The sequence below is a fragment of the Plesiocystis pacifica SIR-1 genome (genome assembly GCF_000170895.1).
In the GTDB taxonomy this organism is placed as follows: domain Bacteria; phylum Myxococcota_A; class Polyangia; order Nannocystales; family Nannocystaceae; genus Plesiocystis; species Plesiocystis pacifica.
In genome coordinates this window covers 1-57,140 of record NZ_ABCS01000030.1, presented here as the reverse complement: position 1 = coordinate 57,140, position 57,140 = coordinate 1, and the positions used below count along the sequence as shown (strand labels likewise).

47 protein-coding genes, 1 tRNA gene and 1 pseudogene (1 of these 49 running past the window's edge) are annotated in these 57,140 nt (G+C 70.1%); 32 read left to right on the top strand and 17 right to left on the bottom strand.

Annotation, left to right across the window (positions count from 1 at the left end; all coding sequences use genetic code 11):
• The 7 genes from PPSIR1_RS47955 to PPSIR1_RS17140 form a co-directional block, all read left to right on the top strand.
• On the top strand, positions 1-1,016 hold the end of the coding sequence (locus PPSIR1_RS47955; protein WP_157595648.1) for a tetratricopeptide repeat protein. The gene continues 4,276 nt to the left of window position 1, outside the view; the window shows 1,016 of its 5,292 coding nt (coding positions 4,277-5,292); the start codon falls outside the window, past its left edge; it ends in the stop codon at positions 1,014-1,016.
• A 393-nt stretch (positions 1,017-1,409) separates the two neighbouring features.
• The gene (locus tag PPSIR1_RS17165) at positions 1,410-2,051 is read left to right on the top strand and encodes a hypothetical protein (RefSeq protein ID WP_006972370.1); all 642 of its coding nucleotides are present in this window, start codon (positions 1,410-1,412) and stop codon (positions 2,049-2,051) included.
• Between the two features lie 5 nt (positions 2,052-2,056).
• Positions 2,057-2,671 carry a hypothetical protein gene (locus tag PPSIR1_RS17160; protein WP_232296496.1) on the top strand — a complete coding sequence of 205 codons (615 nt, stop codon included), beginning with the start codon at positions 2,057-2,059 and terminating at the stop codon, positions 2,669-2,671.
• A gap of 29 nt (positions 2,672-2,700) precedes the next feature.
• Positions 2,701-3,168, top strand: coding sequence for a hypothetical protein (locus PPSIR1_RS17155; RefSeq protein ID WP_232296495.1), 468 nt, complete (start codon positions 2,701-2,703; stop codon positions 3,166-3,168).
• A gap of 42 nt (positions 3,169-3,210) precedes the next feature.
• A complete protein-coding gene (locus tag PPSIR1_RS17150; RefSeq protein ID WP_006972367.1) occupies positions 3,211-3,606 on the top strand; it encodes a hypothetical protein in 396 nt (131 codons plus the stop codon).
• A gap of 57 nt (positions 3,607-3,663) precedes the next feature.
• A complete protein-coding gene (locus PPSIR1_RS17145; RefSeq protein ID WP_006972366.1) occupies positions 3,664-4,389 on the top strand; it encodes an ATP-binding cassette domain-containing protein in 726 nt (241 codons plus the stop codon).
• Positions 4,390-4,412: 23 nt separating this feature from the next.
• Entirely contained in the window at positions 4,413-4,880 is a 468-nt protein-coding gene (locus PPSIR1_RS17140) for a protein-tyrosine phosphatase family protein (RefSeq protein WP_053335381.1), read from the top strand.
• Positions 4,881-4,898: 18 nt separating this feature from the next.
• Here the strand turns inward: PPSIR1_RS17140 and PPSIR1_RS43005 are convergent, their stop codons facing one another.
• Positions 4,899-5,615: a hypothetical protein gene (locus tag PPSIR1_RS43005; protein ID WP_006972364.1), complete on the bottom strand. Its 717-nt coding sequence runs from the start codon at positions 5,613-5,615 to the stop codon at positions 4,899-4,901.
• 235 nt (positions 5,616-5,850) lie between these two features.
• Between PPSIR1_RS43005 and PPSIR1_RS17130 the strand changes: the two genes are divergently transcribed.
• The 3 genes and pseudogenes from PPSIR1_RS17130 to PPSIR1_RS17120 all read left to right on the top strand — a co-directional run bounded on the left by PPSIR1_RS17130 (position 5,851) and on the right by PPSIR1_RS17120 (position 8,044).
• Positions 5,851-6,756 carry an HD domain-containing protein gene (locus PPSIR1_RS17130; RefSeq protein ID WP_006972363.1) on the top strand — a complete coding sequence of 302 codons (906 nt, stop codon included), beginning with the start codon at positions 5,851-5,853 and terminating at the stop codon, positions 6,754-6,756.
• A 175-nt stretch (positions 6,757-6,931) separates the two neighbouring features.
• Positions 6,932-7,003: pseudogene (locus PPSIR1_RS51260) on the top strand (hypothetical protein); the annotation flags it as partial.
• Positions 7,004-7,063: 60 nt separating this feature from the next.
• Positions 7,064-8,044, top strand: a complete 981-nt coding sequence (locus tag PPSIR1_RS17120; RefSeq protein ID WP_006972361.1) for a PQQ-binding-like beta-propeller repeat protein — start codon at positions 7,064-7,066, stop codon at positions 8,042-8,044.
• A 60-nt stretch (positions 8,045-8,104) separates the two neighbouring features.
• Here the strand turns inward: PPSIR1_RS17120 and PPSIR1_RS50190 are convergent, their stop codons facing one another.
• The gene (locus PPSIR1_RS50190) at positions 8,105-9,034 is read right to left on the bottom strand and encodes a serine O-acetyltransferase (RefSeq protein WP_006972360.1); all 930 of its coding nucleotides are present in this window, start codon (positions 9,032-9,034) and stop codon (positions 8,105-8,107) included.
• Positions 9,035-9,119: 85 nt separating this feature from the next.
• On the opposite strand from PPSIR1_RS50190, the gene PPSIR1_RS17110 reads away from it, so the two are divergent.
• Positions 9,120-9,365, top strand: coding sequence for a hypothetical protein (locus PPSIR1_RS17110; RefSeq protein ID WP_006972359.1), 246 nt, complete (start codon positions 9,120-9,122; stop codon positions 9,363-9,365).
• Positions 9,366-9,622: 257 nt separating this feature from the next.
• Positions 9,623-11,140, top strand: a complete 1,518-nt coding sequence (gene pepD / locus PPSIR1_RS17105) for a beta-Ala-His dipeptidase (protein ID WP_006972358.1) — start codon at positions 9,623-9,625, stop codon at positions 11,138-11,140.
• 87 nt (positions 11,141-11,227) lie between these two features.
• Here the strand turns inward: pepD and dnaJ are convergent, their stop codons facing one another.
• Entirely contained in the window at positions 11,228-12,340 is a 1,113-nt protein-coding gene (gene dnaJ, locus PPSIR1_RS17100) for a molecular chaperone DnaJ (protein ID WP_006972357.1), read from the bottom strand.
• Positions 12,341-12,619: 279 nt separating this feature from the next.
• Between dnaJ and PPSIR1_RS17095 the strand changes: the two genes are divergently transcribed.
• The 4 genes from PPSIR1_RS17095 (at position 12,620) to PPSIR1_RS51255 (ending at position 13,824) form a co-directional block, all read left to right on the top strand.
• Positions 12,620-13,267 carry a hypothetical protein gene (locus PPSIR1_RS17095; RefSeq protein WP_157595646.1) on the top strand — a complete coding sequence of 216 codons (648 nt, stop codon included), beginning with the start codon at positions 12,620-12,622 and terminating at the stop codon, positions 13,265-13,267.
• A gap of 48 nt (positions 13,268-13,315) precedes the next feature.
• Positions 13,316-13,409, top strand: a tRNA-Sec gene (locus tag PPSIR1_RS17090).
• 74 nt (positions 13,410-13,483) lie between these two features.
• The gene (locus PPSIR1_RS47950) at positions 13,484-13,657 is read left to right on the top strand and encodes a hypothetical protein (RefSeq protein WP_006972355.1); all 174 of its coding nucleotides are present in this window, start codon (positions 13,484-13,486) and stop codon (positions 13,655-13,657) included.
• Positions 13,657-13,824, top strand: a complete 168-nt coding sequence (locus tag PPSIR1_RS51255) for a type II toxin-antitoxin system RelE/ParE family toxin (RefSeq protein ID WP_086001422.1) — start codon at positions 13,657-13,659, stop codon at positions 13,822-13,824. Before PPSIR1_RS47950 ends, PPSIR1_RS51255 begins: the two co-directional genes overlap by 1 nt.
• 414 nt (positions 13,825-14,238) lie before the next feature.
• On the opposite strand, the gene PPSIR1_RS17085 is transcribed toward PPSIR1_RS51255, so the two are convergent.
• From PPSIR1_RS17085 to PPSIR1_RS17075, 3 genes are read right to left on the bottom strand one after another with little or no spacing between them, the layout of a single operon-like run.
• Complete coding sequence (locus tag PPSIR1_RS17085) at positions 14,239-16,116, bottom strand: cytochrome P450 (protein ID WP_006972353.1); 1,878 nt, start codon at positions 16,114-16,116, stop codon at positions 14,239-14,241.
• Positions 16,113-16,910 (bottom strand): hypothetical protein, encoded by a 798-nt coding sequence (locus PPSIR1_RS17080; RefSeq protein WP_006972352.1) that lies wholly within the window; start codon positions 16,908-16,910, stop codon positions 16,113-16,115. The genes PPSIR1_RS17085 and PPSIR1_RS17080 overlap by 4 nt, the downstream gene beginning before the upstream one ends.
• Entirely contained in the window at positions 16,907-17,974 is a 1,068-nt protein-coding gene (locus tag PPSIR1_RS17075) for a Rieske 2Fe-2S domain-containing protein (RefSeq protein WP_086001420.1), read from the bottom strand. The genes PPSIR1_RS17080 and PPSIR1_RS17075 overlap by 4 nt, the downstream gene beginning before the upstream one ends.
• A gap of 146 nt (positions 17,975-18,120) precedes the next feature.
• On the opposite strand from PPSIR1_RS17075, the gene PPSIR1_RS43000 reads away from it, so the two are divergent.
• The 9 genes from PPSIR1_RS43000 (at position 18,121) to PPSIR1_RS17030 (ending at position 31,311) form a co-directional block, all read left to right on the top strand.
• Positions 18,121-19,644: a right-handed parallel beta-helix repeat-containing protein gene (locus PPSIR1_RS43000; RefSeq protein WP_006972350.1), complete on the top strand. Its 1,524-nt coding sequence runs from the start codon at positions 18,121-18,123 to the stop codon at positions 19,642-19,644.
• A gap of 16 nt (positions 19,645-19,660) precedes the next feature.
• Positions 19,661-21,346 carry a DEAD/DEAH box helicase gene (locus tag PPSIR1_RS17065; RefSeq protein WP_006972349.1) on the top strand — a complete coding sequence of 562 codons (1,686 nt, stop codon included), beginning with the start codon at positions 19,661-19,663 and terminating at the stop codon, positions 21,344-21,346.
• A 51-nt stretch (positions 21,347-21,397) separates the two neighbouring features.
• Positions 21,398-22,534 carry a PstS family phosphate ABC transporter substrate-binding protein gene (locus PPSIR1_RS17060; protein ID WP_086001419.1) on the top strand — a complete coding sequence of 379 codons (1,137 nt, stop codon included), beginning with the start codon at positions 21,398-21,400 and terminating at the stop codon, positions 22,532-22,534.
• A complete protein-coding gene (locus tag PPSIR1_RS42995) occupies positions 22,527-23,885 on the top strand; it encodes a sensor histidine kinase (RefSeq protein ID WP_006972347.1) in 1,359 nt (452 codons plus the stop codon). The genes PPSIR1_RS17060 and PPSIR1_RS42995 overlap by 8 nt, the downstream gene beginning before the upstream one ends.
• A 53-nt stretch (positions 23,886-23,938) precedes the next feature.
• Entirely contained in the window at positions 23,939-24,391 is a 453-nt protein-coding gene (locus PPSIR1_RS17050; protein WP_006972346.1) for a hypothetical protein, read from the top strand.
• Between the two features lie 23 nt (positions 24,392-24,414).
• The gene (locus PPSIR1_RS17045) at positions 24,415-25,197 is read left to right on the top strand and encodes an enoyl-CoA hydratase-related protein (RefSeq protein ID WP_045116203.1); all 783 of its coding nucleotides are present in this window, start codon (positions 24,415-24,417) and stop codon (positions 25,195-25,197) included.
• 726 nt (positions 25,198-25,923) lie between these two features.
• Positions 25,924-28,023: a M13 family metallopeptidase gene (locus PPSIR1_RS17040; protein ID WP_198154529.1), complete on the top strand. Its 2,100-nt coding sequence runs from the start codon at positions 25,924-25,926 to the stop codon at positions 28,021-28,023.
• 104 nt (positions 28,024-28,127) lie between these two features.
• On the top strand, positions 28,128-29,948 hold the full coding sequence (locus PPSIR1_RS17035; protein ID WP_006972343.1) for a DUF1549 domain-containing protein: 1,821 nt from the start codon (positions 28,128-28,130) through the stop codon (positions 29,946-29,948).
• 52 nt (positions 29,949-30,000) lie between these two features.
• Positions 30,001-31,311, top strand: coding sequence for a DUF1501 domain-containing protein (locus tag PPSIR1_RS17030; RefSeq protein WP_006972342.1), 1,311 nt, complete (start codon positions 30,001-30,003; stop codon positions 31,309-31,311).
• A gap of 54 nt (positions 31,312-31,365) precedes the next feature.
• Here PPSIR1_RS17030 and PPSIR1_RS17025 read toward each other — a convergent pair whose 3' ends face one another.
• Complete coding sequence (locus PPSIR1_RS17025) at positions 31,366-33,219, bottom strand: FG-GAP repeat domain-containing protein (RefSeq protein ID WP_232296497.1); 1,854 nt, start codon at positions 33,217-33,219, stop codon at positions 31,366-31,368.
• A 622-nt stretch (positions 33,220-33,841) separates the two neighbouring features.
• Between PPSIR1_RS17025 and PPSIR1_RS17020 the strand changes: the two genes are divergently transcribed.
• Positions 33,842-39,529: a trifunctional serine/threonine-protein kinase/ATP-binding protein/sensor histidine kinase gene (locus tag PPSIR1_RS17020; protein WP_086001416.1), complete on the top strand. Its 5,688-nt coding sequence runs from the start codon at positions 33,842-33,844 to the stop codon at positions 39,527-39,529.
• Here PPSIR1_RS17020 and PPSIR1_RS17015 read toward each other — a convergent pair whose 3' ends face one another.
• From PPSIR1_RS17015 to PPSIR1_RS17000, 4 genes are all read right to left on the bottom strand, one after another.
• Complete coding sequence (locus tag PPSIR1_RS17015) at positions 39,530-40,087, bottom strand: cupin domain-containing protein (protein ID WP_006972339.1); 558 nt, start codon at positions 40,085-40,087, stop codon at positions 39,530-39,532. It lies immediately after the preceding gene.
• Between the two features lies 1 nt (position 40,088).
• On the bottom strand, positions 40,089-40,766 hold the full coding sequence (locus tag PPSIR1_RS17010) for a hypothetical protein (RefSeq protein WP_006972338.1): 678 nt from the start codon (positions 40,764-40,766) through the stop codon (positions 40,089-40,091).
• Positions 40,767-40,788: 22 nt separating this feature from the next.
• Positions 40,789-41,058, bottom strand: coding sequence for a nickel-binding protein (locus PPSIR1_RS17005; RefSeq protein WP_269744716.1), 270 nt, complete (start codon positions 41,056-41,058; stop codon positions 40,789-40,791).
• Between the two features lie 127 nt (positions 41,059-41,185).
• Entirely contained in the window at positions 41,186-43,069 is a 1,884-nt protein-coding gene (locus tag PPSIR1_RS17000) for a hypothetical protein (RefSeq protein ID WP_157595644.1), read from the bottom strand.
• Positions 43,070-43,111: 42 nt separating this feature from the next.
• On the opposite strand from PPSIR1_RS17000, the gene PPSIR1_RS16995 reads away from it, so the two are divergent.
• A complete protein-coding gene (locus tag PPSIR1_RS16995; protein WP_006972335.1) occupies positions 43,112-44,956 on the top strand; it encodes a hypothetical protein in 1,845 nt (614 codons plus the stop codon).
• Between the two features lie 19 nt (positions 44,957-44,975).
• On the top strand, positions 44,976-45,566 hold the full coding sequence (locus tag PPSIR1_RS16990) for a nucleotidyltransferase family protein (RefSeq protein ID WP_045116195.1): 591 nt from the start codon (positions 44,976-44,978) through the stop codon (positions 45,564-45,566).
• On the opposite strand, the gene PPSIR1_RS16985 is transcribed toward PPSIR1_RS16990, so the two are convergent.
• Positions 45,563-46,495 (bottom strand): XdhC family protein, encoded by a 933-nt coding sequence (locus PPSIR1_RS16985; RefSeq protein WP_006972333.1) that lies wholly within the window; start codon positions 46,493-46,495, stop codon positions 45,563-45,565. The genes PPSIR1_RS16990 and PPSIR1_RS16985 overlap by 4 nt on opposite strands.
• A gap of 143 nt (positions 46,496-46,638) precedes the next feature.
• Between PPSIR1_RS16985 and PPSIR1_RS16980 the strand changes: the two genes are divergently transcribed.
• The gene (locus PPSIR1_RS16980) at positions 46,639-47,298 is read left to right on the top strand and encodes a hypothetical protein (RefSeq protein ID WP_006972332.1); all 660 of its coding nucleotides are present in this window, start codon (positions 46,639-46,641) and stop codon (positions 47,296-47,298) included.
• A gap of 60 nt (positions 47,299-47,358) precedes the next feature.
• Positions 47,359-48,303 (top strand): bestrophin family protein, encoded by a 945-nt coding sequence (locus tag PPSIR1_RS16975; protein ID WP_006972331.1) that lies wholly within the window; start codon positions 47,359-47,361, stop codon positions 48,301-48,303.
• A 70-nt stretch (positions 48,304-48,373) separates the two neighbouring features.
• Here PPSIR1_RS16975 and PPSIR1_RS16970 read toward each other — a convergent pair whose 3' ends face one another.
• The 5 genes from PPSIR1_RS16970 to PPSIR1_RS16950 all read right to left on the bottom strand — a co-directional run bounded on the left by PPSIR1_RS16970 (position 48,374) and on the right by PPSIR1_RS16950 (position 54,765).
• Positions 48,374-49,144, bottom strand: coding sequence for a hypothetical protein (locus PPSIR1_RS16970; RefSeq protein ID WP_006972330.1), 771 nt, complete (start codon positions 49,142-49,144; stop codon positions 48,374-48,376).
• Between the two features lie 132 nt (positions 49,145-49,276).
• Entirely contained in the window at positions 49,277-49,945 is a 669-nt protein-coding gene (locus PPSIR1_RS16965) for a nitroreductase family protein (RefSeq protein WP_006972329.1), read from the bottom strand.
• A gap of 579 nt (positions 49,946-50,524) precedes the next feature.
• Complete coding sequence (locus PPSIR1_RS42990) at positions 50,525-51,388, bottom strand: response regulator (protein WP_006972328.1); 864 nt, start codon at positions 51,386-51,388, stop codon at positions 50,525-50,527.
• A 144-nt stretch (positions 51,389-51,532) separates the two neighbouring features.
• Positions 51,533-52,879, bottom strand: coding sequence for a sensor histidine kinase (locus PPSIR1_RS16955; protein WP_006972327.1), 1,347 nt, complete (start codon positions 52,877-52,879; stop codon positions 51,533-51,535).
• On the bottom strand, positions 52,876-54,765 hold the full coding sequence (locus tag PPSIR1_RS16950; protein WP_006972326.1) for an ATP-binding protein: 1,890 nt from the start codon (positions 54,763-54,765) through the stop codon (positions 52,876-52,878). Before PPSIR1_RS16950 ends, PPSIR1_RS16955 begins: the two co-directional genes overlap by 4 nt.
• Positions 54,766-55,018: 253 nt before the next feature.
• Here PPSIR1_RS16950 and PPSIR1_RS16945 point away from each other — a divergent pair, with 253 nt between their 5' ends.
• Positions 55,019-56,323, top strand: coding sequence for an ABC1 kinase family protein (locus PPSIR1_RS16945; RefSeq protein WP_006972325.1), 1,305 nt, complete (start codon positions 55,019-55,021; stop codon positions 56,321-56,323).
• 19 nt (positions 56,324-56,342) lie between these two features.
• On the top strand, positions 56,343-56,756 hold the full coding sequence (locus tag PPSIR1_RS16940; RefSeq protein WP_006972324.1) for a GFA family protein: 414 nt from the start codon (positions 56,343-56,345) through the stop codon (positions 56,754-56,756).
• Positions 56,757-57,140: the final 384 nt, after the last annotated feature.

Sequence of the window (57,140 nt, the reverse complement as noted above, 5' to 3'; positions counted from 1 at the left end):
GCATCGAGCAGGTCCAGGCCGTGATCACCGACAACCCGCTCGACTACGACAGCTACCACCGCCTGGTCGAGCTCTTCCTCGCGGCCAAGCAGCGCGACGCAGCAATTGCGGTGTCCCGAACCCTGCGCTTTTTGAAACAGGCTGACGAAGCCGAATTGGAGCTGGCCGCCGAACTCGGGGACGGGTATCAGCCGCCCCGCGGGACAGTGGCGCGAAAGGCATGGCGAGATGTGCTCATGCCGAATCACCCCAGTACGCGACTGTCTGACCTATACGGTTTATTGTGGCCCGTTATGGGAGCCCGCGAAGGGCAGCGTTATTCGAGCCTCGGTCTCGAGCGCGGCGCCCGGGAGAGCGTGACCATGCAGGCCTCGGGCGTCGCCCGCTGGGTCGCCTACATCGCCCAGGTCCTCGACATGCCCGCCCCCGATCTCTTCCTGCGCAAGGGCACGGCCGGCGGCTTCACCGTCACCGCGCTCAACGACGCCACGGGCGTCTACCCCACGGTGCTCGCGGGCGACGACGCCCTCGGCAAGCAGCCCGAGGCCGCGCTGGCCTTCCGCGCGGGCCGGGCCATCGCGCGCTCGCATCCTTATCTACTCGGCGCGAGCTTGCTGCCCTCGAGCGGGAGCCTGCGCGACGTCATCTACGGCGCGGTGGCCCTGACCCACCCGCAAGTGGCGATCCCCAAGGAGCTGCGCGATCGGGCGCGCTCCTGGGGCGAATTGATTCAGAAGATGCTTCCCCCCTCGCGCCTCGACGACACCCGCAAGGCTGTCGCCAAGGTGATCGAGTCCGGCGGCGCCGACACCAAGGCGTGGCTGCGCGGGAGCGAGCACACGGCCGCGCGCGTCGGCTTCCTGATGTCGGACAACATCGAGAGCGCCTCGCGCCTCGTCCTTCAGGGCGGCCCAGGCGGCCAGGTGGAAGGCCGGGAGCTCATCAAGGGTTTGATCGCCTTCAGCGTGTCTTCGCCCTACCTGCAGCTGCGGCGGTCGCTCAAACTGGGACGATGAGTTCCAAGCCGGCCCGCCGTGCGGGTCCGAGAACCAGAGGAGAGAGCAGGCTCAGCCGCTCTCTCTTTTCGTTTGCGCGCTCGCGCCCGCCCTCTCGCAAACGATTCATAACACTATCACGCTGTCCCTTTGAACAACAGGCTTTGCATAACGCGCACACAGCATGGTTTTAATTTAAACACTTTGCAATTGACCACGCCCGTGCATTAGTCTGGATATACATTGGATTGAGCTGACAGATTCGGGGCATTTAACCGCACCTACCATCTACAAAACGACACTCCCAGACACCGTGGCCTTTTCGCCGTTGCGATTTGTTTCAGGCGCAGCTCCATGCTCGCGCGCCGGTTTCGCCGTGTCTGTCTCGTCACCCTCGAGAGGAGCGCCGCTTCCATGGCACTGCACACCGACATGTCCGGCAGCTTTCGCTGGCCGACGCTGATCGATTATCTGGTCATCCTCGACGACCTCGCCGTCGACATTGGACTGCGCGCGTGGATCGGCGCCCTCGAGGTCGGCTTCGTCGGGGTCGCGGACGGCCGCCCGGTCTTCGCCGAGATCCCCGGCGCTCGCGGCGACACGGCGCTGACCCTGCTGGCCCGCTTGCCTGCAGCCCGGGTCGTCCCCGAGGCGTGGACCAAAGCGAACCCCAACATCGAGCAGGACTGGCGCGGGCTCGTCGACCTGTCGAGCTGGGAGGCCATCCCTGGCCGCTCGCAGCGGCTCGCCAGCGTACGCAGCGAGCTGCTCGAGTTTCGTGCGGACGGGAGACGAGGCGAGCGCTCCGAGACCTTTGTCGACGACGACGCGGAGCTGGCCCGCGAACACAAGATCGTCGCGCAGCTGCTCGCCTGGGCGGCGGTCGAGGCTTACCTCGGCGGAGACCTCGAGTCGGCTCGCGCGCTAATCGTGCGCCGGGACTCGGTCGCGCCGAGCGACCTCGTGTCCGCCGCCAACCTCGAGCGCCTGCGCCTGCGCATGCTCGAAGACGAGCTCGCCGCGAGCGTGCGCAACATCGGGGAGGGCCTCGGGTGAAGCGGGTGCTCGATCGCGCCTTGAGCGAGCTGACCGGGCCGATCCCCGAGCTCAGCGCGGTGGTCTTGTCGGCGGCCCCCGACGGGCTGATCGCGTGGTGCTGGACCCGGGACGACAAGCCCGAGGTCGCCCTCGGCTTCGCGGCCCTCGACCGCGCCGCGACGGTCTGCCTCGAAGGCCTGGGCGCCTCCTTGCGCCGGCGCAACCTGATGCTGACCGCGGAGGACTACTACATCAGCGCGTGGCCGCTGTACGAGTCCAACGAGCTCGACGAGCACGCCGCCGAAGGCAACGACGGTCGGCTGCCCTCGCGCCTGGTCATCACCATGGTGTTCGCGGGCGACATCCAGCGCGGCATGGTCCTGCTCCACGGCACGCGCATTCGCCTGCACCTGCGCGAGGCCCTCGACCGGGCGTGGGAGCGCGACCGAGACCTGCGCACGGGGCTCGTCGAGTTGCTGAGTCAGGCCGAGGAGCCCGTCGAGCTGATCCATCGCCTGGTCGAGAGCAGCGGCGTCGACTTGCGCCGGCTGTCTCGCCTCGACGCCCTCAACGCCCAAGAGCGCGAACGAGTCCGCGCGGCCATCGGACGGCTGCGCGTCGCACCTCTCCTCAACTAGTGAAGGCCACGGAGGCATCCAGGAGATTCATGGACCACGCAAGCTCGTCGATCACCCAAGACAGCTCCCGGCCTGGCTTGACCTCGCTGATCCGCACGGGTCGCGGCTTGATGACCGTGCAGACCGAGATCGTCGGGGACCCGGCGCAGCTGGTCACGATCGTCGACTTCCGAGGGCGCGTGCTCAAGAGCTGGAAGGGTCCGCTGCTCGTCGAGCCCAACGACCCAGCCGCGCCGAGCCTGGCCCGCAAGTGGCACGCCGAGATTGAAGCCCGGGTGCGCGAGAGCCTCAGCCGCGCCGCCGACAAGCGGCCGACCGGCGACAGGCGCCGCGCCGAGGAGGAGGCCGTGGCCCACCTGTTCATCGCGGCCATGCAGGCCTACGCCGACCGCGACTACCCCACGGCGCGCAGCGTGCTCGAGGCCTGCGCGCTGCTGTTGCCCGAAGACCCCCGGATCCGCACTGCGCTCCAACGGCTGACGTCGAGGCGGTGCTGATCCCCTCTCAACCCTCCGAGAACACCAGAAACGAGACCAACCATGAGCGTCCAAACCATCCTGACCAAGACCATGAACGAAGTCCCCAAAGCCGTCGCCGCCGGCATCGTCGACATGTCGACGGGCATGCTGCTCGGGGTCAAGACCGTCGACAGCCACCCCCAGGAGGTCCTCGACCTCGTGTCCGCCGCGACCAAGGACCTGTTCGAGGGCGACAACGTCACGACCATCGAGAACACCTTCAAGCGCATCCGCGGCGTCGAGACCAACGAGCGCTACTTCAAGGAGATCATCGTGATGTCGACGAACCTGGTGCACATCTTCGCGCGCCTCAAGTCCATGCCCTCGGTGGTGACTGTCGTCGTGTGCCGCACGGACATGAACCTCGGCCTGGGCCTCATGAAGGTCCGCTCGATCTCCGCCTCCGAGAACATCTGAGTCGTGGACGTGGGGGCCCTTGGCAAACGCAGCGCGCCCGGATAGAGGAGCCCGACCATGGAAGCCAACGCGAAGATCGAAGGCGCCGCGGCGCTCTTGCTCGGGGTCAGCGTCAACTACGGCGCGCGCGAGGTCGTGTCGGGCGTCGACCTCGAGTTCCCGCGCAACGAGGTGACCTGCCTCGTGGGTCCGGGCGCGAGCGGCAAGAGCACGCTGTTGACGGTGCTCGAGGCCCTCGTCGACGCCGAGGCCGTCACCGAGGGCGACGACCTGCCCTCGTGGCGGGGCCTCGGCATGGCCCGCGTGGCCAGCTGCGCGCGCATGCGCCAGCACGGCCTGCGCAGCGCTCGCTCCGTCGCCGCGCTCCTCGACGAGGTCGGCGAGAGCGCGGCGAGCCTCGACCTCCCCCTCGACGATCTGCCTGGGTCCCCACCCCCCGAGGCGATCGGCGACCTGCCCATGGCGGAGGCTCCCGACAGCCTCCGCCGGGCCCTGAGCTTCGCCCTCGTCGCCCGCTCGGGCCGCGAGCTGCTGCTCTTCGACGAGCCGCTGTTCGCCCTGCCCCCGGCCCTGGCCGCGTGGGTCCGGGGCCAGCTGCTCGCGCTCAAGCGCGCCGGTCAGACCATGGTGGTCGTGACCCACAACCTCGCCCTAGCCCGGCTGCTCGCCGACCGCGTCGCCCTGCTCGTCGACGGCGAGCTCGTCGAGGCCGACCGCGCCGAGCCCTTCTTCAACCACGCGCGCCACCCTCGGACGCGCCAGTACCTGTGCTGGGGCGGGTGATGGGCGCGCGAGGAGGATTGAACATGCACATGGGACTCGCGGGCTTTCGCTGGATCCTTCCAGGCCAACTCGCGGGCTCGGCCGCGCCGGGCTTGCTGTCGAGCTTGAGCGCCGACCTGAGCTTCCTGCGCGAGCAGGGCATCGCGCGGATCGTGACCTTGACCGAGCGACCGCTCGCCCTCGACGAGGCCCCGGAGCTCGCGGCCCAGTTCGAGATCATCCACTTCCCCATCGACGACATGAGCATCCCGACCCCGCGGGCCTGCGAGGGCCTGGTCCGCGTGCTCGCGCCCAAGCTCGAGTCGCAGCCGGTGCTGCTGCACTGCCGGGGCGGGCTCGGGCGCACGGGCACGATCGCGGCCTGCGTGCTCGTCGATCTGGGCGAAGAGCCCGACGCGGCCCTGACCGCCGTGCGCCGGGTCAACCCCAACTACGTGCAGAGCCCGGCGCAGGCCATGTTCATCACCCACTACGCCCGCTGGCGGCGGTGAGAACTCGGCCTACTCGGCCTACTCTTCACGGAGCAGCGCGAGGATCTCGTCGTCGAGCTGGGCCTGGTGCTCGGACGCGAACTTGCCGACGACCACGTCGCGGCGCTCGCCGATCTTGCTCTTTTGAGCCTGGTCCGCCTTCACGCCCCGACCGCCGATGCCACCGATGGCGCGGCGACGGACGCGGCTGGGTCCGCGGCTGGGTCGCTTGGGCCCTTGCCCGCCCGCGCTCGCGGCCACCTGGGCCTGGGCCTCGCGGGAGCTGAAGGCCGGGTGCGTGAGCGTGGGGTCGACCGTGGGGCCGGGGTGTCCCGGAGTCATCGGCGGGCCCTGGCGCTCGACCTCGCGGGGCTCCGGGACGGGCCGCCGCTCGGGGCGTCGATCCTGCTGCTCCTTGGCCGCCGGCGCCGCCTGCTTGGGCGCGCCGCCGTCCTTGGGAGCCTCGGGGTGCTCGCCGATGTACTTGACGATCTTCTCGTCGAACTCGCCCCGACGCAGCGACCGAATCATCGCCTTGTGGGACTCTTGCATGAGCCCGATGATGTGCTGATCGAGGTCTTCGACCCCCGCCTCGGGGTCGTACGAGACCTTGTTGCTGGCGATGATCGTCCCGTCGTAGAAGGCGTGCGTGAAGATGTGCGCCTTATCGACTCCCGAGTCCTCCGTCTGAACGTGATACAGACGTCCTCGGTGGGGGATGTTGTGGTTATAGCCGAGCTGCGGGGACCGCGACATCGCTCCGATCGACACTATCACGGGCGGCGACTTCAGGGGGTGTTTAATCGCCGCCCGCGATGACCGCAGCCCAGCGGGCCATCGGGCTCCCCCAAGGTGCGCGCCCGTCCAGTGTCGCGGGCCCAGCTCGGGCCTCGCGCAGCCACTGGTGTTCGACGGGCTTTGATGCATGCTATCGCCACGACCTCGCATGCACCCTCGTGACCAGACAGGCCTGCACCCGACGAAGCGGGCAGTGATCCGCAGCGGTTGCGAGGAGCCGCGGTGGCTGACCCTCGCCTGCGAGGCCGGGCGGACCGGTCAGTCCTGTGATCTCGAGCATGCCGCAGCCGCGCGAGCCCAGGGACGAGCCGAGCCCGAGCGCGACCCGGTGCAGGCCTACGCGCTGCTGACCCAGGCGCTGTGCACCCGTCACCCTCACGTCGCGATGCAGGCGCTCCACGAGACCGGGGCCCTGGCCGCTTACCTCCCGGAGCTCGAGGCCACCGTCGACTTCTCCCAAGAGGCGGGGCGACGGCACAAGGACGTCTGGGAGCACACCAAGACCGTAGTCTGGCAGTCCGTGCCGACGCCGACGGTGCGCTGGGCCGCGGCGCTCCACGACATCGGCAAGGTCCCGACGCGCCGCTTCTTGCCCGGAGGAGGGGTCACCTTCCACGGCCACGCCGAGCTCGGCCAGCGAATGTTCGAGCGCGGCCCGGCCCGACGCATCGCCTTCCCCGAGCCGGTCCACGTCCGCGTCAGCGAGCTGATCCGCCTGCACCTGCGCCCGGGCCAGTACGAGCCCGGGTGGACCGACAGCGCGGTCCGACGCTTTCGCAAGGAGGCCGGCGAGCACCTCGACGACCTGCTCAACCTGTCCCGCGCCGACATCACCAGCAAGCGCCCGGGCAAGCGCAAGCGCTGCCTTCGGAGCATCTCGGCGCTGGCCAAGCGAATTCGGGCCCTCGACGCCCTCGACAACCGACCGCAGCCCCTGCCCTCGGGCCTCGGCCACGCGCTGATCCGCGAGCTCGGCCTGACCCCGGGGCCGCAGATCAAGGTCCTGCGCGAGCGCCTGGAGCAGGCCTGCCACGCGGGCACCCTCGAGAGCGGGCGCGAGCCCAGCTACTACGTCGCGGCCGCCCGCGAGCTGGACTAGCAGGACATCGGAGAAGTCCTCACGACACCTCGCTTGGTCTTCTCGCCGAGCTCTTTGGGACGCCGAGACGGGTGGTGACGGCGTCAGCGTCAGCGACAGCGACAGCGACAGCGGTGATGATGTCGGCGACCGTGATGGTGACGGGGACGGCAATGGCGATGGGGTCTGTGGAGACGGACAGGTCGACACCGTCTCGGGAGAGGCTTGCGATGACGGGAACCAAATCGATCTCGATGGATGCAACCTCGACTGCCAGGTCACCGGCGCCCTGGTCTGGGAGGCCGAGCTCGAGACCGACGCCGAGAGCATGGTTCCCGCCGATCTCGTCGTTACGGATGACTCCATCTACGCGGCGGCGTGGTTCGATGAGCGCGGGCTGATCGCGCGCTACTCGTTCGACGGACAGGCCCAGTGGACCCAAGAGCTCGCGCTGGACCCCACCTCGAAGCCAGAGGCGATGGCTTGGAGCGCCGATGGTTTTCTGATGGTCCTCGTCCGCAGCTCCTTGTTCGGCACCGAGCAAACGCTCGTTCAGTACTCGCCTGACGGAGAGGTCCTGACGACGGGCGCGCTCGATGACCCCTCCATCCTCGTCACCGACTTCCTCGAGGTCGACGGCGTCATCCTGGCGACGGGTCGCCGAACCATCGACGACCTGCACTACGGCTGGCTCGGTGTGCTCGACGCCGACGGGAGCGTCCTCGAGACGCGCTTCACGCACGACCGAGAGGGAACGTTCTTACGTCTCGCAATCGACGGCTCGGGGCAGCCTGTCGTCGCCGGCCTCGTCGAGCCCGATCCCGACGAGATCATCCCGCACACCGGATGGGTCCAGGCGCTCGAGCTGGACGGCACGCCGCGTTGGTCGATGAACCCCTTCAACATCGCTGCTGATGTCGCCGGAACCCCAGATGGCGTCCTCGTCCAGGCGACGACCTCCAACAGCGTTCGTGAGCTCATGGCGGTGGACCCCCAGGGGAACGTGCAGTGGTCGCGCCCCTACTCGTTCGTGTCCGACGGTACCCCGCTCGGACTCAACGTTGACGCGGTCGGTCACCCGGTCGTCACCCTGCTCGCGTATGGAGATCCTCAGGAGGGCGCCCCCACCCTCCACAAGCTCGACGCCGACGGCTCAGACCTGTGGTCCGAAGAGGAACCCGGAGGTGAGCTCTACGATGTCCCAGTCGCGCAGGACTTCGTCCCGGAGACGCGCGCCATCGTGACGCTGACGCAGCGCGGCACGTTCGGAAACACCGGCCGCGTACTGCTGCGCCTCCGAAATCGATGAGATGAACCACCGAGTACGCGAGCCTGAGCAGCCACGCCCTCCCTGCCCCAGCTCGGGCTGCTAGCCCCCCGTCACGAAGCGCAGCGAGGGCTTGTCGAGCATCACGGTCGTCATCGGCGGGACGCCGTGGGTCAGCCACACGTTGCCGCCGATCACCGAGCCCCGACCGATGACCGTGTCGCCGCCGAGGATGGTCGCGCCCGCGTAGACCGTGACGTGATCTTCGAGGGTCGGGTGGCGCTGGCGTCCGCGGTCGCGCTCGGCCGCGTCGACGGACAGCGCGCCCAGGGTCACGCCCTGGTAGAGCTTGACGTGATCGCCGATCGCCGTGGTCTCGCCGATCACGACCCCGGTCCCGTGGTCGATGAAGAAGCTCGAGCCGATGCGCGCCCCGGGGTGGATGTCGATGCCCGTGCGCCCGTGGACCAGCTCGCTCATCATCCGCGGGATCAGGGGGACCTCGCGGCACTCGAGGTGGTGGGCGATGCGGTGGACGGCGATCGCGGTCACGCCGGGGTAGGAGGAGATGACCTCGGAGGAGCTGCACGCCGCCGGGTCGCCGTCGAGGGCCGCGCGCACGTCGAGGGCCAGGAGCCGGCGCAGCTCGGGGATGTGGCCGAGCATCTCGAAGGCGTGCTCTCGACCCCGCGCCGCCGCCTCCTCGGCCCCGAGGCGCGTCGCCGAAGCGCACTCGCTCCCGCTCGGCGTCTGCAGCACCCGCGCGATCACCCGCTCGAGATCGCGGAGCAGCACCGAGCAGCGCTCGCCCACGAAGTAGCGCGAGCTGAGCTCGTCGACCTCTTCGGCTCCGAGGTAGCCGGGGAAGACCAGCGAGAGCAGGTCATCGAGGAGCTGCCCGATCTCCGCCCGCGAGGGCAAGTTGGTGCCGTCGAGGTGGTTGATGTTCCCGTGCTCGCGGTACGAACGGAGGATGCCCTCGATGGCCCCTGCGAGCTGACCTTCCGAGTCAGGCTTGGGCGAGTCGGTCACGCCTGCAGGGTAGCTCCGGGGATGGCTCGGTCAAAACGCAAGCTTTTGGGTAAATGACCCGCGGCACTCCTACAATGGCGCCTCCGTGACCGACTCGGATCAGACCGTGCTCGACGCCCTCGTCCGCGAGCTCCTGCTCGAGCGCACCCAGGACCTCGACGCCCCGCGCGTCGCGGCCTTCGTCGACGGATGGGGCAGCGCCCTGCGCCTGCTCGAGCGCTCCGACCTCCTGCTGCCCGGCGCCCCGCCGGCGATCCACACGGCCATCCGCGAGCTCCTCGAGCAGCTCCGGGACGCCCGCGATCGCGCCCTGGAAGACGACGACCTCTGAGCGCGGCGTACTCGCACGGCGGGCCTGCGCCACTAGCGTTTGCTGCGCGGCGGCGCTGGACCCGCCCCCGCTCGAGGGCCGCGTCCCGTAGATCGTCCATGGCGCGCCGATCCAGCCACAATTGAAATTATACTGGAACTGCGATCGAGTCATAAGACGCGACGCACGCACTCCTTACCAGTTTAGAGGGGTCCAATCGTCGAGATTCGACGAGTGTGGCTTTTCGGGACATTCCAGTATGGCTAATATCCAGGTTCATGGCCTCGACCCTCAAGCTCGATCCTGCCCTCGAAGGTCTCGAACCCATCGAGCTGTGGCGACAGTTCGACGCCATCCGCCGCATCCCTCGGCCCTCCCTCCACGAGGCCGGCGTCCGCACTCACCTCGTCGAGCTGGCATGCGAGCGCGGCTGGGAGTCTCACATGGACGAGATCGGCAACCTGATCCTGCGCGTGCCGGGTCGCGGGCGCGGCCAGAGCTCGACGCCCCTGGCGATTCAGGGCCACCTCGACATGGTCTGCGAAAAGCGCCCCGAGGTCGTCCACGACTTCATGCAGGATCCCATCAGCCTGATTCGCGACCGGGTCGAGTTCCGGGGCCGGGAGCGGGACATCCTTCGCGCCGAAGGCACGACCCTCGGAGCCGACAACGGCATCGGCTGCGCGGCGGGCCTGGCCATCGCCCTCACCCCCGAGGTCGACCACCCGCCCCTCGAGCTGCTGTTCACCGTCGACGAGGAGCGAGGCATGAGCGGCGCCATGGCGCTCACCCCCGAGTTCCTCCGGGCCCGCCGCCTGCTCAACTTCGACGCCGAGGCCGAGGGCCACGTCTACCTGTCCTGCGCCGGCGGCCGGGAGCTGCACGCCAAGTGGGAGCTCGACCGCGAGGAGCGGTGCAGCGACGACATCGCCCTGCGCGTGCGGGTCAGCCACCTGCGCGGGGGTCACAGCGGCGTGGACATCCACGAGGGCCGCGGCAACGCCATCGAGCTGCTCATCCAGCTGCTCACGGCCCCCGAGGTCGAGCTCGAGGGCGTGCGCCTGTCGACCTGCAACGGCGGCGGCCGACCCAACGCCATCCCCCGCGAGGCCGAGACCTGGCTGTGGTGCGCCCGCGCCCACGCCCAGCGCTTCGCCGGCGCGATCGAGGCCGCGGGCCGGCGCTTGCGCGATCGCTTCGCCGAGATCGACCCGGAGCTGTCCGTGACCGTCGAGGAGCTGCCCGCCGCCGAGCTCGACGCCGTGCCCGGCCCGGTCGCCGCCGTGACCAGCCGCGCGATCCTCGAGTCCCTCGCCCAGCAGAGCAACGGCGTGCTCGCCTGGTCCTCGGTCATCCCGGGCCTCGTCGAGAGCAGCAACAACATCGGCTCGATCACCACCGAGGGCGACACCATGACCCTGGTGTGCATGGCTCGCTCGTCCAAGCACGGCGCCATCGAGGCCTTCCAAGAGCGCTGCGAGCGGAGCCTCGAGGCCTCCAGCGCGGCGGTCAGCTTCTGCCACGCCTTCCCCGGCTGGGAGGCCAACGTCGACGCCGAGCTCGTCCAGCGGGCGCAGGGGGTCTACGAGGATCTCTTCGGTCGGCCCGTCAAGCTCGAGGCCATCCACGCCGGGCTCGAGTGCGGGGTGCTCGGGGATCGGATCCCCGGGCTGGAGATGATCTCCTTTGGGCCGGACATCTTCGACGCGCACACGCCCAACGAGTCGGTGGTGACGGAGTCGGTGACGAACTTTTGGCACTTCGCCAAGGGCTTGGTCGCGGCGCTGTGCGACTGATAGAGTTCGGTTCGGAAACCTGAAATTAGCTTGGCGGAGATGAGACCGACTGGGTCCGCACCTCCGCCAGAGCTTTGGTCGTGACTGTCAGCCGAAGATCGAGCCCAGCAGGCCCTTTTTGCGGGCCGCCACGTCGAGGCCCAGCTCTTGTGCGAGGGCGCGCAGCTTGTCTTCCTGCTCGCCGCTGAGCTTCTTGGGCACGGTCACGCGCACGCGCACGTGGTGGTCGCCCTTGCCCCGGCCGGTCAGCACGGGGATGCCCTTGCCGCGGCGGGTGATGATGGTCTCGGGCTGGGTGCCGGCCTCGATCTCGAGCTCTTCCTCGCCCTCGAGGGTGTCGATGGTGACCTTGGTGCCCAGGGTCGCCTGGAACATCGAGATCTCGACGTCGCTGAAGATGTCGTACTCCTCCCGCTCGAAGCGCTCGTCGGGCTCGACGCGGATGACGACGTAGAGGTTTCCGGGCGGGCCGCCCTGGGCCCCGGGCTGGCCGCCACCGGGCACGCGCAGGGTCTGGCCCTCGTCGATGCCGGCGGGGATGCGCACGGTCAGGGTGCTCTCTTTTTGCACGGTGCCGGAGCCGGAGCAGTCGCCACAGGGGGTCTCGATCATCTTGCCTGCGCCGCGGCAGCGGGGGCAGGTGGTCTGGACCCGGAAGAAGCCCTGGCTGTGGATGACCTGGCCGCGACCGCCACACTCGGTGCAGGCCACGGGCGAAGTGCCCGGAGCGGCCCCGGAGCCGTCGCAGGTGTCACACTCGACGCGCTTGGCCACGCTGATCTCGCGCTCGCTGCCCTCGACCGCCTCCATGAAGGGGATCTCGAGCAGCATCTTGAGGTCCGCCCCGCGCTGGGGGCCGCCGCGTCGCCGCGGGCCGCCGCCGAAGCCGAGGTTGCCGAACAGGTCGCCGAACAGATCGCCGAAGTGGGAGAAGATCTCCTCGGAGCCCGAGAAGCCCTGGAAGCCGGCGCCGCGCGGGCCCTCGTGACCGAACTGGTCGTAGAGCTGGCGCTTTTGCTGGTCGCTCAAGACCTCGAAGGCCTCGGCGCACTCCTTGAACCGCTCCTCGGCCTCGGCATCATCCGGATTGCGATCCGGGTGATATTGCATGGCCTTCTTTCGGTAGGCCTTCTTGATCTCGGGCGCACCCGCATCACGGGAGACACCGAGAACCTCGTAGTAATCGCGCTTTGCGGACACCGCGCGCAGGAAGCTAGATCCGCCATTGGGGGCTGTCAACGTGCGTGGAAGCCGGCTTTTCGTGACCCACCCACTTGGAGGCGCCCAGCCTGCCCAGGCGGCATGGCGTGGGTTCGACGCATTCGCGAAGGCCAAGGGGCCAGACCGGAGCCAAATGCACTCCCAGGGCGGCCGTGTGGTATATGACCCCTCAACTCCCACCCCCATCCCGCGGGCTGATTCGTGATGGGGCTCTCGAAGGGATTTCTGACCATGAAGATGCCGAGCGCGCGCGTTGCCTTGTCCACCCTCGTCTTCTCCGCCCTGACCCTGGTCCTGGGCACGAGCTGCAAGGAAGAAGAGACCAAGCTCTTTGAGGAGGAGGGGGTCTGGGCCCTCGAGTCCTACGCCCTCGACGGTCTGACCTTCACGCAGATCGACCAGGTCCGGAAGAACACCTTCCTGCTCCGCTTCAGCCCCGGCGACGGTGTCGTCGCCGCCGCCAACTGCTTCGCCTCCGGCTCGAGCACGAGCGTCAACGAGGCGACCTGCACCATCAACAAGAACTCCGCGGAGTGGGAGTGCCGCTGCTACGCCTACGAGTTCACCGACTCGACCATGGTCTGGCAGGAGTTCGCCCCCGGCGAGACCCCCCCGCCCGTCGGCAACCCGACCAACAACGACAGCGGCGGCAGCGACGAGGCCGGCGACGAAGGCGGCGACGGTGGCGGCGCCCACCAGATCACCATCGAGGAGACCGACTCCTCCGGCACCTACCGCTACGTCACCCTCCCCGACGGCCTGTTCGACAGCGACGGCATGACCTCCAAGCACGTGTTCCGCATCAAGGCCGACTCGGTCTGGACCGGCGCCGACATCGACGAGGACGACGTCAACGACCTCGACGAGTGCTCGATGAGCTGCTTCCCGTCGATGGCCGGCGGCTGAGCCCTCCCCCTCGCTCGGCCCGGCGGCAGCAAGTCATCGGGCCTTCGTGGAAGTGCACGGCCAGCTGGTGCGGCCCCCGGTCTTCAAAACCGGTGTGGGGCGCGTGAGCGTCCTGGGCAGGTTCGATTCCTGTGCATTTCCGTTTTTCTTTGGTTGGGGGGTCAGGTGGCCCGACCGTCATTGGACCCCAGGCAGATCCACGGCTACGATCGATTGATGCCTGAGGCGCGCGCCACGAAGCCCCCCCCGCCCACCGACGGTGAGACCGAGCGGCAGCGCATCGTGGCCAAAGTCGAGCGCAGCCTCGCGCGGCTCGATGCTGGCGAGGGTGTCCCACACGCCGACGTACTGACGATGATCGACGCGCGCTACCCTGAGCCAAAACAGTAGTGGCGAAGCGCGCACTGAGCTGGTCTCCGGATGCGATCCGGGACCTCCAAGAGATCGCTGACTACATCGCCAGGGACAAACCTGGCGCAGCGCGTCGTTGGGCCCAGACCCTCACCACTGCGGCCGAACATGCTGCGACACTTCCCTTCGCCGGTCAGCAGGATTGAAGTGGTGATGGCCGGCACTCTCTCCATCAGAAGACCAGCCTCTCCGACTCCAAACCTTGTGGCGACTCGTGCATCCCCGTCAACAACAACTGCAACACGAGTCCGGGATGCGCGTGCTACGGAGGCGACTCTGATACCGGACAATAGAGTCCCGTCCGTGTTCGCTCCGGACGAGGTGCAGTTTGGAAACCTGCTTCGAGGCGTTCGGCGGTCTCTCGAGTCGGAGCCACCGATCCCCCCACCATGACGGGCACAAAAGGGGCAAGGGGGTCGGATCCCCCAGCGCAAGGAGCCGCCAAAGCGGTCAGGGAAACCTGAGCCCCCGCATCAACCCGCGACGACGGAGACCAAAACAGCCCATGCCGTCAGGCGACAGCGGGGGATTCGACCCCCTTGACCCGTGCCCGCTCTCCATCAGAGCCGACCCCCCTCACCAAACCCAGACGAAACCCTCCGCCGATACCCAACCCGCGTCGGCTCCGGCCCAAGCACCCCCATGGTGTCAGCGATCTCCGGAACCTTCGGCGCGACCAGCTCGAGCTCGAGACGCTGAACCAAGCGAGCGAGCAAGATCGTCATCTCGTTGTAGGCCAAGGTCACCCCCGTGCAGCGGTGGCTCCCCCCACCAAAGCCCACGAGCGTGAACTTGCCCTTCCCTTCGCCCCGCTCAAAGCGCTGCGGGTCGTAGACCTCGGGCTCCGCGTAGAGCTCGGGCATGCGATGGGTCAGGGCGACGCCAGACATGAGCAGCCAACCAGCGGGAATCGTGTAGCCGCCGATCTCGACGGGAGCGTCGGCCTGACGAACATGGCGGTCGGCAACAGGCATGATCCGCTCGGTCTCGCGGAGGGCATCGCGGACGGGAGCGAGGGTCGCGAGCGCCTTGCGATCGATGCGCTCGACCCCCTCGAGGGCAACGTCGACCTGTCCGCGGATGCGCTCGAGGTGGACCCGATGCTGCAGCAGCAAGATCACCCCCCAAGCCGCGTGCCCGGTGGTCGTCTCGAAGCCCGCGAACACGAGGGCGAGGACGTAGTCGACGACCCGCTCGACGGGCAGGACGCTGCCGTCTTCCAAGCGCGCGTCGACGAGAGCTTGGAGCAGGTCCTCGGGCTGCCGACCTTGGCGGGACAGCTCCCGCCGCTCCTCGATGAGCGCGCCGAGCTTGCGATGCAGCCGCGCCCGGGCGATGTCCCGGCGGATGAAGCGAGGCAGGGGCAACCACGGCGGCAGCGCCTGGTCGAGGCCCGCGGCCAGGTCCCCGTAGAGCGCCCAAAACTCGGCGTCCATGCGGGCGTGGAAGTCCTCGCCCATGAGCACGCGCGCTGAGATCTCCTGGAGCAGCCCCTCGACGGTCGGGACCAGGTCGAACTCGCCCGCGTCGTCGAGGCCGTCGATGAACCGGAGCACGACCTCGTCGATGACGCCGAGGTTGCCCTCCATGAGCCGAGCCTTGAAGGGCGCGCGCAGGATGTGGCGCTCGGCCACGTAGTCCTTGGGCGTCTGGGTCAGGCCCACGCGCCCAAACATCTTGCGCAGGTAGGCGTAGGGGCCCTCGGTCAATAGCTCGTGATCGGTGCGGCCGTAGAACACGGCGTTGGCCTCGGGCCCCGAGACGACCGCGCAGCGCCACGGGCCGAGGGCCACGGCGAACACCGGCCCGTGCTCTCGTTGGCCGCGCTCGAACAGGGCGCGGTGCTGGCTGCGAAACTCGGCCATGTGCCCCAGGAGCGGCAAGGCGCCGGAGACCATGGGCGGCTCGGCGCCAAAGCGAGGCCCGCTCGACGTCGACGCGCCCGAGAAGGGGCAGCCGGAGGGCGCCTCACCGACAGGCTCGGTCTGCTCGGCCTGACGCGCGCAAGCCCCCGCGAACGCTGCCGCCATGCGGTCGGAGCTCTCGCGGATCTTGGCCAGCGGCACGACCGGCGCGAGGGGGCCGAAAAAGCGCTCTTCGGACAGGTAGCGGCAGCGGCCTGCACCCGTCTGCTCGAGCACGAGGACGCGCTCGACCCGGAGCAACCCGGCGCGCTGCAGACCGCCCCGGTAAGACCACCGGAAGCTGCGTCGCGTGCCCCGCTCGACGACCTCGGTGATCTCGTCGACGGCCCGCGTGCCCGAGCCGTCGGCCCAGCGAATGTCGAGGTGCACCCGAGCCCCCGGCGAGGGGCGGGGAGCCCCGGACACGCCGACCACGAAGGGGTTCCAGCTCGACCACCCGCGAAAGTCGGTCAACAGCGCCCAGGCTTCGTCGAGGCCGAGCTCGATGGGCAGCTCGCTGCGGACCGTCGTCACGAAGCCCTCGCCTGGGCCGAAGCCTGGCCGAGCGAGTCGACCCAGCGCTGGTAGTCGTCCATGGCCTGCCGCCGCGTGGGCCGGTGGCTGCTCTCGCCCCGCCACAGCTGGGCGTCGCGCTCGAGATCGCGGCGGTAGGAGCGGCCGAGGTAGCGCAGCAGCACCTCGGCCTCGGCGCGCGCGAGCGGGCCCTCGTCCGTGAGCCGGACGCTGTAGCCCGCGTGCACCCGCGTCACCCCGCCCAGGCGCGGCGTGGGCATGACGAGGTGGCGGCTGGTCAGGCGGCCGCCGAGGGACTCGACCTCGGTCCGCTGCACGCCGAGGCCGTCGACGCGGCTGCGCAGGCGCGAGGGGATGTACAGCCCGGCGAAGCCCACGTCCCAGCCAAAGGCCATCTTCATCGTGCACGCCGAGCCCTCGTAGGCCAGCGCTTGCTCGACCTCGATCTGCGCGTAGCCGTGCACGGTCTCGAAGTGCTCGATGTCGGCGAGGTCGCGCATGACCAGCTCCGGGCGCGTGTGCAGGTCGACGTGGAACCAGCGCATCGGCAGCCAGCCCGCGCAGCTGAAGCTCGGCACCGAAAAGCGCGGCTCGCCCCCGCCCAGCCACGCGAGCAAGGTGGGGCCGTACTCGCACACGGGCAGGGACACGCCGGCGAGCTCGGCCCGAGCCTCGCCGTCTTGCCCGCGCCGCAGCGTCAACAGGCGATCGGCCACGACGCTCTGCCGAGGCGCCGCCCCGACTCGCGCGTCGCGGGCCAGACCGATGAAGTACCAGCTCGGAGTGATGGTCATGCTCTGGCTCGCAAGGTGTGGAGGGTCGGGCCAGGGTTCGCGGGGGGCTCGGGAGACACGTCGAACTGTCGGGCCCAGCGGCGGTAGAGCGCGATGGCCCCGTCGCCCTTGGCCAGGGCCGGGCGCTCGACGTGGGTGCGGTGCGACCAGATGTCGAAGTCTGCGCTGACGTCGGCCGCGAGGGTCCGCAGGGCGAAGCGTGCGATCAGCTCCGTCGTCGCCCGACCCAGCGAGCGCCCGCGGATCGCCGGAGACCACGGCGACTGCTCGCCGCCCTCGACGACGGCCAGGCGCGTGCGCGTCGAGGTCCCGACCCGCAGCTCCATGTGCCCCGGCCGCGTGGGCGTGGCCAGCACCCACAGCCGCGTAGCCAAGCCGAGGCTGGGGGTCAGGTTCTCGACCAGGGAGTAGCCCAGGCCCCACAGGTGCACGCGGAACAGGTTCTCCACGGGCAGGCGCGCGAAGCGATGCACGAAGCGGTAGCGCGCGCTCAAGTAGGGACCCTCGGCGCGAGCAGGCTCGAGCACCTCGAGCGCTTCGAAGCCGTGGACCGAGCTGAAGTGAGCCAGGTCGACGCTGTTCTCGCTCGTCGACAGCGGGTGCGCGCGCAGCTCGAAGCGGCGGGTGTGGAGGGTCGACCAGCCCTGGGTCTCGAGCGCCGCCGGCTCCCAGCTCGGCGCCCGCCCGTGCTCGTCCCACCACGCGAGGATCAGCCCCTCGCGCTCGCGCACCGGCAAGCTGCGGGTCTGCGCCCGCGGGGGCGGCCGACCTTCCGAGGGGATCGCCGCGCAGCGACCCGCGCGATCGAACTCGAAGCCGTGGAAGGGGCAGCGCAGGTGCTCCCCGCACACGCGGCCCCGCGACAGGTCGGCGCCCAGGTGAGGGCAGGTCGCCCCGAGCACCGACGCGACCCCGGCCTCGCTCCGAAAGACCGCGAATCGCTGCGAAAAAAGCTCCTTCGATTGCACACATCCTGGCCGAAGCTCCGCCGAGGTGGCGACGGCGTACCAGCCGGTGGGTCGCGGGTGGAACGACGTCTCGGGGATGATGGGGCCGGTGGTCATCGACGGTAACTGTCCCGACAAACTTGCCCGACAAAATTGCGCAATATGCGCTTTGCATATGGTGCCACATTTCGAGCTCAATGTATATTTCAACCCCTATCGCCTCGAAATACCCGCACAACGCGCAGGCTTGTTAGGCTCCCGCCATGCGTTGCCTTTCCCTCCCGGCCCAGCTGCTCTTGCCTTGCGCCTGCCTCCTCTTCGCCTGCACCGAGCCGAGCGCCGACGACGGCGCGGACGAGATCGGCAGCGAGACCGACGCGGACTCGACGACGGGCACCTCGGAGGACGGCAGCACCGACTCCGAGGACGGCTCGACGAGCATGGGCGAGACGGAGACTGCGGGCGAGACCAGCACGGACTCGACCGCCGACACGAGCTCGGAGACGGGCGAGCCCCCGCCCCCGCCCAGCGCCTGCGAAGAGGTCGAGCTCCCGCCCCGAGATGGGGCCGACGTCATGGTCGCCCCGGGCCCCGAGGGCAAGGTGATCGTCGACGGCAGCGAGACGACCCTGCGCTCGGTGGTCTCGAGCGCCAACGAGGGCGACACGATCTGGCTCGAGGACGGGGTCTACACCTTCGACGAGGCCGGCGAGGGCCAGTACACCGGCGTCTACGTGACCACCCCCAACATCACGATCCGCTCGGTCAGCGGCGACCCGGCGGCGGTGATCCTCGACTCCAACTACCGCAGCCACGGGGGCCAGAGCGCGGTGCTCACCATCGACGCCCCCGGGGTCGCGGTCGCGGGCATCGGCCTGCGCCGGAGCATCTTCCACCTCGTCCACCTGTGGGCCAACGCCGACGACGTGCTGCTCCACGAGCTCGAGCTCGTCGACGGCGGGCAGCAGTTCCTCAAGTCCAGCGGCGGCGACGCCATCGACAACGTCGAGGTCTCGTGCTCGCGCTTTTGGATGAGCCCCGAGGGCCGCGACAACGTGTGGGGCTACGGGTCTCAAAACGGCAACACGACCTGCTACACCGGCGGCATCGACACCCACGAGGCGACGAACTGGAACGTGCACGACAGCACCTTCGAGGGCATCTACTGCGACGCCGACGGGGTCGAGCGCCCGGCCCACGGCAAGTTCCCCGAGCTGCGCGACAACATGACCTACACCGGCGGCCTGGCCGAGCACGCGATCCACATGTGGGACAGCGCCCCGGGCACGGGCCACACGCTGACCCGCAACCACATCCTCGACTGCGCCCGGGGCATCGGCCTGGGCCTGGTCGCCGAGGTCCACGGCGGGGTGATCACCAACAACATGATCTTCTCGAGCTTCCCCGGCGGGGGCGAGCACGACGTGGGCATCATCGTCGAGCGCTCGATCGACACCCTCGTCGCCCACAACAGCGTGTACTTCAGCCACCCCGAGGCCTACTCGAGCGGGATCGAGTACCGCTGGGGCGTGACCGCGAACTTGCGCGTGCACGGCAACCTGACCAACAAGATGATCCGCGCCCGCGACGGGGCCACGGCGGACCTGTCCGACAACGTCGCCGACGACGCGCCGGGTTCGTGGTTCGTCGACGCCGGCGCCGGCGACCTGCACGGCGCCGCGTGTGCGGACCTGCCCGCGGCGGCCCTGCACGCCGAGGTCGGCCTCGACTTCGACGCCCAGACGCGCACCGATCCGACCTTCGCAGGCGCCGACCACTGCGAGTAGCCGTCCACGTCGGCGAATGAAGCTCCGCGACTACCAGGTCGAGGCCGTGCGCGCGGTCATCGAGGGCCGCAAGCGAGGCCTGCGGCGCATGCTCGTGGCCCTGCCGACGGGCGCGGGCAAGACGGTGATCTTCTCGGAGCTGATCCGCCTGGCCCGGCGCGAGGTCCTGGTCCTCGCCCACCGCGACGAGCTGCTGACCCAGGCCAAGGCCAAGATCGAGGCGGCCCTGCGCCGCCACGGCGACGAACGGCGGGTGGAGATCGAGCGCGGCGAGCAGCGGGCCAGCTCGAGCGCGAAGGTCATCGTCGCGTCGATCCGCTCGCTGCACGCCGAGCGCATCGGCCGGGTGCTCGCCGGCCGCCAGATCGGCCTGGTGATCTACGACGAGTGCCACCACGCCGTCGCCGAGTCCAACCGCGAGGTGCTCGCGCGCATCGGAGTGTTTGGCGAGCGCTGGCCGGGGACCCTGGTCGGGTTCACGGCGACGACCCGGCGCGCCGACGGTCGGGCCCTGGGCGAGGTGTTCCAGGAGATCGTCACCGAGCGCAGCCTGAGCGACATGATCGCGGCGGGCTACCTGCGACCGCTCGAGGGGCTGCGCATCGAGACGAAGGTCAGCCTGGAGGACGTGCCGGTGCTCGGCGGGACCTCGTTCGGCGCCGAGCTCGACGCCGGCGACTTTGACCCCGAAGCCCTCGAAGAGGCGGTCAACGTCGAGGCCCGCAACCAGCTCGTCGCCCGCAGCATCATGGAGCTGTGCCGCGATCGCCGGACGATCGCCTTTTGTGTCGGGGTTCGCCACGCCGAGCACCTCAGCGCCGCCCTCAACCGCCTGGGCGTGCGCGCGGCGATCGTCCACGGCGAGATGCCCAAGCCCGCCCGCGAGCGGGCCCTGAGCCGCTTCCGCGCCGGGGATTTTCGGGTCCTGACCAACGTCGGCGTGTTGACCGAGGGCTTCGACGACCCGGGCGTGAGCGCCATCGCCATGGTCCGACCGACGCGCTCGGAGGCCCTCTACCTGCAGTGCGTCGGCCGAGGCATGCGCCTGAGCCCCGACGCCGAGACCTGCCTGGTGCTCGACTTCGTCGACCTCTCGGACCTCGACCTGGTGACCACGGCGACCCTCGAGGCCGGGCCGAGCAAGGTCCGCGAAGCCCGGGAGGACGAGGCCGCAGACGCCGAGACCAACGAAGGCGCGCCGATGATCCCCATCGACGACGACCGCGACGAGGCGCCCTTGACCCTCGCGGAGCTGAGCCGCCGGCTCCAGGCCTTCGACCCGCTGACCCTCGCCCACAGCCGCGAGGCCGCGGCGATCTCCGCGAACGCGTGGCTGTCCCTGGGCGTGCACGGGATGCTGCTGCACTTTCACGGCCGCGACGGAGGCCTGCGCCGCTTCGAGCTGCGACCCCGGGGCAAGCGCGGCGGCGCGGAGGTCTGGCTCGACGACCGCACCCTGGCCCGCTTCTCGACCATGAGCGCGGCGATCGAGGCCGTCGACTACGAGCTCCCGCGCCACGGGGACCCGGCCAGCGCCCGCCCCGACGCCCCGTGGCGCGTGCACCCGATCACCCCCGAGCTGGCCGAGGCCGTCGCCGCCCTCGAGCCCCCGCGGCGCGCGACCACGGTCGGCGAAGCGATCGCGCACCTGGCCCTCGATCGCCCGGAGCTGTTCGGGAAGCCGGGGCCACGGCAGCGCTAGAGTGGATCCACCCAGACCCGAGCCGCGACGGGGACGCTACACTCGCCACGAATGACGAGCGCGCCGCCATCCGCCGAGCCGAGCCGCCCCGGGCCGCCCTCGCGCTGGCGTCGGGCCCGGGTGCTCGGCTGGTCGCTCTCGCTCAGCGGCGCGGCCCTGGTCCTGATCACCGCCGTGGCCCTGGTCCGCTGGGTCGAGCACGCGCCCCCGCCCCCCTTCCTGACGGCCGAGAAGATCGGTCCCCGAGAGGCGCCCGAGCCCGCGCCCAAGCCGAGGCACTTCCTGCGCCTGGCCGGCTCGGGCAGCAACCTGCCGTTGACCCGCGCCCTCGCCGACGCCTTCGTGGCCACCCGGCCGTGGCTGCGCGTGCGCGTGCACGAGAGCATCGGCAGCAGCGGCGGGGTCCGGGCGACCGACGACCAGGCCGTCGAGATCGGGCTCATCTCCCGACCCCTGCGCGAGCGCGAGCGAGCCCTCGAGCTCGACGTGATCCCCTACGCCCGCGTCGCCGTGGTCGTGGCCGCCAACCCCACGGTCGCGGTGCGCTCCGTCGACCGCGAGGCGCTCATCGACTACTACCTCGGCCACCGCACCCACTGGTCCGACGGCACCCCCGTGACCGTGCTCCAGCGCGAAGAGGGGGACTCGAGCCACGGCGCGGTCGGCAAGGCCATCCCCGCCTTCGCCCAGGCCGACGCGGAGTCGCGGGAGGCCAACCGCTGGCGGGTCCTGCTCCACGACCGGGCCATGCAAGAGGCCCTGCTGTCGACGCCGGGCGCGATCGGGTTGTTCGACCAGGGCCTCGCGACCATCCAGGAGCTGCCCCTGGCGACCCTCGAGTTCGAGGGCATCCGGCCCACGGAGGAGGCCGTGCGCAGCGGCGACTACCCGCTGACCAAGGACCTGGCCTTCGTCGTGCCCGGGAACAGCCGCGAGCCCGACCCCCTCGCCATGCAGTTCATCGCCTTCGTGTTCTCCCGCGAGGGGCAGCAGCTGATCCGCGACAGCGGCTACGTGCCGGCCGATCCGCCGGAGCACTCGATCTTCGCCCAGCTGCGCCAGGTCGGCCCGCCGCCGCCTCCCAGGCCACAGCCACAGCCCCGCGCAGTCGAGGAGACCGAGATAGAGACCGAGACCGAGACCGAGACCGAGACCGAGACCGAAACGGAGACCGGCGCCGATGGCTGAGACCCCCGAGCGCGAGGCCTCGCCGCCCGTCGACCTCGGCCGCCACCTCGCCGCGCGGCTGGGGCCGCTGGCCTTCTTCCTGTTCATCGTGGTCACCGTCGCCGCGCCCTTGGCCTACATGGTCATGGGCGTGTACTCGATCAGCATCCGGGCCGAGGCGAGCGCGGAGCTGGTCGCCGACCTCATCGAAGAAGAGGCCCAGCAGCGCCCCATCTTGTGGCGCTACGACGCCTCGAAGCTCGTCCGCCACCTCAACCTCCAGGCCGCGCACCAGAGCATCGTCCGCGTCGAGCTCACCGACCAAGACGGCCACCTCCTCGACCTGGGCCTGCCGCCGGCCAAGACCGACGACATCGACCTGCTGTGGTACTCGGCGCCGATCGGCCCCCACGGCGAGTCGGGCCAGGTCTGGGTCGGGGTCACGCCCGTCGAGGTCGAGCGCCAGGCCCTGCTCTTGCTGCTCGGCTTCGCCGCCCTCGGGGCCGTGCTCGCGGGCGTGATGTACGGCCTGCCGCTCAAGGCGATCCTCGAGGCCGAGACCCAGATCGCCGGCTCCCGGGCGGCCCTCGAGCACCTCAACGCCACCCTCGAGGCCCAGGTCGTCGAGCGCTCCTCGCAGCTGTCCGAGGCCCTCGACGAGGTCCGCGACAAGGAGCAGCGCCTGCGCGAGCTCTCGGGCCGCGCCGTCGCCCTGCAGGAGGCCGAGCGCCGCTCCCTGTCCCGCGAGCTCCACGACTCCGCCGGCCAGGCCCTGACGGCCGTGCGCATCAACCTTCAGCTGCTCGCCGCCATGGTCGAGGCCGGCAAGCCCGCCCACGCCCTCGCCGAGCGGACGGCCGCCCTGGTCGACTCCACCCTCGAGGAGATCCGCCGCGTCGTCGATGCCCTCGCCCCGGCCGTGCTCGACGACCTGGGCCTGCGAAAAGCCGTCGAGCGCCACTGCGACGACTTCTCCGAGCGCACCGGAGTGTCCATCGAGGTCGTGATCGAGGGCCTCGACCTGGCCGGCGTCGACACCGGGGTCGAGACCGCGGCCTACCGCATCGTGCAGGAGAGCCTGACCAACGTCGCCCGCCACGCAAACGCCAGCCATGTCGACATTCGATTGCGCCGAGTCGACGTGGGCGAAAGCAGCGACCGAGTCGTCATCACGATCCGCGACGACGGCGACGGCTTCGACCCCGAGGAGGTCCGCCGCAAGCGACGACGGGGCCTGCGCGGGATGCATGAGCGCGTAGAGCTGCTCGGCGGCAGTATCCAGGTCGAGTCCGCGCCGGGTGAAGGAGCAAAGATCGCGGTCGACCTGCCGGTCAAGGCCGAGGAGAGCGAAGAGGGCGAAGACGAGCACTAGCTCGCGACCCAAATGCGCACACCGCTCCGCGCTTTCGCTGCTATGTTGCTCGGGTGTACGCCCTGGACGAGCGCCGCGACCCGCTGATCATCCTCAGCGTCGACGGCGAGCCGACCATGGAGCAGGCCCAGCGGATCATGGACGACGTCGACATGATCCTCGAGCGCAATCGACCCTTCGCGCTCATCTACGACATCTCCGCCGCGTCCACGCCCCCGCGCAACGTCGTCAGGGCCATCCTCGACTGGAACCGCGACGCCCGCGAGCGCTACGCCGAGCTCTACGAGCGCCCCGTCGACGCGCCCCCGAGCTTCACCGCCTACTACATGGGCTCGCCCATGCTCCGCGGCCTGCTGCGCTTTTTCCTCCAGATGATGCCGGCCGTGCGCACCCAAGTCGCCGTCTGCACCTCGCTGACCGAGGCCGTGACCCTGGCCGAGCGGGCCATGGCGCGGGCGGGCGTCGACGTCCCGCACCTCGGGGCGCACACCCAGGCCACCGGCTGAGTCCAGCGCCTATCATGCCGGCGATGTCCGGCCTGACCCACATCCGCTACACCACCGAAGCCAGCGAGCGCCTGGCGATCATCACCCTCGATCGCCCGGAGGCCCGCAACGCCTACAGCGACGAGATGTGCGAGTCCCTCGTCGCCGCCCTCGACCGCGCCGACGCCGACCCGGAGGTCCGCTGCGTGATCCTCACCGGCGAGGGCAAGGCCTTCCACGCCGGCGGCGACATCAAGGCCATGCGCGCCCGCTCGGGCATGTTCGCCGGCGACCCGGCCGAGCTGCGCACCCGCTACGCCCGGGGCATCCAGGCCGTCCCCCGCCGCTTCGCCGAGTTCCACAAGCCGATCATCGCCGCCATCAACGGCGCCGCGATCGGGGCCGGCCTCGACCTCGCGTGCATGTGCGATCTGCGGGTCGCCCGAGCGGGGGCCAAGCTCGGCTCGACCTTCGTCAAGGTTGGGCTGGTGCCCGGCGACGGCGGAGCCTACTTCCTCACCCGCGTCATTGGCTTTAGCCGGGCGCTCGAGCTGATCCTCACCGGACGCATCGTCACGGCCGAGGAGGGCCTCGCCATCGGCCTGGTCAACGAAGTCGTCGCTGCCGAAGACCTCATGGATACCGCGCGTGAGCGGGCTCGGGTGATCGCTGCGAACCCTCCCCTGGCGGTTCAGCTGACCAAGCGGGCGGCGTACCGGAGCTATGAGACGGACATGCCGAATGCGCTGGAGTTGGCGGCGACCTATCAAGGGATCGTGCAGAACCTGGATGATCACCTGGAGGCGTTGGGGGTGAAGAAGGGCTGACGCTGCTGGGCTGCGTGTGGTGGGGTTCTTCGATCCTTGCTGCATGTGGTGGGGTTCTCCAGCCACTACTGCGTGCGGCGAGGTTGTCCAGCCACTGCTGCATGCGGCGAGGTTGTCCGGCCACTGCTGCATGCGGCGAGGTTGTCCAACCACTGCTGCATGCTTCCCGGATTGGAGGACAGGCTGGTTTTCCCCATGAGGTGCTATCGGGAGGACCTCGACAGCGTCCGCCCCGACGATGAATCGTGCTCGCTTCGCTGCGCGCGATTCATCCACCTCACGCTCGCTTCGCTCGCTGCGGCTCCGGTCACGGGGCGGCGAGGGGAAATGTTTTGGCGGGGGTGAAGCACATTGGGGGTGGCTCGACCCTGCTGCATGCGTCTAGATTTCGGCGCAACTCGTTCGAGACCCCAGCATTCGTTTTGCGAGCCCCGAGCAGGCCGCTCGGCGGGAGGGGTCCCTGCGACGAGCACCGAGCCGCCTACGTCCTTGGAAGAGCAGACACCGTGGCTCGGCTCGAGCGCAGGAGTGGGGAGGAGCCCGCCGAATAGGCCGCGGTGCACCGCCGGAGCCCTGATGTTGTCCGTCTCTCAAAGAACGCCCACTCAAAGAAGACGCCCCCCGCGCACCCAAAACGAACAAACGTGACATCCGTCACCCCGCCGCAGGTGGGCAATTCGAACTCCCCCCTGAGACAGACGGGTCCCAGCTGTCATGCAGCTGCGCATGAACCACTCCAGCCGACCATTCCTGGCATACCGCGCGCTCCCCACCATCCTCGCCCTGGCGCCTGCGCTCGCGTGTCAGGCCCCTGGCGGCAACGCCGAGGCTGGCAACACCTCCACGCCCCCGACCTTCAGCGCCGAAGACCTCCGCGCCACCAGCCCCGCCGGCGAAGAGGTCCTCGCCCAGCTCGACCTGAGCACCACCCCCTGCGAGGACTTCTACCAGTTCGCCTGCGGCGGCTGGATCGAGAACACGCCGCTGCCCGACGACAAGCCCCGCTGGGGCCGCGGCTTCGGCGAGCTGTCCCAGCGCAACAACGAGGTCCTGCGCTCGATCCTCGAGGCCGACAAGGGCCGCGCCGGCCAGTACTACGCCGCGTGCATGGACGTCGAGGCGATCAACGCCGCCGGCACCAAGCCCCTCGAACCCTACCTCGCCAAGATCGACACCCTCGAGAGCCTCGACGCCAAGGGCCAAGAGCAGCTGTTCGCGCTCGTCGGTGAGCTCGACGGCACCATCGGCCTCGGCGCCTTTTTCAGCTTCGGCCTGTCCCTCGACTTCGAGAACCCCGACCTGCAGATCACCGACCTGGGCCAGGGCGGCACGGGCCTGCCCGATCGCTCCTTTTACCTCGACGAGGGCAAGAAGCAGCAGATCCTCCCGGCCTACCAGGCCCACGTCGGGCGCATGCTCGCCTTCGTCGGCTACACCCCCGAGCAGGCCGAGGCCGCGGCCGGGCGCATCGTCGCCTTCGAGACCGAGCTGGCCAAGCTGCACAAGCCCCCGGAGCAGATGCGCGACCCCAAGGCGGTCTACAACCGCTGGGATCGCAAGGGCGTCGAGGAGCGCTCGAAGCTGCCGTGGGCGACCTACTTCAAGGCGGTGGGCGCCCCGGACGTCGACCTGATCAACGTCAGCAACCCCGAGTTCGTCGAGGGCCTGCCCACGCTCATGGCCAGCGCCGACCTCGAGACCGTCAAGGACTACCTGCGCTTCAACGTGATCAGCTCCCTGGCCGGGAGCCTCAGCGACGAGGTCGTGCAGACCAACTTCATGTTCGTCGGCGCGCTCACGGGTCAAAAGCAGCTCCAGCCCCGGTGGGAGCGCTGCGTCGGCGCGGCCAATGGCGCCGTCGGAGACCTGGTCAGCGAGCAGTTCATCGAGCAGACCTTCGCCGGCGACAGCAAGGACATCGCCATCGACATGATCCAGCGGGTCGAGGCCGCCTTCGAGGCGGGCCTGGGCGAGCTCGAGTGGATGGACGACGAGACCCGCGGGGCCGCCGTGGGCAAGATGGAGAAGATCGAGAACAAGATCGGCTACCCGGAGAAGTGGCGGACCTACGACGGCCTGAGCTTCTCCGGCAGCTACTTCGCCGACACCGTCGCCGCGCGGACCTGGGGCAACGGCTACTCCCTGGCCAAGATCGGCAAGCCCGTCGACGAGCGCGAGTGGAGCTGGCCCGCGTCGATCGTCAACGCCGGCTACAACCCGCTGCAAAACCAGATGCTGTTCCCCGCCGGCATCCTCCAGCCGCCCTTTTTCAACCGCGAGCGGCCCGCGGCCCTCAACTTCGGCGCCATGGGCATGGTCATGGGCCACGAGCTGACCCACGGCTTCGACGACAGCGGGCGCAAGTTCGACGGCGACGGGGTCATGCGCGAGTGGTGGGCCCCCGCGGTCAGCGAGCGCTTCGACGAGCGGACCCAGTGCATCGTCGACACCTACTCGGCGATCGAGGTCCAGCCCGGGACCAACGTCAACGGCGAGCTGACCCTGGGCGAGAACATCGCCGACTTCGGCGGCATCAAGGAGAGCTACGCGGCCTACAACAAGTGGCTCGGCGAGGGCGAGGGCGAGGCGCCGGCCGTGGACGGCTTCACCAACCAGCAGCTGTTCTTCCTCGGCTTCGCCCAGAGCTGGTGCACGGTCAGCTCCCCCGAGATCGACGTGCTGCTCGCCACCGTCGACCCGCACTCGCCGCCCAAGACCCGCGTGAACGTCCCCTTGGCCCACTTCCCCGGGTTCTGGGAGGCGTTCAGCTGCGGCGAGGGCTCGGCCATGCACCCGCCCGCCGACGAGGTCTGCGAGGTCTGGTGAGCCAGCCAACCGTCGCTGCGGCTCCGGTGAAGGCTGCGTAAACGAGCGCGCAAGCCAAGACAAAGGCCCGTGATGAGGCGGGCACGCCGTGGCACAACTGCGGTGTGTCGCGGCTCCCCTCCTCCCTCCTCGTCACCGTGCTCGCGCTGAGCGTTTTCGCCTGCGCCAACCGTGCCTCCCAATCCGACGGTTCTGATGGCCCTGGCAGCGGAGCCGAAGCCGGCGACTCCGCGGAGTCGAGCGAGCCCCAAACCTCCATCGGCCGGCTCGACGCCGCCCTCGCCGAGCACTGGCGCAGCGCGAAGGTCGAGCCGGTCGCCGTTGCCAGCGACGCCGAGTACCTGCGCCGGCTCAGCCTCGACCTCATCGGCCGCGTGCCGACCCGCGCCGAGGTCGAGGCCTTCCTCGCCGACGCGTCCCGGGACAAGCGCGCCGACAAGGTCGACGCGCTCCTGGCCAGCCCCGAGTTCGCCGAGCACTGGGCCGGCCACTGGGCGACCTTGCTGGTCCCCGGCGACAAGCGAGCCAAGCGCATCGGCCAAGAGCCCGTCGAGACCTACCTGGCCGAGGCGATCGAGGCCAACCGCCCCTGGCACGAGGTCGTCGACGCGCTGCTGACCGCCGACGGCTCGCCCAGGGACAACCCCGCGGCCGGCTACATCGCGGCCATGCTCTCGCGCAACGCCGACCCCGAGACCTCGCTGGCGCAGCTGAGCTCGACGAGCTCGCGGGTGTTCCTCGGCGCGCGCATCGAGTGCGCCCAGTGCCACGACCACCCCTACGTCATGGACTTCAGCCGCGACGACTTCTGGGCGATGACCGCCTACTTTGGTCGGACCGCGGCGACCATCGACCGCGACGCCAAGCCCATCGGCGTCGACCTCTACGAGCGCGGCGCGGGCCAACTGCGGGTCGCCCTCGGGGCCGAGGATGATCCGCGCAAACAGGCCGTCAAGCCGCGCTTCATGGGCGCCGAGGCGGTCGACGCCGACCCGCGCGGGGGGCCGGTGGACGACGCAGAGGTCGAGGCTCGCGCCGAGGCCATGGGCGGCGACATGGGCATGGACGAAGCCCCCGCCAAGCCCAAGAAGGGCAAGGGCAAGAAGAACAAAAAGCAGGCCAAGCAAGCCAAGAAGGCCAAGCAGACCCCCCACGACCCGAGCGTCGGCGCCAACCGACGCCAGCGCCTCGCCGCCGCCATCGTCGACGACCCGCGCTTCGCCGAGGCCACCGTCGGCCTGGTCTGGAGCCACCTGTTCGGCCGCGGCATCGTCGAGCCCTGGGACGACCTCCTGTCCGAGAGCGAGGTCCCGCCCCTGCTCGCTACCCTCGCCGAGGACTTCCGCGCCCACGATCACGACCTGCGCCACCTCGTGCGCACGATCGTGCTGTCCGAGGCCTACCAGCTGAGCTCCGCGAGCGAGCTCGAGCAAGAGCAGGCCGCGGCCCGCGAGCGCGCCTTCGCCAAGGCCGCCGTCCGCCCCCTCGCCGCCGAGCCCCTGTTCGCCTCGGTGATCACCGCCACGGGCCTCGAGCAGGTCCAGGGCCGAGGCTTCAAGGCCGCCGTCCGCCAGCGCAAGCAAAAGGCCCTGTCGGAGTTCGAGTTCGTGTTCGGCGACGACGAGATGGCCAGCGCCGACGCGTTCACGGGCAGCGTGCCCCAGGCCCTGCTGCTGCTCAACGGGGCCCTCACCAACCAGGGCGTGGTCGCGCGGAAAGGCGGCGCGCTGGCGACCTTGCTCGCCGAGGGCGAGGACACCGACGCCCGCCTGCGCGCGCTGTGGCTGACGGTCTACGGGCGCCCGCCCACCGACGCCGAGCTGGCGATCGGCCGCGACGCCGTCGGCGAAGGCGGCGACACCAAAGCCTGGGAAGACCTGATGTTCGCCATGCTCTACTCGAGCGAGTTCGGCTCGAACCACTGACGGCGACCGCACGCCCGCTGCGCCCCCACGACCTCCAAAAAACGAGCTGACCATGACCATCGACCGCCGCTCCTTCCTTCGCTTCGGCCTCGGCTCCGGCCTCGGCCTCGGACTCGGGCTCCTCGCTGCCAGCCCCGCGCTGCTGCGCTCGGGCTCGGCCCGCGCCGGCAAAGGCGTCGGCACCGGCACCGGCCCCGCCAAGCGCATCGTCGTGCTCTACATGCACGGCGGCGCCAGCCAGATCGACACCTTCGACCCCAAGCCCGAGCACGAAAACGGCGGGGAGTTCAAGGCGGTGAAGACCTCCGTCTCGGGCCTGCGCATCTCCGAGCACCTGCCCCTGCTCGCCGCGCGCATGCACCAGCTGAGCCTGGTCCGCTCGCTGACGGCCAAAGAGGGCAACCACGACCGGGCCCGCTACCTGATGCACACCGGCTTCTCGCCCCAGGGCGGGGTCAAACACGCCGGGCTGGCCTCGCACATGGCCCGCTTCGCCGACGAGACCAAGCTCGGCGGAGCCCTCGCCCTGCCCCGCGCCGTGGCCATCAACAACCCCGGCCAGGGCCCCGGCTACCTCGGGGCGCAGCACTCGGCCTTCGTCGTGCCCAGGGCCACCCAGGAGGTCCGCAACCTCGCGCCGCCCTCGGCCGTGCCTGCGGCCCGCGGGGATCGGCGCATGGAGCTGTGGCGCGCCCTCGAGGCCGACTTCGCCGACGACCACCGCTCGGCCCAGGTCGAGGGCTCGCGGGCGATCGGCGAGCGCGCCATCACCATGACCAAGGCCACGGAGCTCGCCGCCTTCGAGCTCGCCCAGGAGAGCCAGGCCACCCGCGAGCGCTACGGCGTGACTGGTGGGGGCGGCGACCAGGACTTCGGCGCGGGCTGCCTCATGGCCCGGCGCCTGCTCGAGGCCGGGGTCAACTACGTCGAGGTCGGCATGAAGGGCTGGGACACCCACGACGACAACTTCAACCGCGTCCGCACCCTCAGCGGGAGCCTCGACCGCGGCGCCTCGGCGCTCATCGACGACCTGATCGCCAACGGCCTGTGGTCGGAGACCGTGTTCGTGTGGCTCGGCGACTTCGGGCGCACGCCCAAGCTCAACGGCAAGGGCGGCCGCAACCACTTCCCCCGGGTCAGCTCCGCGCTCCTCGGCGGCGGCCCGATCCGCGCCGGCCAGGTCGTGGGCAGCAGCACCGACGACGGCATGGAGATCGCCGAGCGCCCCGTCACCGTCCCCGACCTGTTCGCCACGGTCACCACCGCCATCGGAGTCGCCCCCGACGAGGTCCACGTCAGCCCCGCGGGCCGCCCGATCACCACCGTCGACGAGGCCGGCGAGCTCATCCCCGAGCTCACCTGAAACGAGAAAGGGCGAGGAGCTCCACGCCCCTCGCCCCGCTCGCGGCTTCGCGCCTCAGTGGGCCTTGTGCCAGGCCTTGATCGCGCTCTTGTAGAAGCGGAAGGCCATCTTCTTGGTCAGCACGCCAGCTTGGCGCAGATCCCAGAGCGACTCCGACACGCAGCAGGAGTACGCCCACTTGCTCATGTTCTGGTCGTCGTAGCTGCAGGGGATCTCCGGGAACACGATGTGCTCCCCGGCTTTGACGCCGTAGAGGCGATTGCGCACGCCGCCGGGCCACAGCACCTCGGCCACGCCCTTGTTGGCCGACCCCAGCCCGAAGGTCAGGACCTCCGAGTCCTGCGAGCTGTGGCTCGAGCCGCCGACGACGGGCTTGAGCGCGGCCTTTTGCCACTTGGGCTCGAAACGAATCACCGCTCCGAAGCCCGAGCGGTTGACCACACCGGCGTCGGTGATGCCAAAGCTCCCGAGGGTATCGATCTTGACAGACTGGTTCGCGGTATCCGTATCGTTGACCTCGATGGAGATGGTCCCATTGGGCAGGGTGTGCCCGCCCCACACGAATCCGTCCACGCCGTTGCCGTACATCAGCGGCCAAAAGCCGGCGTACTCGTCGAACACCGAGCCCGTGGTCCGGCCGATGTCGGTGTACTTGATGAAGGGGATCGGCCCGTTCGGGTCGGCGTCCGAGGCCGAGGCGGTGACGATGTCGACGAGGCCGTCGCCGTTGAGGTCGCCGGCCGCGACGCCGTGGTCGGCCCGCAGCGCCCGGTCCGTCCCGAGGGCGTCGACGGTGACGTCGAAGTGGCCGTCGCCGTCGTTGATGAAGATCGTGCCGGTGTTGCTCGCCTCCCGGGTCACGATGGTGTGCAGCGCCCCGAGGGACACGACGTCGTGGTCGCCGTCGTTGTCGAAGTCCTCGGACGAGGTGCCCCAGCCAAAGGGCGTCGTGATGAAGTCCTGGCCCACGGAGTCGACGAAGGTGCCGTCGTCCTGGCCGTAGAACTGACGCGAGACCGCGTAGCCGACCCCGGCGAGGTTGCCGAAGTCGACGGGGAACCAGTCGCCCATGTTGGTGCTGAAGAAGTCGAGGTTCCCGTCGCGGTCGTAGTCGGCGTAGGACAGGCCCATCCACGCCCCGGGGATCGCCAGGCCGGCCTCTACGGTCACGGCCGTGAAGTTGCCCGCGCCGTCGTTCTCCCACAGCTGGTTGAAGCCGCGGTCGAAGCCCCCGGGCACGCTCGCCGGGTTGAAGGCGCACTGGTCGTCGGCCTGCATCACGTCGACGTCGCCGTCGAGGTCGTAGTCGACCAGGGCCACCGCCCAGCTCGCCCCCTGGGCGCCGTCGGGTACGCCGCCCAGCTCGAGCAGCCCCGAGGCCGCCGACACCTCCGTGAAGGTGTTGTTGCCGTTGTTGAGGTAGACCTCCGTGGGCTGGTTGAGGGTGAAGCCCGGGCTAAAGCACTCGAACAGCAGGTTCTGGTCCCACACGTGGGAGACGACGACGTCGAGGTAGCCGTCGTTGTCGATGTCGGCCATGGAGCACGAGGTGCCGCTGAGGCTGTCGTCGCTGATCGCGTCGGTGGTGACGTCGGTGAAGGTCCCGTCGCCGTTGTTCTCGAACATGACGTGCTGGTCCTCGTGCGCGACTACGAACAGGTCGTCGTCCCCGTCGTTGTCGATGTCGCCAAAGCAAGCACCCGACGCGTCAATGTCGGTGGTCGCCACACCTGCGGAAACTGCCTGATCCGAGAATGTCAATTCTCCGGACTGCGCGAAATTGCTCTGAAGCAGCGCATTGTCCCCGCCCGGGCCATTGGTCACGAAGATGTCTTCGTCCCCGTCGTTGTCGTAATCGAAGATGACCACACCCGGGAGCCCGCGCGACTGGGCGGGCAGCGTCCCCATGTCTGCGGGCAACAGGGGCTCGCTGAGCGAGTCCTGGAAGGCCTGCAGCCACACGGCGTAGCGCGCAGAGGGGACGCGCTCCCAGCCCTCGGCGCCGCTTCCCTGGCCGACAATGTCATGAAAGGAAAGCGGACTGGCGGAGGATACGGCGGGGATGGAGAGGAATACGAGGGCGAGGAATGTCGAGGGTAGTGCGCGAGCCATCAGAGGAAAAGGTGTAGGCCAAGGGGCCGGTGTTCAAATTAAAATGTTGAGTTTTTTCGCCCTCGATGTCCCGCCCGAGCCAAACTGCACGCTTCCAGCCTGGCGCAGCGAGCGCTAGCTTTCAGCACCCTTCTCGAAGTGTCACAATATGAGAAGGATCCATTGATTCGTACCGACCCCTCGAGAGAGACGCCTCAGACCGCCCCTGAGCCCGTTTCGGACCACCCCGAAACCCTAGACCTGCGGCCGGGGTCAACTTGGCACCCAGAGGCGGCCCGTTGGCCGTTGACAAAAACGTGGGCATTATCGCGCTGACGCGAAGGCCTACGATACTCAAACGCAATCGAATCGCTCGACCCAGCGGTCGAGTCACTCCCAAGCCCCCAGGAATGAGGGTAGAGTTTGGAGGTCGGTCGCCATGGGTGTCCCGCTTGCAGAGTATCGGACGGTTCGCTCGGTACGCGAGTCCGTCCACTCTCGGGTGTACGAGGCCGTGTCCGAGCGCGACGGGCTCGCGGTGATCGCCAAGGTCTTCGACCTCACCGACGAGGCCGACGAGTACCGCGTCCAGCTCGAGTTCGAGCGCATACGCGACCTCGGGGTCGAGGGGGTCGTGCGCGCGCGCGAGCTCCAGCGCGTGGGTGACCAGCTGGTCCTGATCTTCGATCGGGCCCCAGGCACCACCCTCGCCGACTACTGCCACGAGCGGGGCGGGGCCCTCGAGCTCGACGTGTTCTTCGACGTCGCCGTGGCCCTCGCCGACATCCTCGCCCGCACCCACGCCGCGCGCATCGTCCACGGCGACATCAAGCCGATCAACGTGCGCCTCGCCCACGACGCGGGGGACCGCGCCGTGATGCTCGCGGACTTTGGCATCTCGGTCCTGCTCGAACACGAGCGCAGGCACATCTACGACAGCGGGGTGTTCCTGGGCAGCTTGCCCTACATCTCGCCCGAACAGACCGGGCGCACGGGCCAGAGCGTCGACGCGCGCACGGACCTCTACTCCCTCGGGGTCACCTTCTACGAGGCGCTCACGGGCCACCTGCCCTTCGAGAACCTCCCGCCCCTCGAGCTGATCCACGCCCACCTCGCGCGGGTCCCCGACCCCCCTCGAGCGCTGCGCCGCGAGCTCCCCGAGGGCCTGTCTCGGCTGATCGCCCGGCTGCTCGCCAAGGCCCCAGAGCAGCGCTATCAGTCCGCCCGGGGCCTGGCCGCCGATCTCCGCGAGCTCCGCGAGCGCCACCGCGCCGGCCTCGACGACGCCGACTTCGAGCTCGGTCGCCACGACCAGAGCGCGTCCTTGCGAGTCCCGCAGTCCCTCTACGGGCGCCGGTCCGAGCGGGCCAAGCTCGCGCGCAGCCTGGACGCGGTGGCCCGCGCGCGCGCGCGCAAGCTCGTGGTGATCCGCGGGCCCGCGGGGGTCGGCAAGTCGGAGCTGGCCCAGAGCCTCGAGACCGAGCTCGTCGGCCACGGCGGCTACTTCGTGCGCGGCAGCTTCGAGGCCGAGGGCCAGGTCCCCCACCCGGCCCTCGCCCAGGCCCTCAACCAGCTCTTCGAGCAGTTCCTGACCGAGAGCGAGGTCCGGCTGACGCGCTGGCGACAGCGCCTCGCGGCCGGGCTCGGCGGCCTGGCCCCGGTGCTCGCCGAGCTGGCCCCGCGCCTGTCGCTGATCGTCGGACCTCAGCCCGCGCCGGCCCCCCTCGCCGCCACGGAGTCGGCGAACCGGCTGCTGGTCGCGGTCGAGCGGGTGTTCGAGCTGGTCGACCGGGCCAACGCGCTGTTGGTGATGGTGCTCGAGGACGCGCACCATGCCGGCCGGGAGAGCCTCGAGCTCCTCGACGGCCTGGCCCACAACGAGCACGGCGCGGTGCTGCTGGCGCTGACCGTGCGCGAGCGCTCGCAGGCCGGCGACGCCCCCCCCGTCGACGCTCCCGTCCAGGCGCTGTGTCAGACCCTCGAGCGGCTGCCCCACGCCAGCGCGCTGCGCCTGGGTGGCCTCGACAGCAGTGGGGTCGTCGACCTGCTCGGCGCGTGCCTGGGCAGGGTCGACGAGGCCGAGGCCCTCGCGGGGCTGGTCCAGCGCAAGACCGGGGGCGTGCCGCTGTTCGTGACCGAGCTGCTCGAGCGGCTCATCGCTGAGGGCGGGCTGCGCCTGGCCGACGGACGCTGGCAGTGGACCCGCGCCCAGGTCGAGGCGGCGCCCGTGCCCGACGACGCCGGGGCCCTGCTCGGCACCCGCGTCGCCGGGCTCAGCCCCGCGCACCAGGACGTGCTCAGCCACGCCGCGGTGATCGGCACGGACTTCGACGCGGCCCTCGTCCACGCCCTCGCCGGGGGCACGCGCGAGGCCGTGACCGAGGCGCTGTTCGAGGCCGAGGCCGCCGGGCTGCTGGGCCACGCCGGCCGGGGCCTGCGCTTCGCCCACGACAGCATCCGCGCGGCCGCCCGCGAACGCCTCGACGCCCCGACCCGTCGAGCCCTGCGCTGGCGCGTGGGCCAGAGCCTGCTGCGCGCCAACCCGGACCCCGACGCGCGCCTGTTCGAGATCGTCGATCACCTCGACGCCGGCGCGCCGGATGCCCTCGACGAAGACCAGGCCCGCGAGCTCGCGGCGCTCGACCTGCGCGCGGGCCAGCGAGCCCTGGGCACGGGCGCCCACGACCTGGCCCTGCGCTACCTCGGCCACGGCTGCGCCCTGCTCGAGCCCTGGCGCCCGGCGATCGCCGAGCAGGGCGAGCGCCACCGAGACTACGCCCTCGGCTTTCGCCTGCACTCGAACCGCGCCTACGCCCTGGCCCTCAGCGGCGAGCGAGGCGCGGCCACCGAGGCCTACTCGCGCCTCGTCGAGTGGCGCCTGAGCAGCCACCACCTCGGCGAGGTCGCGGCCCGGCGGGTGCGCCTGCTGTGGATCAGCGCCCGCCACCAGGACGCCCTCGAGCTCGGCCGGGCCGTGCTCGCGCGCCTGGGCCTGCGGCTCCCGACGCGCCTGTCCAAGCCCCGGGTCGTGGCCAACCTGCTCTACACCTGGCGGCGGGTCCGGGCGGCCTCGCCGGCGACCTGGCTGGCCCTCGAGCCGTGCACCGACCAACGCGCTGGCGCGATCACGGCCCTGGTCTCGGCCCTCAAGTACCCGGCCTTCGTCGCCGACACCAAGCTCTTCCTCTACCTCGTCGCCCTGCACCCGCGGATGATCCTCGACGGCGGCTACCACCCGACCGCGGCCCTGGCCGTCGGCGACCTGTCGATCGGCATCAGCGGTCGGCTCGGGCGCGTGGCCGCGGCGGCGCGGCTCCAGGACCTCGCCCGCGACCTGGCCCGGCGCGAGCCCACCGGCGCCGTCGAGGCCCAGGTCCTGGGCGTGAGCGGCTCGCTGAGCCTGCACCGCAGCCGGAGCTTCGCCGAGGTCACCGAGCGCTTCGCCCACGGCTACCCCGGGGCCCTCGAGGCCGGAGAGTTCAACGCCGCGGGCTTCCTCGCCGGCTTCGGCAACGACATGCAGCTCGAGCTCGGGACCCACCTGCGCGTGCTCGAGCGCCAGTGCCTGCGCGCGGGCCAAGAGGTCGGGCGGCGCTGCGCCAACCAGATGCGCGTGGAGCTGTGGCTGCTGCGCGGGCTGTGCCAGGCCCTGCGCGGCCTCGACCTCGACGACGAGGCCGACCTCGGGCCGAGCTGGAACCTCGACCCCGAGACCATCGCCGCGGCCGGGGGCGCCCCGACCAACGTGTGCGTGGGGCTGATCTTCCGCGCCATGGTCGAGCTGATCATGGACGAGCCGCAGGCCGCCCTGGCCACGATCTCGCCGGCCATGGACACCCTCGAGTCCGTGGCCTTCAACACCTGGTACGTCGCCCGGGGGGCGGTGATCTTCGACCTCGCCCACTCCCTGTGCACGCTCCGGGGCCTGCCCACGCCGCCCCAGTCCCGAGCCCGCGCGCGCCGGGCCCTGCGGGTGCTCGAGCGCTGGGCCTGGGGCTCGCGCTCCAACTACGGCCACTACCGCGACCTCGCCCGGGGCCTGCGCCAGGCCTGCCGGGGTCGGACCGGGCCGGCCGTCACCCTGCTCGACGCGGCCTGGCGCCAGGCGAAGGCCCGGGGCTGCCGGTGGATCGAGGGCCTCGCCGCCGAGCAGCTCGCCGAGGTCCTCGAGCACGAGGCCGTGTTCAGCCTCAACGAGGGGGCCCGGCGCCGGGCCTACGCCGCCTACGCGGCGTGGGGGGCCGAGGCCAAGCTCCGGCGCATGCGCGAGCGCTGGCCCGAGTCGGCCCCCAGCGCGAGCACGGCGGGCGCCCTCAACCCCTTCGCCAGCATCTCGGACTCGAGCGCGAGCCTGCCGGCGTCGGGGAGCTCGACGGCCTCGCGCTCGGGCAGCCGCAGCGGGTCCATGGACTACGCCGACGTGCTCACGTCCGTGGGCACGATCGGCGACGACCTGCGCCTCGAGGAGGTCGTCTCGCGCACCCTCGACGCCGCGCTGACCGTCGCCGGGGCGAGCTGCGGCCTGGTCGTGCTCGAGCGCGACGACGACCTGCGCCTGGTCGCCAGCGCCGCGGAGGTCGGCGCCGTGCGGCTGAACCCGAGCCCGCCCTCGCTGCGCGACGAACCGACCGCGGCCCCGCGGACCGTGCTGCACTTCGCCCTGCGCACGGCCCAGCCCGTGGTCCTCGACGAGGCCGGGGCCGACCCCCGCTTCTCCGGCGACCCCTACCTCGAGACCACCGCCGCCCGCTCGCTGATCGCCGTCCCCCTGATCCGCAACGAGCGGCGCCTCGGCGCCCTGCTGCTCGAGAACCACCTCGCCAGCCACGGCTTCAGCGAGACCACCGTCGAGACCCTCGAGCTGGTCACCGCCCACGCCGCGCGCTTCCTCGAGACCGCCCAGCTCTACGCGGCCCTGCACAGCAGCGAGGCCCGCTGGCGCTCCCTCGTCGACGGCGCCCCGGACTTCATCGCGCTCCTCGACGAGCGCGGCCGGGTGGTGTTCCGCAACCACCCCGGGCCGCTGATCGGGCTGATCGAGGTCGACGCGGACGACCACGGCGGCGAGGTCCTGGTCGCCGAGTCGAGCGCGCGCTGGCGCGGCGCGGTGACCCAGGTGCTCGAGCAGGGCGAGCGCCTCGAGCTCGAGCTCGAGTATCACGATCGCCAGCACGACGCCCGCTGGCTCAACGTCCGCCTCGCGCCCATGGCCCTCGGGCCCCTGCCCCACGCGCCGGCCTCGGCGCTCACCCGGCGCAACGTGGTGGTCGTCGCCTCGGACATCACCGCCCGCCGCCGGGCCGAGCTCGACCGCCAGAGCCTCGAGGCCCAGCTGCGCCAGCAACAGCGCCTCGAGTCCCTCGGCACCCTCGCCAGCGGCGTCGCCCACGAGATCAACAACCCGATGCAGGGCATCATGAACTACGCCGAGCTGATCAAGCTCAACCCCACCGAGCCCAGGGTCATCATCGAGTTCGCCGGCGAGATCGACTACGAGGCCAACCGGGTCGCGACCATCGTCCGCAACCTGCTCGCCTTCTCCCGCCAGGAGAAGGCCGCCGACGAGGAGGTCATCAACCTCGCCGCCGTCGTCGAGGCCACCCTCTCGCTGATCCGCACGCTCTTGCGCAGCGATCAGATCGACATCGAGGTCCAGATCCGCACCGACGTCCCCGAGGTCCGGTGCCGCTCCCAGCAGATCCAGCAGGTGGTCATGAACCTGGTCACCAACGCCCGCGACGCCCTCAACGAGCGCTTCGGCGAGTACGACGAGCGCAAGCGCATCGAGCTCCGCGTCGAGCACTCGGCCCGCGCGGGCTGGGTCTCGATCCTCGTCGAGGACTGGGGCGGCGGCATCCCTCCGCAGGTCCTGCCGCGGATCTTCGACCCCTTCTACACGACCAAGGGGCGCGACCAGGGCACGGGGCTCGGGCTCGCGGTGTCCCACGGCATCGTCAAGGACCACGGCGGCGAGCTGACCGTGGAGACGGTCGTCGGCGAGGGCACCTGCTTCACCCTCGACCTGCCCTCGGTCGAGCTCGAAGCCAAAGCTGAAGCTGAAGCTGAAGCTGAAGCTGAAGCTGAAGCTGAAGCCGAAGCCGAAGCAACAGAGCTCGGGGTCGAGTAGTCAACCCTCGAGCTGCTCGGCGAGCTCGGGCCAGCGGTAGCCGTCGAGGTCCACGAGCGGGTGCTCGGTCCCGCAGGCCGGACACTCGCGGCGCTCGGGGTCGGCGTTGAAGGCCTCGCAGCCCGCGAGATAGCCAGCCTGGGGCGAGCTCGCGGCCGTGTCGAAGACGTGGCGGTAGAGCTCGCGCTCGCAGGTCGGGCACATCCACGCGACGCCCTCGAGGCCGGGCTCGCGCGCCTTGTAGCGCATGATCACGCAGGGCTCGCCCGGGTCGGGGATCAGCCGGGTGGGCGCGCCCGCGGGCACGTAGACGTGGTCCCCGGGCTCGAGGGAGAAGTAGCGGACCGAGGTGCCCGAGAAGTGAATCCGCCCCCGCCCGGCGAAGCAGACCACCAGGGTGTCCTTGGCGCAGATCAGGTGAAAGGGCTGGGGCCGGTCGTTGCGGCTCAGGCAGATCTGCAGGTGCACCTCGTCGGGCAGCATGGGCCGCTCGTCGTAGGGCCCGAGCTTGCCCGCCTCGCGGAACACCATGAAGGTCTTCTTGCGCCGCAGCCCCACCTCAGCCCTCCCCCGCCGCCAACAGCAGCTGCTTGGCCCGCGCCATGACCTTCGACTGCTCGGCGTAGTCGGTCCAGCCCCACTGGTGCAGCGGAAAGGGCGGGTTGTCGTGGCCGCACTCCGGGCACTCGCGCTGCGCCGGGTCGGCGTTGAACTGGGCCAGGCGCTCGGGCGGCGCGTTGATGCTCGGGAAGGGGTGCTCGAGCTCTCTGGCTTCGGGCCCCGGCGTGGCGTCGAACTCGGCCTTGAACAGCGGCTTGCGGCAGGCCTCGCACAGCAGCGAGATCGCCTCGGTCTGGACCTCGCCCGGATCGGCCTGGCGCTGGGTCACCGAGAAGAGCACGAAGGAGCCCGCCTTGGTCTGGTCCTTCATGAAGGAGTTGACCCCGTGGACCCGGCCGCCGTTGTAGAGCTGGCCCGTGCGCAGGTTCCCGCCCTCGGCGACGAAGGCGATGATGACCTCGTCGACGGTGTTGTGGTGATAAAACTGCCCGTAGTCCTTGCCGGGCTGGCCGATGAACAGCGCCCCCGTCGGCACGATCGCGCCCGGGTGCATGTAGGGGAACAGCGGCGTCAAAGAGGTGTTGGCCTTTTGCATCGCGTTGAGCAGGTTGGCCTTCATCGGCGGCCGATCCTCGCGCGGCGGCGGGATCTCGAGCGCGGGGCTGTCCTCGGTCATGGCGGAGCCTCCAGGGCGGGCGCTAGATCTTGCCCATCTGTTTGAGCATGCCCTCCATCTCGGCGAAGGACTGGCTGAACTGGACCTCGTGCATCTCCTCGAAGGGCAGGCCGAGCTCCTCGAACTGCTCCTCGAGGGCCTCGGCGGTCTCGGCCTCGTAGATGGTGAGGATGAAGCCCGAGCCCAGGTTGACGTAGGCCTGGACGAAGCGCGCGTGCTCCCCCGCGTAGACACCGGACGCGTTCTCCACCCACTGCTCCCGAAGCAAACCAGGCGCCCGGTGAACTGTCATGTATTGCGGCATCGCCCGCCATTATCGGCGTCGGGCGGGAGTGCGGTCAATCAAATGCTCATGCTCGAAAGTGCCCCGATTGGCTTTCCACGCCGCCCGAAACAACCCGCTCGAACTGGGCAATCGGTCATCGGCAATCGCGCGGGGCAATCGTGGCGGTCGGGGTCGAGCCGGCGGCGGTCAGCGCGATCGTTCCGACCTGGGACTCGCACGCCCAGGTCGCCGTCGCGCCGGCGCAGTCTCGACACTCCACCCGGGTCAGGAAGGCCTCCGCCTCGCCGCGCAATTCGACGCCCGCGACGCCCTGCGTGCCGCTCAAGCGCAGGTTCTCGACGTCGCTGTCGCGCGCGTGGGGGCCGAAGACCAGGCCGGTCCACCCCTGACCTGCAGTCGAGGGTCCAATGCGAACGGGCGCCGAGGGGTCGGACTCGCGGGCCAGGTGGAGGGACCCGGTGTCATAAAAGCCCACGCCCAGGGTGATGCCCTTGGCGGCGAGCACCTGCCAGCCGCCGTCGACGGTCAATGTCGCCCCTTTGCCCACGAACACGTCGCCGCGCAGCTCCAAGGTCGCGGCCTGGAAGGTCCAGGTGGTGTCGCGCTCGATCTTGCCGCGGGTCACGACGATCCGCGCGCGCTCGCCCCCGAGCTCCGCTTCCGCCCCTGCTGCTTCGTCGGGCTCGGTGGTGGGGGGGCCGTACTCGTTGAGCTCGCCGATGAAGCCGAGGGCCTGGGGGCTGAGGATGAGCGCCGTGGGGACGCCGCGGAAGTGGTTGCCGGTGAAGCGCTCGACGACGACCGCGTTGCCGCGCAGCTCGACGCCGACCTCGGCGTCGTGGAGGTTGCAGTCTTCGAGGCTCAGCTGCGCCGCCCCCTGGGCGACGATCATGCCTTCGCCGCGCTCGCTGCCGTGGCGCAGCTCGGCGCCGCGCAGAGCCAGCCGGCCGTGCTCGTGGACGACGACGCCGGCCCAGGTCGCGCTGCCCGGGGCGGGCTCGAAGTGCAGCGCGCCGTCCTCGGGGGCGGCGGCAGCGACGAGCGCCCCCGGGCCCAGGGCGCCGATCTCGACCCGCGCGCGCGGGGCGAAGGCGAGGGTGGTGTCGGGCTGCAGGCGCAGCTGGGCCCGACCCGCGCCGACGGGGACCTCCCCGGCCTCTCCATCGGCCTCTCCACTGGCCTCGCCCTCGCCTGGCTTGGCCTCGCCCTCGACGCGCAGCACACCGTCGACGCGGTAGGGCGCGACGGGCCACTCGACCCGCTCGGCGATGCGCCCGCCCGCGACGGCGACGACGGCTCCCGCGGCCAGCTCGAGCTCGCGCACCCCTCCCAGGGCCCCCGGCGCCGCCAGGATCGCCACGGGCGCGCCGGGGCTGGCGACGTGCACGGCTCGCATGCTGAGCTTCGCGCCCTCGACCAGCTCGAGGCTCGGCCCGAGGGCGCCGGTCACCGTGAGCTCGGTGAGCGCGAGGTCCTGGCCGGCGAGCACCGCGGCGGCGTGGGTCTCGTCGCCCGCGTCGACGAGCTCGAGGTGATCGACGCGCGAGCCGGCCGACTGGGGCCCGAGGGTCAAGCCGCGCCAGCGACCCTCGGCGCCGGTCATGCGCACGGGCGCCGCCGCGCTGCCGTGGACCGCGAGGACCCCCGGCGCGCCGACGCCAACCTCGAGGCTCGCGTCGGCTTCGAAGCGCAGCTCGACCCCGGCCTCGATCGTCAGCGTCGCGCCCTCGACCTGGACCCGCCCCTGGACCGTCACCTGCTCACAGCCCGTCGCCTGGGAGAGGCTTCGGTCCTCGGACAGCACCCCCGTCAGGGGAGGGCACGCGCCCGCGCTCTCGGCCGGAGCTTCCGCGCTCGCGGCCTCGGGCGTGTCCGCGGCGACCGGCTCGCCCGCGGGCTCCGTCGAGTCCGAGGCCTGCTTGCGCGCCTTGGGCTCGTCGCTGAAGAGGTAGCAAGCCGACAGCGCGCTGACCCAGGCGCCGAGCAAGAGGAGGCCCCGTCGAGTGCGCGTCGACACGACCCCTCTTTAGCACGGACCCAAAGGCGCTATATTGCGCCCATGTCCCTGCGACACAGCGGAGCGTTCCTCGGCCTGGCCACGGTGTTGGCGATGCCCCTGGCCTGCAAGGGCCCCAACACCAACGTCAAGATCGCCGAGCCCGGCTCCGAGTCCGGCGAGGTCGCGCGCGCGCCGGGGGGCTCGGGCCAGCCCGACGCGGGCCCCCGGCCGCCCGTCGAGACCATCGACCTGTCCGGCAACCTCAGCGGCGTGGGCGACATGCTCGACGCGGGCAGCAAGCTGTTCAACATGTGGTCGCCGCCCGAGCCCGGGGCCCCGGCGATCAACCTCCGCGACTTCATCAGCCTGACGCTGATCCAAGAGGGCTTCGGCCCGGGCTTCTTCGAGAGCATCGACCTCGACGGCGTGCACGCCTTCGAGCTGTCCTTCCCCCACGACGGCCAGCCCCACGCCACGGACCAGGACGTCGACCTGGCCCTGAGCATGGCGGCGAGCAACGCCGCCCGGGCCATCGAGAGCATGCCCGCCGAGCTCCAGCCGCAGCCCATGGGCCAGAACATGTGGCAGCTCGCGGCCGACGACCTCGCGCTCTTCTTCCGCGCCCAGCCGGCGGCCATCGAGGTCGCCATGCAGGTCGAGGCCCTCGACCGCGCCGCGGGGCTCCCGGCCAAGGCCTCCCCGGATCCGCGCATCCACCTGCGCGCGGCCAACCTGCCCTCGGGCGACATCGACGTCAGCGACCTGATCCCCATCCCCTTCGGCTCGCGCACCCTCAGCTCCATCGCCAACGAGGTCGAGGCCGTCGAGCTGCACGCCGACTTCGGCACGGCCCGCGACCTGACCGCGCGCGTGGAGGCCGAGGCGCCCTTCGAGCGCCTGGGGCTCGACCCGATCGGCGCGCCCACGCAAACACCCAGCGCCCTCGCCCAGACCCTGCCCGGCGACGCCATCGCCGTGTGGCAGATGCCCTGGGGCGACCCCAAGCTGCTCCACGACGTGCTCGACAAGCAGGTCCCCGTCGACCAGGTGCCCGCGCCCTTCGACGGCTACGTCGGCGACGTCATGGGCGGCGCGCACACCCTGCTCGACGCGATCGGCGACGAGGTCCTGGCCGCGCCCTACCTCGACGACAAGGGCAACTTCAGCCTCGTGCTCGCGGCCTCCGTCAAGGATGAAGCGGCCGCGCGCAAGGCCGTGCGGGCGATGTTCGGCGCGGCCGAGAAGGCCTTTGGCGATCACATCGCGCTGGCCGGCAAGGACCCGAAGCACAAGTACTCCGTCAAGTTCAAGCAGGACGGACTCAAGGTCGGCTCGCACAAGGCGGACGTGTTCACCCTGACCATCCCCAAGGACAAGCAGGACGACCTCGAGGGGACCGAGTGGCTCGTGGGCAAAAAGCCCAAGCTCGAGGTCTCCGTGGTCGTCGCCGAGGGTCGGATCGTCCTGGCCATGGGCGCGGGCCAAAAGGCCTTCATGTCCCGCCTGGGTCGGCGCCTGGGCAAGAAGCTCTCGGACCAGGGCCTCGAGGAGGGCGGCGGCCTGGCCCTCGCGCGCAAGCTCTCGGCCGGCTGCCAGTACTGCGTGGCCGTCGACCCCACGGAGCTCGGCGAGTTCGTGCTGGTCCTGTTCGCCAACGACCCCGACGAGCCCGAGGCCGTGCGCAAGGCCGCCAAGGAGGGGCTGACCGCGCTGCGCAAGCTCAACCTCGACGGCGAGGTCGCCCTCGCCGCGCGCTTTGGCAAGGGCCGCGGCGCCCTCGGCTTCGGCATCCCCCAGCAGCTGCTGTTCGCCAAGCCCGACGAGGTCGAGAAGCTGACCGACATCCTCACCTCGGTGACCGACGCCGAGGACGCGGAGGCCGCGGCGACCTCGACCTCGATCTGAGCCCGCCGAGCCGTCAGCCATGCGCGCCGCGGGACTGATCCTCGCTGCTGGGGAGTCCCGGCGCATGGGCCGAGCCAAGGCCCTGCTCGAGCTCGACGGCCGCAGCTTCGCGCGCCTGGGCGTCGAGCTGCTGCTCGGGGGGGGCTGCGCCGAGGTGATCCTCGTCGAGGGCGCCCACGACTTGCGCGCGCGCGCGGGTGAGCTGCCTGCGACGGCGCGCTGGGTCGTCAACGAGCGCTGGCCCCTGGGTCCGCTGTCGAGCATCCAGGCCGGGCTCGCGGCCCTCGAGGCCGAGGTCGACGCGCTCGTCGTCCACCACGTCGAGCGCCCCCGCGTGCGCCCCGAGACCGTCCGCGCCCTCCTCGACGGCCTCGCCCGCGAGCCCGGGACCTGCTGGCAGCCCCGCGTCGACGGGCGCTCGGGTCACCCGCTGGTCTGGCCGGCCGCCGCCTTTGGCCCCCTCGCTACCCTCGATCCGCGCACGGACACCGCACGCACGCTGCTGCGCTCGCCCGAGTGGAGCCCGCGGCGCCGCAAGCTCGACTGCGACGACCTCGGCGCCCTCGACAACATCGACCGCCCCGAAGACCTCGCGGCGCTGCGCGACTAATCGTCCGAGCTCGCGACGGACCCGGCTCGGGCGGCCGCCTCTTCGACGATGCTCATCGCCTTGCCCTCGCCGCCGTGGCGCCAGGCCACGAGCTCGGCGCAGATGCTCAGGGCGATCTCGGGAGGCGTGCGCCCGCCGAGGGCCAGACCCACGGGCGCCCGCAGCCGGCCCATGTCCGGGCGCGGACGGTCGCGCTCGTCGTAGCGACGCAGCACCCGGGCGAGCACGGTGTGGACCTTCCTGCGGCTGCCGATCATGCCGATGTATCCGTGGGGCAACTCGAGGGCCTGAGCCAGGGCTCGCTCGTCGCGGGCGTGGTCGCGGGTGACGATGACCAAAAAGTCGTTCGCGCCCAGGTTGGGCACGGCGTCGGCGAGCTCGTCGGCGTCGTAGGGCAGGCGCTCGAGGCCCTCGAAGGCCGGGTCGGCGAGCATGTCCTCCCGGTCATCGAGGACCAGGACCTCGAAGCCGAGGGTCCGCGCCATGGGTCCGAGGGCCTGGGACACGTGCCCGCCCCCGATGATGATGAGCCGGGCCTGGGCCTGAATGAACTCCACGAACACCTCCATCGCGCCGCCGCAGCACATGCCCAGGTCGCGGACCAGGTTGGCCGAGACCACCCGCGAGCGACCGCTGCGCAGGACCTGGCGGCAAGCCTGCTCGACCTGGTGCTCGATCGCCCCGCCCCCGACGGTGCCCAGGTTGCGCGTGCCCTCGCCCTCGGGGATCACCAGCATGCGCGCGCCGAGGATCTGCGGGGCCGAGCCCGAGCGCCCGACCACCGTGGCCAGGGCCGCCGCGCGCTGGGGGTGCCGGCCGGCGAGGATGTCGGCGACGACCTGGGCGAGGGCGGCTGGGCTGACGGAGCCCGAGCCCGACTGGCTTGGCGTCGCGGCGGTGCGAGTCGACGTCGATCCGGGCTCCGTCATCTGCCCAACCATAATTGCTTTTGGTGCGGGTCGCAGTGGCCCGGTCCCCCCCAAGCTCCCCCGAGCTCCCCCCCAGGTCCGGGGTGCCAGGGCGAGCCTCCAGCCCCACGGCGATCGGGCCTCGTGATAGGCTCCCGAGCGCCGTGGACACTTCGACGCTCTCTCGCTCGCCCCGCGCCGCCTTCGCGCTGTTCCCCGCCTTCCTCGCTCTGCTGGCCTGTGAGCCCCGCGAGAATCCCTACGAGGTCGAGTACAAAGGCACGCCCGACCTGCACAAGGTCGACAACACCGCCTCCGAGGAGGACCTCGCCAAGATGCGCGAGGCCGCCGGGCACCCGACCGAGAGCGACATCGCCAAAGAGAACGCCGCGATGTTCGAGAAGGGCGCGCGCGAGTACATCAAGACGCGCCTCCCCGAGTACCGCGACCTGGTCGAGACCATGCGCGGCTACCTCGGCGACATCGAGAAGAAGGCGCCGAAGTGGAAGGACGACAAGGCCTTCGGCAAGTTCAACGAGGGCTACCGCAAGAAGTTCAAGGACTTCCGCGAGACCTACAACAAGCTGACCGGCAACGGCATCGAGGGCGGCAACACCCAGGCCGACATCAGCGCGGCCTTCCGCGACCTCGAGCAGCTCAACATGGACATCGGCCCGGGCATCGCCGACAACGAGGCCCTGCCCGAGGCGATCAAGCGCATCAACGAGCGCCTCGACAAGATCAGCGCCTCCCTCGACGAGATCGAAAAAGACGACACCCTCGAGACCAACCCGGACTACAAGCCCCCCAAGAAGAAAAAATGAGGGGCCGCCGGGGCTAGCAGGGCATGACACCGCGTCGTGCCCTGTGGTTAAAGGGACTCGATGTTCGTCGAGTTCAAAGGCACGATCTTCGGCATCCTCCGCTGGCAGTGGCAGTCGATCCTGCTCTACACGCTGATGTCGGCGGCGATCGTGGTCCTCGACCACTTCTTTGGGCTCGAGATGCTGCACCTGCAGCTGCCCGTGGCGCCCGTGGCCGTGGTCGGCGGGGCGATCGGCATCTTCGTCAGCTTCCGGACCAACTCCGCCTACGACCGGTGGTGGGAGGGTCGCAAGCTGTGGGGTCGGCTGATCAACAGCTCGCGCCACCTGTGCTCCCAGGTCCTGGTCTACCTGCCGGGCCCGGCCGAAGGCGCCGACCAGGATCCGCCCCTGCCCAGCGAACTCCAGCGCCAGATCGTCCGCCGACACATCGCCTACGTCCACGCCCTGCGCGCGCTGCTGCGCAACCAGTCGCTCATGGGGGACCGCGACTACGAGGCCTTCCTCGAGCCCCGCGAGGCCGAGCGCGTGGCCAGGGAGTCCAACCCCACCCACGCGCTGCTGCAGACCCAGATGCAGGCCTTCGTCGCCGAGAACGACGCCGGCCGCCTCCACGACCTGCGCCTGCAGTCCCTCGACGAGACCGTCCGCGCCCTGCTCGACATCCAAGGCGGCTGCGAGCGCATCAAGAAGACCCCCTTCCCGCGCAGCTACGGCTTCATCGCCAGCCGGCTGATCGGCGTCTTCGCGCTGCTCTTGCCCCTGGCCCTCGTCGGCACCATCGACAACGAGTGGATCGCCGTGCCGATCACCGTGCTGGTGTGCCTGGCGTTCACGCTGATCTCCGAGGCCGGGCGCGTGCTCGAGGATCCCTTCACCATGTTCTGGCCGGCGCTGCCCCTGAGCGCGCTGTCGAAGACCATCGAGATCAACCTGCGCCAGCGCCTGGGCGAGGTCGACCTGCCGGCGATGCCCAAGCCGGACGACCAAGGCATCTTGATGTAGCGCCCACGACGAAGGGGATGCAGACCCGCGGCCTCCATCCCCTCTCGTCGTCTCGAGAGAGACCGAGGCTTCAGTCGTCGCGGCGGCGACGCAGGCCGGCGCCGAGGGCCAGCAGCATCAAGATGGCCGTGCCCGAGAAGCCCACGTCGACGGTCTCGACGGCGCAGCCCTTCTTGGTCGAGGGGGTCTCCTCGATGGGCGGGGGAGCCTCGCCGGCGCCCTCTTCCTCGCCCTCGTCGTCCTCTTCCTCGCCCTCGTCGTCGTCACCCGCGAGGGTGTCGGCGATGTCCTGCTCGCTCGGGCCCTCGTCGCCGCCCTCGTCGTCGTCGGACTCGGGCTCGCGGCCGGTGTCGATCAGCTTGACCTTGCCCTTGGCGATGACCAGGTCGCGCTTGCCGTTGTTCTGGACGATCTGGACCCGGTACTCGCGGTTCTTGTTGAAGCCGATGTTGGCCTCGAGCAAGAGCACGGTGGTGTAGAGGCGCTCGCCGTCGTAGTTGGGGTCCTCGTGGCGATGGACGATGTACTCCTCGCCGTTGACCTCCTGGTAAAACTCGACGTAGACGGGCCCGGGCGCGGCGTACTTGCCCATGCGGGCGTGGAGCTTGAGCTCCCAGTCGTCCTCGCCGGGGATGCGGTCGACCTCGGAGGACTTGGTCTTGGCACCCTCGGCGGTCACCCGACCGTTGTCGTCGGTCTCGAGGGAGTCGGCACCGGTGCCGAACCAGATCTGTTCGCTCTCGGGGCCAGCCCAGGCGACGTCGGGGGTCAGACCGACGGCCGCGGCGGCCGGGAGGGCGAGGGACGCGGAGATCAGCAGTGCGCGAAGAGACGGTCGCATGGGTCTCTCCTAACACTTTTTTCACCGTCTGAGCAGCCTCACGGGCGCCCCGATCTCGCGCTCGGGTTTTCTGCGTGAGCGCGGTGACACCAGGGCGCGCGGTCACCCACCGCTCGGTGTCGCGCGTGCGGCTCAGACCTCGAGCAAGATCTCATCGAGGGGCTTGCGCGAGAAGTCCGGCACCTCGCAGTCCGCGGCCGGGTAGCCCACGGGGAGGAGCATGTAGGCCTTCTCGTTCTTGGGCCGGTCGAGGATCTTGGTCAGGAAGTTCATGGGGCTCGGCGTGTGGGTCAAGGTGGCCAGGCCGGCGTGGTGCAGGGCGGCGATGAGCATGCCCAGGGCGATGCCGCAGCTCTCTTGCACGTAGTAATGCTTGATGCGCGAGCCGTCCTCGCGCAGGCCGTAGTCGATCCGGATCATGACGATGATCGCGGGCACGATCTCGAGGTAGGGCTTGTTGGCGTCGGTCCCGATCGGGGCCAGGGCCTCGCGCCACTCCTCGCTCATGCGCTCGTCGTAGGTCCTCCGCTCCTCGGCCTCGGCGGCGTCGCGGATGCGCTTTTTGACGGCGGGGTCGGTGATCAGGGCGAAGCGCCAGGGCTGCTTGTGCGCGCCGCTGGGGGCGGTCCCGGCCGTGTGGATGGCTTTGCGGACGACGTCGAGGGGGATGGGGTCGGGGGAGAACTTGCGGACGCTGCGGCGTTGATTGAGGAGCTCGTAGAGGGTCTCGGCGCGGGTGCGCATCTCGTCTTCGGCGTGGCGCTCGAAGTCGAGGGGGATGGTCGGGTGGAGCTCGGTCACGGGATTAGAATCGCAAATTTTCGAGGGATTGTTTCTGGGGGGGTGGCGCGCCAAACACACGCGATCTCGGGTGGAAGCTCAATGCTTCGCAACCATTGGGTTGGATGTGTGGGAGGAGCGAGCGGTGCTTCGCAATCGGTTGCTCGGTCTCGTGCGGGGAGCTGGGCTTCGACAGACAGCGCGCACGGGCCGGGAGGGTCGGATCCCTTGCTGTCGCCTGAATGCGGGGGCTGGAGAGATCTTTGGGTCTGGGGGTTGGCGGGGAGCTCGGCTTCGGTGCGCTTTGGTGCGGCTCCTAACGCTGCGGGATCCGACCCTCCCGACCCTTTCGTGCCCGCTAGGTTCGCGGAGGGTCGTGGCCTCCATGGAGAACCGAGAGCGCTCTCCGTGACGACTTGGAGTGCTCCCGACCTGGGGTATCGAGTGGGGTATCGAGTGGGGTATCGAGACGACAACGACGAACTCACCGAGCCTCGTAGGTGAGCGAGGAGCGATGACCCCGAGGCCTGTGAAAGGCCGACAGCCTGCAAACCTGCCCGAGCCTCGCGGGCGAGCGAGGGCCCGACAGATCGCGAGCTTCTAGCCCTTCGCCAGAAGGGCTAGCAGCTCACTATGCGCCATCATGGCGTCGGCGTCGTAGGTGATGGAGTCCGACGGGATCTGCAGGCAGTAGCTGCCGTGGCCGTCGTTGCGGATCCACCGATCCCAAAAGCCGGGGACCTGGGCCTCGAGGTCTTTGCGGAGGCGGTTGAGGGCCTGGCGCGTGCCGCTTTGGATCTCGGGGACGTCGAGCAGGGAGAGGTGCTGGCCTGGCGAGCGCTTGGCGTGGACGGCCAGGCGGGCGAACAGGCGGAAGCGTTGCTCGGACAAGAGCAGCTCCTTGCCGTTGAGCTCGAGGTTGCAGCGGCGGCGGTCGTAGGTGCCGATGAGGTGGATCGCGGGCGGGCCGCTGTCCATGGAGTCGCTGGCCCGGCGCTCGTTGGCGGCCATGGTCCCGGCGTCGCCGTGGCTGGCTTCGTAGCGGGCGGCGGCTTCTTGGGCTGCGGCGGCGCGCTTGCTGAGCAGCTCCTTGATGGCGGCCTCGGGCGACTCCTTGCCGCTGTCGAAGGGCTTCTTGATGAAGTCGTCGGCGCCCGCGAGCAGAGCCCGGCGACAGAACTCGTGGTCGTCACCGTGGGCGGTCATCACGATGATGCCGGGGCGGCGCGCACCGGGCAGGGCGACCACGCGATCGAGGAGGTTGAAGCCGATCTCGAGCCGCGGGAAGCGACCCTCCTTGAGGGGCAGGGAGAGATCGAGGAGCACGTAGTCGAACATGATGTCCTCGAGCAGCGCCAGGGCACCCTCTTGGGAGCTCGCTGCGTGGACATCGTGGCCGAGGGACTCGACGGTCTCGGTGACCAGATCGAGGAGCGTGGGGTCGTCCTCGACGACCAGGGCCACATATTTGCTTCGCGACGCCGATAGAGTGCTCATGGGGCCTCTCTAGCGATGATGTCGACAAATCGCGCGCGCGTCCACGGGCCATTGGAACAGCACCGCCTGATGATCCAGTCCAGATCGCGTGCATCGCCGATGCGAGGCGAGTCAGAACCCGTCGTCCTGACCCAGCGGCAGCACGCAGCGCGCGGTCGTGCCTTCGTCGGGCATGGACGTGATCTCGAAGTCTCCGCGGCACTCGCGCTCGATGATTTTGCGCGCCAGGGGCAAGCCCACGCCGGTGTGCTGGTCGTCCTTCTTGGTGCTGACCAGAGGCAGCAGCGCACGTTGGATCTCCTCGGGCGCCATGCCGTAGCCCGTGTCCACGATGTCCACGCGGACCATGCCGCGGCGGGCCATGGCCGTGCGAATCGCAACGGTGCCCTCGTCCTCGCAGGCCTCGATGGCGTTCTTGACCAAGCTCGAGAGGGCCTGGGTCAAACGGCTACGGGGCACGTGCAGCTTGGTCCCGGGGCGGGTGTCGAGCTCGGCGACGACGCGCACGCCGGCCGGCACGTCGAGGGCGTCCTCGACCAGCTCGATCACCTTCTCGACCAGCTCGCCGAGGTCGACGTCCTCCGAGTCGTAGCTCGGATCGTCGACGAGCTTCTTGGTGTCCTCGAGCATGAGCTCAAAAGCGCGCCAGTCACGAGCGATGCCCAGGTTGCGCTCGTAGTGCTTCTTGGGCGTGCGGCTGCCCTCGAGCTTGGCGTGCAGCTTGTTGAGGGCGTCGAGCAGGCCCGCGACCACCGTGCGCATCTCGTGGGTGGTCTCGTTGGTCAGCAGCTTGTAGCGGTGCTCGGCGAGCTTCTCGGCGGCCGCAGCGACGACCTCGCCGTGGGTCTCTCGCAGGGTCTGGAGCTCGCTGGCGACGACGTCGATCTCGTCGGTCTTGCGCTGGTACTCGCGGTCGAGCTCGCGGCGACGGTCGGCGGCGCGCCGGGCCGCCTGGGCCACGTACTGGTTGGCGTCGTTCTCGAGGCGCTCGGCGAGCTTCTCGAACAGGGGGTGCTCGACGTGCACGAGGCCGTTGGCGATGGCCCGGCGGACCTCCCACTTCTCGTCCTCAGCCAGGGCCAGCAGGCGCTCGACGAGCACGCGCAGGTCGGCGCCCGAGGGGTGGGCGCGCAGCTCGTCGATCATGCCTTCGATGAGCCCGACCCGCTTGGTCCACGGCTTGGCGACGATCTCCGCGAGCACGGGGTCCCGCTCGGCGCGGGTCTCGAGGGTGTCGGAGCTCGACCAGTCCCGACCTCCAGGGGCGTCCTCGGACTCCCCCCCGACGGACCCATCGCTCGCAGCCTCGGCCTCGGCGCTGCGACCCGCCCGCTCGGCCTGCTCGCGCGCGGCCCGGGCCCGGGCCCGGGTGGGCTTCTTGGCCGCCTTCTTCTTGGTCGCCTTCTTCTTGGCAGATTGCTTGGACGCAACCTCGCCGGTCTTCTTGGCCCGGCTCAATGGCCGTACCTCCGCTTGCGCTCGAGGAAGGCCTCGGCCCCGCCCTCGAGGATCTGCTCGATCTCCAGCTTGACCGTGTCGACGTCGCCGCGCACCCGCAGCCTGCCGCGCTGGCCGTCGGACTCGGTCACGAACACCCGCTCGGCGTCGCCGAGCACCGGGATGTTGGGGTTGTGGGTCACGAAGATCAGCTGGCGCTTGGCCTTGACCGCCCCGATGTTGCGCACGACGGTCTCGTAGATGAAGGCGTTGTCGAGGTTGTCCTCGGGCTGATCGATGAGCAGGGGCCGGTCGCTGTCGAGGAGCAAGATGGGCAGGATCGTCGTGCACTTTTGGCCCGTGCTCAGGGTCGACGCGTCCTTGTAGTTCCCGCCGTCGTTGAGCTCGATCTTGGGCCGGTCCTCGAGCTGCAGGGCCTCGAGGTCGAGGAGCAGCTTGCCGTCCTCGGCCGCGCGCAGGCGATCGATGAGCCAGTCAGCCTGCTCGTCGCGGACCTCGAGGGCCGTGGCCAGCTCGGACACGGCGCTGCGCTCGACCAGGCGGACCAGCTCGCGCGGCGGCAGGCCCTGCTCGATGCGCGCGACCAGGGTGTTGTAGTGGCGCCCCTGGCCCTTGAGGGCGTTGCGCAGGCGGTCGGCGTACTCGCCCCGCTCGCCGAACTGCGTGATGCTGACGCGGATGTCCGGCTCGAGGCGCGTGGAGATCACCTTGGCGGTGCGCTGGCGCAGGGCGAACACGCGGTCGTGGAGCTCGGAGAGCTTGTCGAGCAGCTCGCCGCGCTGGCGGTTGAGCTCTTGCAGCTCTTTTCGTCGGCGCTCGACCTGGCGCCGGCGCTCGAGCAGCTCGTTGAGCCGGCCCTGCAAGCGCGCGCCCTCCCGGGCCTGGGCCTGGGCGTCCTGGTGGCGCTGGAGCAGCTCGGCGTAGCGCTGCTCTTGGGTGGCGTGGGCCTCCCCGAGCTCGCGCTCGAGGGCGTCGACGCTGCCCCGGGTGTCCTCGACCAGCTTGCGCGCCGCGCCCAGCTGACCGGCGACGTCGCTGCCGGCCTGCTCGAGGATCATGTGCAGGCGCTCGAACAGCTTGGCGTTCTCGCCCTCGGACTTGTCGATCAGCCGGCCGAAGCCGCGCACGGTCCGGTTGAGGTCCTCGAGCTTGTCGACGACCTTGGCCAGCTCCTCGTCGACGCGCCGCATGGTCCGCTTCTCCTGGTCGCGTGCGCCCTTGAGCGCGACCTCGCGGTTGATGTCCTCGGCCTTGTCGCCGCCGACGTCGAGGGCGTCGATGCGCTTTTTGACCTCGGGGATCTCGGCCAGCTCCTCCTCGCGGTCGGCGATGGCCTGGCGCAGGCGGTGGATGTCGGCGCTGTTCTTCTCGAGCTTGGAGATCAGGTCGCGGCGGTCGGGCTCGAGCTCGGCGATCTCGTCGCTGACGAACTGATCGACGATCGCCAGCTGCGCCCGGGGGCTGACGGCGATGTCCTCGATCTGGTGCTGGCTATAAAAATCCGCCGCGAACACCTGCCCGCGCGAGAGCGAGATCTCGACCGGCGAGCCGCGCTCGTCGGAGATCTCCGGGTCCCCGGAGCTCCCCCGGTTGACCCGGTAGACCATCCCGTCGCGGGTCTCGATGGTCACCATCACCGTGCCGCGATCGAGGTTGGCCTTGATCAGCTTGCCCAGCTGGTTGGCGCGCTGGGGATCGTCGGCGGGGATCTGACCGAGGCAGTGGCGACACAGCTCGAGGATCGTCGTCTTGCCGGTGCCGCGGGCTCCGATGATGCAGTTGAGATTCGCCGCAAAGTCCAGCTCGAGGCCGTCCCAGAAACCTCCGTGGACTTCGAGGCGGCGGATCTTGTGGGAGGCGTGGGCTTCGTCGGCGGGCAGCGCCATGGCCAGCAGGGTACAAAGCCAGCGCCCGCCAAGATAGCGCTCAATGCCGCCAATCAACGAGGGCGAGCCCCGTCACCGCCAGCCGACGATCCCGACCTGCACGTCGGTGCACGCCAGTCGCCCAACCCGCCCTGCCCGGCATGACAGCCCCCGTAGACCGTGAAGGATTGCAAGCTTGGCCTGCCGGGGGCACAGTTCCTGGGCGGTGTCTTCTCCCCCGTCTCGCAGTAAGCGCTTCCTGAAGCTGGCCGGCATGACGGCCTCCGTGGCCGGCAATTTCGCCAAGACCAAGGTCAAGTCGCTGTTTCAGTCGGACGAGGACGCGGCCGCGGCCAAGGAGGCCGCGAACCGGGAGTCGGGCAACCGCATCGCCAAGACCCTCGGCGAGCTCAAGGGCGCGGTGATGAAAGTTGGCCAAATGGCCTCCATCGCCCAAGACGTTTTGCCCAAGGAGCTCAGCGACGCCCTGGGCAAGCTCCAGCGCGAAGCCCCGCCCATGGACTTCGAGGTCATCCGCGAGCAGATCGAGCGCGAGCTCGGCGCGGCGCCCGAGGTCCTGTTCGCCGAGTTCGATCCCGAGCCCTTCGCCGCCGCGTCGATCGGCCAGGTCCACCGCGCCCGCACCGACGACGGCCGCGACGTGGTCGTCAAGGTCCAGTACCCCGGGGTCGAGGACGCCGTCGACTCGGACCTGCTCCAGCTCAAGATCGCCCTGCGGGCCAGCGGCATCGTCGACATCGGCCGCGAGGCCCTCAACGCCTCCTTCAAAGAGGTCCGCGCCCGGCTCCACGAGGAGCTCGACTACACCAACGAGGCCAGCAACGTCCGCCTGTTCCGCGGCCACCACCTCGGCCGCCACGACTTCATGGTCCTGCCCGAGGTCATCGGCGAGCGCTCGGCCAAGCGCGTGCTGACCCTCAGCTACGAGCCCGGCGACTCCATCACCAAGATCGAAGCGCTCGGCTACACCCAGGCCCAGCGCGACGAGCTCGGGCGCAACCTGTTCAAGATGATGGCCAGCCAGATCTTCGAGTTCGGCATCATCCACGCCGACCCGAACCCGGGCAACTTCGCCGTGCGCCCCGACGGCAAGATCGTGCTCTACGACTTCGGCTGCGTGAAGTGGCTCGAGCCCGAGATCATCCAGGCCTACAAGGACGTGGTCGAGTTCGGCCTGGTCGAGGACTACCCCGGGGTCGACGACGCGCTGATGCGCCTGGGCGCCCGCCGGCCCAACACCCGCGCGCCGGACTTCAGCTTCTACAAGCGCTGGCGCGACACCTTCGCCGACCCCTTCGTGGACGTGGCGATCTTCGACTACGGCCGGTCCACCGTGCACGACGAGGTCGTCAAGCTGATCCCCGCCTCGGTCAAGCACGTCTCCTCCTTCCAACCGGCCACGGAGCTGATCTTCCTCGACCGCACCGTGGTCGGGCACTACGGCAACATGCGCATCCTCGAGTCGCGGGTGCCGACCTACACCTTCCTGCGCCGCTACCTCGACGGCTTCGACGGCAGCTTTAGCGCGCGCCCGGACTTGAAACCTGGCGAGGCTTAGCCCGTAGTGGCGGACCGCCATGACCGACGTGACGAGACATCAGGGGAGCTGCCTGTGCGGCGCCGTACGCTTTGAGATCGAGGGACCCTTCGACCAGTTCGCGCTGTGCCACTGCAGCCGGTGCCGCAAGGGTACGGGCTCGGTCCACGGTGCCAACTTGTTCGCCACCAAGGCGCAGCTGAACTGGACGAGCGGAGCCGATGCGGTCCGTAGCTTCGCGCTCGCGGGCACCCGACACGCCCGGAGCTTCTGCTCGCGGTGCGGCTCGGCCATGCCCTCGACGCAGATGGAGGGCAAGCTGCTCGTGGTGCCGGCGGGGTCTCTCGACACGGACCTCGAGTCGTTGCCGACGGCGCACATTTTGTGCGACGACCGGGCGAACTGGGAGGACGTGGTTGCCGGTGCGCCGCGCTTTCCTGGTTTTCCTGGCTAGTCGAGTTGGGCCTCGAAGGGTCTGGGCTTCGATGGGCGACGGGCACGGGCCGGGAGGGTCGGATTCCCCGCTGTCGCCTGAATCCAAAGGGTGACGCGGGGTCCAGCTCTGAACGTTCACACGTAGCCTCGCTTCGGCGGTCGTTGGAACGGCTCCTAACGCTGGGGAATCCGACCCTCCCGACCCTCATGTGCCCGCGGTATGCCAGGAGCCTCGGCCTCTCGACGCGGTTGTTGGTGCGCCGCGCTTTCCTGGCTAGCCGAGTTGGGCCTGCGAAGGTCTGGGCTTCGATGGGCGACGGGCACGGGCCGGGAGGGTCGGATTCCCCGCTGTCGCCTGAATCCAAAGGGTGGCGCGGGGTCCAGCTCTGAACGTTCACACGTA

What these genes read in the sequence shown, in the direction of transcription:
- PPSIR1_RS17165 (WP_006972370.1), top strand. Translation starts at nt 1,410, where the DNA reads ATGGCACTGCACACCGACATGTCCGGCAGCTTTCGCTGGCCGACGCTG.
- PPSIR1_RS17155 (WP_232296495.1), top strand. Translation starts at nt 2,701, where the DNA reads ATGGACCACGCAAGCTCGTCGATCACCCAAGACAGCTCCCGGCCTGGC.
- PPSIR1_RS17150 (WP_006972367.1), top strand. Translation starts at nt 3,211, where the DNA reads ATGAGCGTCCAAACCATCCTGACCAAGACCATGAACGAAGTCCCCAAA.
- PPSIR1_RS17145 (WP_006972366.1), top strand. Translation starts at nt 3,664, where the DNA reads ATGGAAGCCAACGCGAAGATCGAAGGCGCCGCGGCGCTCTTGCTCGGG.
- PPSIR1_RS17140 (WP_053335381.1), top strand. Translation starts at nt 4,413, where the DNA reads ATGCACATGGGACTCGCGGGCTTTCGCTGGATCCTTCCAGGCCAACTC.
- PPSIR1_RS43005 (WP_006972364.1), bottom strand. Translation starts at nt 5,615, where the DNA reads ATGTCGCGGTCCCCGCAGCTCGGCTATAACCACAACATCCCCCACCGA.
- PPSIR1_RS17120 (WP_006972361.1), top strand. Translation starts at nt 7,064, where the DNA reads ATGGTTCCCGCCGATCTCGTCGTTACGGATGACTCCATCTACGCGGCG.
- pepD (WP_006972358.1), top strand. Translation starts at nt 9,623, where the DNA reads ATGGCCTCGACCCTCAAGCTCGATCCTGCCCTCGAAGGTCTCGAACCC.
- PPSIR1_RS47950 (WP_006972355.1), top strand. Translation starts at nt 13,484, where the DNA reads ATGCCTGAGGCGCGCGCCACGAAGCCCCCCCCGCCCACCGACGGTGAG.
- PPSIR1_RS17080 (WP_006972352.1), bottom strand. Translation starts at nt 16,910, where the DNA reads ATGACCATCACTCCGAGCTGGTACTTCATCGGTCTGGCCCGCGACGCG.
- PPSIR1_RS17075 (WP_086001420.1), bottom strand. Translation starts at nt 17,974, where the DNA reads ATGACCACCGGCCCCATCATCCCCGAGACGTCGTTCCACCCGCGACCC.
- PPSIR1_RS43000 (WP_006972350.1), top strand. Translation starts at nt 18,121, where the DNA reads ATGCGTTGCCTTTCCCTCCCGGCCCAGCTGCTCTTGCCTTGCGCCTGC.
- PPSIR1_RS17065 (WP_006972349.1), top strand. Translation starts at nt 19,661, where the DNA reads ATGAAGCTCCGCGACTACCAGGTCGAGGCCGTGCGCGCGGTCATCGAG.
- PPSIR1_RS17060 (WP_086001419.1), top strand. Translation starts at nt 21,398, where the DNA reads ATGACGAGCGCGCCGCCATCCGCCGAGCCGAGCCGCCCCGGGCCGCCC.
- PPSIR1_RS42995 (WP_006972347.1), top strand. Translation starts at nt 22,527, where the DNA reads ATGGCTGAGACCCCCGAGCGCGAGGCCTCGCCGCCCGTCGACCTCGGC.
- PPSIR1_RS17045 (WP_045116203.1), top strand. Translation starts at nt 24,415, where the DNA reads ATGTCCGGCCTGACCCACATCCGCTACACCACCGAAGCCAGCGAGCGC.
- PPSIR1_RS17040 (WP_198154529.1), top strand. Translation starts at nt 25,924, where the DNA reads ATGAACCACTCCAGCCGACCATTCCTGGCATACCGCGCGCTCCCCACC.
- PPSIR1_RS17030 (WP_006972342.1), top strand. Translation starts at nt 30,001, where the DNA reads ATGACCATCGACCGCCGCTCCTTCCTTCGCTTCGGCCTCGGCTCCGGC.
- PPSIR1_RS17025 (WP_232296497.1), bottom strand. Translation starts at nt 33,219, where the DNA reads ATGGGGACGCTGCCCGCCCAGTCGCGCGGGCTCCCGGGTGTGGTCATC.
- PPSIR1_RS17020 (WP_086001416.1), top strand. Translation starts at nt 33,842, where the DNA reads ATGGGTGTCCCGCTTGCAGAGTATCGGACGGTTCGCTCGGTACGCGAG.
- PPSIR1_RS17010 (WP_006972338.1), bottom strand. Translation starts at nt 40,766, where the DNA reads ATGACCGAGGACAGCCCCGCGCTCGAGATCCCGCCGCCGCGCGAGGAT.
- PPSIR1_RS17005 (WP_269744716.1), bottom strand. Translation starts at nt 41,058, where the DNA reads ATGACAGTTCACCGGGCGCCTGGTTTGCTTCGGGAGCAGTGGGTGGAG.
- PPSIR1_RS16995 (WP_006972335.1), top strand. Translation starts at nt 43,112, where the DNA reads ATGTCCCTGCGACACAGCGGAGCGTTCCTCGGCCTGGCCACGGTGTTG.
- PPSIR1_RS16990 (WP_045116195.1), top strand. Translation starts at nt 44,976, where the DNA reads ATGCGCGCCGCGGGACTGATCCTCGCTGCTGGGGAGTCCCGGCGCATG.
- PPSIR1_RS16985 (WP_006972333.1), bottom strand. Translation starts at nt 46,495, where the DNA reads ATGACGGAGCCCGGATCGACGTCGACTCGCACCGCCGCGACGCCAAGC.
- PPSIR1_RS16975 (WP_006972331.1), top strand. Translation starts at nt 47,359, where the DNA reads ATGTTCGTCGAGTTCAAAGGCACGATCTTCGGCATCCTCCGCTGGCAG.
- PPSIR1_RS16970 (WP_006972330.1), bottom strand. Translation starts at nt 49,144, where the DNA reads ATGCGACCGTCTCTTCGCGCACTGCTGATCTCCGCGTCCCTCGCCCTC.
- PPSIR1_RS16950 (WP_006972326.1), bottom strand. Translation starts at nt 54,765, where the DNA reads ATGGCGCTGCCCGCCGACGAAGCCCACGCCTCCCACAAGATCCGCCGC.
- PPSIR1_RS16945 (WP_006972325.1), top strand. Translation starts at nt 55,019, where the DNA reads ATGACGGCCTCCGTGGCCGGCAATTTCGCCAAGACCAAGGTCAAGTCG.
- PPSIR1_RS16940 (WP_006972324.1), top strand. Translation starts at nt 56,343, where the DNA reads ATGACCGACGTGACGAGACATCAGGGGAGCTGCCTGTGCGGCGCCGTA.